The 55668-nt window shown below is 72.0% G+C and carries 56 protein-coding genes (2 of these 56 only partly in view); 16 read left to right on the plus strand and 40 right to left on the minus strand.

Annotation, left to right across the window (positions count from 1 at the left end; genetic code table 11):
- A protein-coding gene (locus tag PGH47_RS15290; RefSeq protein WP_271663896.1) for an MFS transporter crosses the window boundary here: on the minus strand, positions 1-1419 show its 5' portion. 93 nt of this gene lie to the left of the window's left edge; 1419 of the gene's 1512 nt are visible here — the first part of the coding sequence; its start codon is at positions 1417-1419; its stop codon lies beyond the left edge, outside the window.
- 66 nt (positions 1420-1485) lie between these two features.
- Here PGH47_RS15290 and PGH47_RS15295 point away from each other — a divergent pair, with 66 nt between their 5' ends.
- Complete coding sequence (locus PGH47_RS15295; protein ID WP_271663897.1) at positions 1486-2151, plus strand: TetR/AcrR family transcriptional regulator; 666 nt, start codon at positions 1486-1488, stop codon at positions 2149-2151.
- A 4-nt stretch (positions 2152-2155) separates the two neighbouring features.
- On the opposite strand, the gene PGH47_RS15300 is transcribed toward PGH47_RS15295, so the two are convergent.
- From PGH47_RS15300 to PGH47_RS15430, 27 genes are all read right to left on the minus strand, one after another.
- Positions 2156-2638, minus strand: coding sequence for a nuclear transport factor 2 family protein (locus PGH47_RS15300; RefSeq protein ID WP_271663898.1), 483 nt, complete (start codon positions 2636-2638; stop codon positions 2156-2158).
- Between the two features lie 31 nt (positions 2639-2669).
- Entirely contained in the window at positions 2670-2882 is a 213-nt protein-coding gene (locus tag PGH47_RS15305) for an acyl-CoA carboxylase subunit epsilon (protein WP_030954389.1), read from the minus strand.
- Positions 2883-2896: 14 nt separating this feature from the next.
- On the minus strand, positions 2897-4459 hold the full coding sequence (locus PGH47_RS15310) for an acyl-CoA carboxylase subunit beta (RefSeq protein WP_271663899.1): 1563 nt from the start codon (positions 4457-4459) through the stop codon (positions 2897-2899).
- Between the two features lie 5 nt (positions 4460-4464).
- Positions 4465-5304: a 4'-phosphopantetheinyl transferase family protein gene (locus tag PGH47_RS15315; protein ID WP_271663900.1), complete on the minus strand. Its 840-nt coding sequence runs from the start codon at positions 5302-5304 to the stop codon at positions 4465-4467.
- Positions 5301-6584 (minus strand): MFS transporter, encoded by a 1284-nt coding sequence (locus tag PGH47_RS15320; RefSeq protein ID WP_376056009.1) that lies wholly within the window; start codon positions 6582-6584, stop codon positions 5301-5303. The genes PGH47_RS15315 and PGH47_RS15320 overlap by 4 nt, the downstream gene beginning before the upstream one ends.
- 15 nt (positions 6585-6599) lie before the next feature.
- Entirely contained in the window at positions 6600-7457 is an 858-nt protein-coding gene (locus tag PGH47_RS15325; protein WP_271668065.1) for an alpha/beta fold hydrolase, read from the minus strand.
- 41 nt (positions 7458-7498) lie between these two features.
- Positions 7499-8896: an NDP-hexose 2,3-dehydratase family protein gene (locus PGH47_RS15330; RefSeq protein WP_271663902.1), complete on the minus strand. Its 1398-nt coding sequence runs from the start codon at positions 8894-8896 to the stop codon at positions 7499-7501.
- Positions 8893-9900, minus strand: a complete 1008-nt coding sequence (locus tag PGH47_RS15335) for an NAD-dependent epimerase/dehydratase (RefSeq protein WP_271663903.1) — start codon at positions 9898-9900, stop codon at positions 8893-8895. Before PGH47_RS15335 ends, PGH47_RS15330 begins: the two co-directional genes overlap by 4 nt.
- Complete coding sequence (locus tag PGH47_RS15340; protein WP_333938038.1) at positions 9891-10502, minus strand: dTDP-4-dehydrorhamnose 3,5-epimerase family protein; 612 nt, start codon at positions 10500-10502, stop codon at positions 9891-9893. Before PGH47_RS15340 ends, PGH47_RS15335 begins: the two co-directional genes overlap by 10 nt.
- Positions 10499-11257, minus strand: a complete 759-nt coding sequence (locus PGH47_RS15345; protein ID WP_271663904.1) for a class I SAM-dependent methyltransferase — start codon at positions 11255-11257, stop codon at positions 10499-10501. The genes PGH47_RS15340 and PGH47_RS15345 overlap by 4 nt, the downstream gene beginning before the upstream one ends.
- Positions 11250-12371, minus strand: coding sequence for a DegT/DnrJ/EryC1/StrS family aminotransferase (locus tag PGH47_RS15350; protein WP_271663905.1), 1122 nt, complete (start codon positions 12369-12371; stop codon positions 11250-11252). The genes PGH47_RS15345 and PGH47_RS15350 overlap by 8 nt, the downstream gene beginning before the upstream one ends.
- A complete protein-coding gene (locus PGH47_RS15355; RefSeq protein ID WP_271663906.1) occupies positions 12368-13384 on the minus strand; it encodes a carbohydrate kinase family protein in 1017 nt (338 codons plus the stop codon). The genes PGH47_RS15350 and PGH47_RS15355 overlap by 4 nt, the downstream gene beginning before the upstream one ends.
- Entirely contained in the window at positions 13384-14547 is a 1164-nt protein-coding gene (gene metK / locus PGH47_RS15360) for a methionine adenosyltransferase (RefSeq protein ID WP_271663907.1), read from the minus strand. Before metK ends, PGH47_RS15355 begins: the two co-directional genes overlap by 1 nt.
- A 41-nt stretch (positions 14548-14588) precedes the next feature.
- Positions 14589-16073 carry an FAD-dependent monooxygenase gene (locus PGH47_RS15365; RefSeq protein WP_271663908.1) on the minus strand — a complete coding sequence of 495 codons (1485 nt, stop codon included), beginning with the start codon at positions 16071-16073 and terminating at the stop codon, positions 14589-14591.
- A gap of 54 nt (positions 16074-16127) precedes the next feature.
- On the minus strand, positions 16128-17117 hold the full coding sequence (gene rfbB / locus PGH47_RS15370) for a dTDP-glucose 4,6-dehydratase (protein ID WP_271663909.1): 990 nt from the start codon (positions 17115-17117) through the stop codon (positions 16128-16130).
- Positions 17114-18340, minus strand: coding sequence for a nucleotide disphospho-sugar-binding domain-containing protein (locus PGH47_RS15375; RefSeq protein ID WP_271663910.1), 1227 nt, complete (start codon positions 18338-18340; stop codon positions 17114-17116). The genes rfbB and PGH47_RS15375 overlap by 4 nt, the downstream gene beginning before the upstream one ends.
- Positions 18313-18993 carry an antibiotic biosynthesis monooxygenase family protein gene (locus PGH47_RS15380; RefSeq protein ID WP_107905477.1) on the minus strand — a complete coding sequence of 227 codons (681 nt, stop codon included), beginning with the start codon at positions 18991-18993 and terminating at the stop codon, positions 18313-18315. Before PGH47_RS15380 ends, PGH47_RS15375 begins: the two co-directional genes overlap by 28 nt.
- Before the next feature lie 37 nt (positions 18994-19030).
- Entirely contained in the window at positions 19031-19900 is an 870-nt protein-coding gene (rfbA, locus tag PGH47_RS15385; RefSeq protein WP_271663911.1) for a glucose-1-phosphate thymidylyltransferase RfbA, read from the minus strand.
- Positions 19901-20005: 105 nt separating this feature from the next.
- A complete protein-coding gene (locus PGH47_RS15390; protein WP_333938039.1) occupies positions 20006-21493 on the minus strand; it encodes an FAD-dependent monooxygenase in 1488 nt (495 codons plus the stop codon).
- 2 nt (positions 21494-21495) lie between these two features.
- On the minus strand, positions 21496-22431 hold the full coding sequence (locus tag PGH47_RS15395) for an aromatase/cyclase (RefSeq protein WP_107905480.1): 936 nt from the start codon (positions 22429-22431) through the stop codon (positions 21496-21498).
- Positions 22432-22451: 20 nt separating this feature from the next.
- Entirely contained in the window at positions 22452-23237 is a 786-nt protein-coding gene (gene fabG / locus PGH47_RS15400; RefSeq protein WP_030951595.1) for a 3-oxoacyl-ACP reductase FabG, read from the minus strand.
- A gap of 104 nt (positions 23238-23341) precedes the next feature.
- Entirely contained in the window at positions 23342-23611 is a 270-nt protein-coding gene (locus PGH47_RS15405) for an acyl carrier protein (RefSeq protein WP_271663912.1), read from the minus strand.
- A 178-nt stretch (positions 23612-23789) separates the two neighbouring features.
- Positions 23790-25016, minus strand: coding sequence for a ketosynthase chain-length factor (locus tag PGH47_RS15410; protein ID WP_271663913.1), 1227 nt, complete (start codon positions 25014-25016; stop codon positions 23790-23792).
- Positions 25013-26284 carry a beta-ketoacyl-[acyl-carrier-protein] synthase family protein gene (locus tag PGH47_RS15415; RefSeq protein WP_271663914.1) on the minus strand — a complete coding sequence of 424 codons (1272 nt, stop codon included), beginning with the start codon at positions 26282-26284 and terminating at the stop codon, positions 25013-25015. The genes PGH47_RS15410 and PGH47_RS15415 overlap by 4 nt, the downstream gene beginning before the upstream one ends.
- Positions 26281-26610: a TcmI family type II polyketide cyclase gene (locus PGH47_RS15420; RefSeq protein WP_107905485.1), complete on the minus strand. Its 330-nt coding sequence runs from the start codon at positions 26608-26610 to the stop codon at positions 26281-26283. Before PGH47_RS15420 ends, PGH47_RS15415 begins: the two co-directional genes overlap by 4 nt.
- Positions 26611-26806: 196 nt before the next feature.
- Positions 26807-28579, minus strand: a complete 1773-nt coding sequence (locus PGH47_RS15425; RefSeq protein WP_271663915.1) for an acetyl/propionyl/methylcrotonyl-CoA carboxylase subunit alpha — start codon at positions 28577-28579, stop codon at positions 26807-26809.
- Positions 28580-28858: 279 nt separating this feature from the next.
- Positions 28859-29587: a response regulator transcription factor gene (locus tag PGH47_RS15430; protein WP_271663916.1), complete on the minus strand. Its 729-nt coding sequence runs from the start codon at positions 29585-29587 to the stop codon at positions 28859-28861.
- A 360-nt stretch (positions 29588-29947) separates the two neighbouring features.
- On the opposite strand from PGH47_RS15430, the gene PGH47_RS15435 reads away from it, so the two are divergent.
- Positions 29948-30634 carry a ScbR family autoregulator-binding transcription factor gene (locus PGH47_RS15435; RefSeq protein ID WP_271663917.1) on the plus strand — a complete coding sequence of 229 codons (687 nt, stop codon included), beginning with the start codon at positions 29948-29950 and terminating at the stop codon, positions 30632-30634.
- A gap of 14 nt (positions 30635-30648) precedes the next feature.
- Here PGH47_RS15435 and PGH47_RS15440 read toward each other — a convergent pair whose 3' ends face one another.
- The 3 genes from PGH47_RS15440 to PGH47_RS15450 form a co-directional block, all read right to left on the minus strand.
- Positions 30649-31437, minus strand: coding sequence for an SDR family NAD(P)-dependent oxidoreductase (locus tag PGH47_RS15440; protein ID WP_271663918.1), 789 nt, complete (start codon positions 31435-31437; stop codon positions 30649-30651).
- Between the two features lie 86 nt (positions 31438-31523).
- A complete protein-coding gene (locus PGH47_RS15445) occupies positions 31524-32465 on the minus strand; it encodes an NAD-dependent epimerase/dehydratase family protein (protein ID WP_271663919.1) in 942 nt (313 codons plus the stop codon).
- A 35-nt stretch (positions 32466-32500) separates the two neighbouring features.
- On the minus strand, positions 32501-33556 hold the full coding sequence (locus tag PGH47_RS15450; RefSeq protein ID WP_435887789.1) for a ScbA/BarX family gamma-butyrolactone biosynthesis protein: 1056 nt from the start codon (positions 33554-33556) through the stop codon (positions 32501-32503).
- Positions 33557-33659: 103 nt separating this feature from the next.
- Here PGH47_RS15450 and PGH47_RS15455 point away from each other — a divergent pair, with 103 nt between their 5' ends.
- Both PGH47_RS15455 and PGH47_RS15460 read left to right on the plus strand, forming a co-directional pair.
- Positions 33660-34331, plus strand: coding sequence for a ScbR family autoregulator-binding transcription factor (locus PGH47_RS15455; protein WP_107905489.1), 672 nt, complete (start codon positions 33660-33662; stop codon positions 34329-34331).
- A gap of 146 nt (positions 34332-34477) precedes the next feature.
- Positions 34478-35437: a D-2-hydroxyacid dehydrogenase family protein gene (locus PGH47_RS15460; protein ID WP_271663921.1), complete on the plus strand. Its 960-nt coding sequence runs from the start codon at positions 34478-34480 to the stop codon at positions 35435-35437.
- Positions 35438-35445: 8 nt separating this feature from the next.
- Here PGH47_RS15460 and PGH47_RS15465 read toward each other — a convergent pair whose 3' ends face one another.
- The 5 genes from PGH47_RS15465 to PGH47_RS15485 form a co-directional block, all read right to left on the minus strand.
- On the minus strand, positions 35446-36033 hold the full coding sequence (locus PGH47_RS15465; protein WP_271663922.1) for a DUF2087 domain-containing protein: 588 nt from the start codon (positions 36031-36033) through the stop codon (positions 35446-35448).
- 47 nt (positions 36034-36080) lie between these two features.
- On the minus strand, positions 36081-36941 hold the full coding sequence (locus PGH47_RS15470) for a tyrosinase family protein (RefSeq protein ID WP_271663923.1): 861 nt from the start codon (positions 36939-36941) through the stop codon (positions 36081-36083).
- A complete protein-coding gene (locus PGH47_RS15475) occupies positions 36925-37419 on the minus strand; it encodes a tyrosinase family oxidase copper chaperone (protein ID WP_271663924.1) in 495 nt (164 codons plus the stop codon). The genes PGH47_RS15470 and PGH47_RS15475 overlap by 17 nt, the downstream gene beginning before the upstream one ends.
- A gap of 107 nt (positions 37420-37526) precedes the next feature.
- Positions 37527-38117, minus strand: a complete 591-nt coding sequence (locus PGH47_RS15480; RefSeq protein ID WP_030949930.1) for a vitamin K epoxide reductase family protein — start codon at positions 38115-38117, stop codon at positions 37527-37529.
- A 104-nt stretch (positions 38118-38221) separates the two neighbouring features.
- Entirely contained in the window at positions 38222-38992 is a 771-nt protein-coding gene (locus tag PGH47_RS15485; protein WP_271663925.1) for a beta-glucanase, read from the minus strand.
- A 215-nt stretch (positions 38993-39207) separates the two neighbouring features.
- Between PGH47_RS15485 and PGH47_RS15490 the strand changes: the two genes are divergently transcribed.
- The 4 genes from PGH47_RS15490 to PGH47_RS15505 all read left to right on the plus strand — a co-directional run bounded on the left by PGH47_RS15490 (position 39208) and on the right by PGH47_RS15505 (position 41166).
- A complete protein-coding gene (locus tag PGH47_RS15490; protein WP_271663926.1) occupies positions 39208-39603 on the plus strand; it encodes a hypothetical protein in 396 nt (131 codons plus the stop codon).
- 439 nt (positions 39604-40042) lie between these two features.
- Positions 40043-40399, plus strand: coding sequence for a hypothetical protein (locus PGH47_RS15495; protein WP_271663927.1), 357 nt, complete (start codon positions 40043-40045; stop codon positions 40397-40399).
- A gap of 63 nt (positions 40400-40462) precedes the next feature.
- Entirely contained in the window at positions 40463-40783 is a 321-nt protein-coding gene (locus tag PGH47_RS15500) for a hypothetical protein (protein ID WP_107905496.1), read from the plus strand.
- Positions 40784-40845: 62 nt separating this feature from the next.
- Entirely contained in the window at positions 40846-41166 is a 321-nt protein-coding gene (locus tag PGH47_RS15505; protein WP_107905497.1) for a hypothetical protein, read from the plus strand.
- Between the two features lie 339 nt (positions 41167-41505).
- On the opposite strand, the gene PGH47_RS15510 is transcribed toward PGH47_RS15505, so the two are convergent.
- Together PGH47_RS15510 and PGH47_RS15515 are read right to left on the minus strand one after the other, a co-directional pair.
- On the minus strand, positions 41506-41811 hold the full coding sequence (locus PGH47_RS15510; RefSeq protein ID WP_125527654.1) for a hypothetical protein: 306 nt from the start codon (positions 41809-41811) through the stop codon (positions 41506-41508).
- Positions 41812-41958: 147 nt separating this feature from the next.
- Positions 41959-42663, minus strand: coding sequence for a hypothetical protein (locus PGH47_RS15515; protein WP_271663928.1), 705 nt, complete (start codon positions 42661-42663; stop codon positions 41959-41961).
- A gap of 350 nt (positions 42664-43013) precedes the next feature.
- Between PGH47_RS15515 and PGH47_RS15520 the strand changes: the two genes are divergently transcribed.
- From PGH47_RS15520 to PGH47_RS15555, 8 genes are read left to right on the plus strand one after another with little or no spacing between them, the layout of a single operon-like run.
- Complete coding sequence (locus PGH47_RS15520) at positions 43014-44153, plus strand: glycosyltransferase family 4 protein (RefSeq protein WP_271663929.1); 1140 nt, start codon at positions 43014-43016, stop codon at positions 44151-44153.
- A complete protein-coding gene (locus tag PGH47_RS15525; RefSeq protein WP_271663930.1) occupies positions 44150-45622 on the plus strand; it encodes an exopolysaccharide biosynthesis polyprenyl glycosylphosphotransferase in 1473 nt (490 codons plus the stop codon). Before PGH47_RS15520 ends, PGH47_RS15525 begins: the two co-directional genes overlap by 4 nt.
- Before the next feature lie 6 nt (positions 45623-45628).
- Positions 45629-47002 carry an O-antigen ligase family protein gene (locus PGH47_RS15530; protein WP_443048498.1) on the plus strand — a complete coding sequence of 458 codons (1374 nt, stop codon included), beginning with the start codon at positions 45629-45631 and terminating at the stop codon, positions 47000-47002.
- On the plus strand, positions 46924-48894 hold the full coding sequence (locus tag PGH47_RS15535) for a lipid II flippase MurJ (RefSeq protein WP_271663931.1): 1971 nt from the start codon (positions 46924-46926) through the stop codon (positions 48892-48894). Before PGH47_RS15530 ends, PGH47_RS15535 begins: the two co-directional genes overlap by 79 nt.
- A complete protein-coding gene (locus tag PGH47_RS15540) occupies positions 48884-49675 on the plus strand; it encodes a polysaccharide deacetylase family protein (RefSeq protein ID WP_271663932.1) in 792 nt (263 codons plus the stop codon). Before PGH47_RS15535 ends, PGH47_RS15540 begins: the two co-directional genes overlap by 11 nt.
- Positions 49672-50814: a glycosyltransferase gene (locus PGH47_RS15545; RefSeq protein ID WP_271663933.1), complete on the plus strand. Its 1143-nt coding sequence runs from the start codon at positions 49672-49674 to the stop codon at positions 50812-50814. Before PGH47_RS15540 ends, PGH47_RS15545 begins: the two co-directional genes overlap by 4 nt.
- On the plus strand, positions 50811-51476 hold the full coding sequence (locus tag PGH47_RS15550; protein ID WP_093746095.1) for a lipopolysaccharide biosynthesis protein: 666 nt from the start codon (positions 50811-50813) through the stop codon (positions 51474-51476). The genes PGH47_RS15545 and PGH47_RS15550 overlap by 4 nt, the downstream gene beginning before the upstream one ends.
- Positions 51473-52600, plus strand: coding sequence for a GNAT family N-acetyltransferase (locus PGH47_RS15555; RefSeq protein ID WP_271663934.1), 1128 nt, complete (start codon positions 51473-51475; stop codon positions 52598-52600). Before PGH47_RS15550 ends, PGH47_RS15555 begins: the two co-directional genes overlap by 4 nt.
- Here PGH47_RS15555 and PGH47_RS15560 read toward each other — a convergent pair.
- On the minus strand, positions 52563-53831 hold the full coding sequence (locus tag PGH47_RS15560; protein ID WP_271663935.1) for a glycoside hydrolase family 26 protein: 1269 nt from the start codon (positions 53829-53831) through the stop codon (positions 52563-52565). The two genes, PGH47_RS15555 and PGH47_RS15560, sit on opposite strands and share 38 nt — an antisense overlap.
- A gap of 59 nt (positions 53832-53890) precedes the next feature.
- A protein-coding gene (locus PGH47_RS15565) for an AMP-dependent synthetase/ligase (protein ID WP_271663936.1) crosses the window boundary here: on the minus strand, positions 53891-55668 show its 3' portion. Its footprint extends 148 nt past the window's final position; 1778 of the gene's 1926 nt are visible here — the last part of the coding sequence; the start codon falls outside the window, past its right edge; it ends in the stop codon at positions 53891-53893.

A 55668-nucleotide genomic window follows, 5' to 3' on the forward strand; every position in this document is an offset into this window, starting at 1 on the left:
GAGGTGCCAGGCGTCGGTGTACTGCTCGGCGAGGAAGGCGTGGGACTCGCCGCCGAGGTCGCCCGCGGCCACCCGTCCTGCCTGCTCGCGGCCGCCGACCTCGGACTGCATCAGGCTGATCAGGGCGGCGCCGAAGACCGCGAGGACGAGCGCGTTGGCGCCGCCGCGGGCGGTGTTGAGCAGTCCGGAGGCCATGCCGATGCGGTCGGGGGCGACGTGCTCCATGGCCTGGGCGTCGATCAGCGCGGCGGCCAGGCCGTTGCCGACGCCGATCAGCAGCAGCGGGCCGATGAGCTGTACGGCGCCCGAGCCCGGGGCGAGCACGGTCATCCAGGCGTTGCCGGCGGCGATCAGGGCGATGGCGAGGGTGATGAGGAGCCGGGCGGACACGCCCTGGTTGACCAGCTTTCCGGCGAGTGGGGGCACCGCCAGGACCGGCAGGGTCATCGCCAGCATCAGGGTGCCCGCGTCGCCGGCGGAGAAGTCGCCGGCGCCCTGGAGGTAGGTCGGCAGGTAGACCAGGACGCCGACGGTGCCGACGGCCGTGGTCAGGGCGGCCAGCAGCCAGCCGGTGAAGGGGCCGCCGCGCAGCAGCGCCAGGTCCAGGACCGGGTGTTCGGTACGCCGTTCCAGGGCGACGAAGACCACGAGCATCAGCGCTCCCGCGCCCAGGAAGCCGAGCACCCTGGGGCTGGTCCAGCCCGCCGACGCCACCTGGTTGGTGCCGTACATCAGGCCGATGATGCCGAGGACGAAGGCGATGGTGCCCGGCAGATCGAACCTGGGGCGGTGCTCGGCGGCGGACTCCTTCAGGAACAGCGTGCCGATCACGAGCAGGAGGCCGACGCCGGCGAAGGCGCCGAACATCGCGCGCCAGTCGAGGGCGCTGACCAGCCAGCCCGCGAAGGTCGGGCCGAAGGCGAGGCCGACGCCGACCGTGGTGCCGACCATGGCGAAGGCGCGGGTGCGGGCGGGCCCCTCGAAGCTGCTGCCGAGGATCGCGCCGCCGCCGGCCATCACGCCGGCCGCGCCCACGCCGGACAGGGTCCGGGCGGCGTCGAGGACCAGGATGTGCGGGGCGAAGGCGGCGGCCGCGGTGCTGGCGACGTAGAGCACCGCCCCGACGGCGAAGATCCGCCGGCGTCCGAAGAGGTCGCCGAGCGAGCCCGCGACGAGCATCAGGCAGGACGCGGCGAGGAAGTACCCGGTGACCACCCACTGCAGGGCGCCGCCGCTGCCGCCGAGGTCGGCGGCGATGCGCGGGAGCGCGACGCTCGTGCCGGACATCGCCATCGGGACGATCAGATAGCCGAGGAGCACGGACCCGAGGGTCAGCGCGGCCCTGACGCGGCCCTCGGAATCGGGGGATCCGGCGCCGGACGGCACCCCTGCCCGGTCGAGCTTCTGCGATGCGCTCATGAAGGTAAAGTACAACGTGCATTGCACTGTGTAAAGTGGTCGTTGTAATCGACCAGGAGGTGCCGCATGACCAGTGCAGACAGCGGGCGGAGCAGGCCGCGCAAGGGGTTCCCGGAGAAGCGGCGGGCCATCCTGGACGCCTCCCGGAAGGTGTTCGGCCGGGTCGGCTACCAGGGCGCCAGCATCGACATGATCGCCACCGAGGCGTCGGTGTCCACGCGCACGATCTACAACCACTTCGAGAACAAGGAACAGCTGTTCTCCACGGTGCTCATCGAGAGCTCGGAGCAGGTCGCCGCCGCCCACGAGGCGATGATCGAGCGATGTCTGGGCCGTACGTCGAGCGCGGCCGGCCTGGAGGCCGACCTGGTGTCGCTCGCCATGGACTGGGTGCGGCCGCGCCCGGAGTTCACCGACCACTTCGCGATCGTCGCCCGGATCAACGCCGAGGGCGAGAACTTCCCCGGCGACCTGCACGACGCCTGGCAGAAGGCCGGCCCGCTGCGGGTGCAGCGCACGCTCGCCGCCCGGATGGCCCGGCTCGCCGAGAGCGGCCTGCTGCGCGTGCAGGACTCCGAACTCGCCGCCCAGCACTTCGTCGTGCTCGTCACCAACACCTGGGGCCGCGGCCAGGCGGGCGTGGACGCGCTGACCGACGCCGAGACGCACGACATCGCGGCGGCCGGCGTCCACGCCTTCCTGTACGGCTATCTGCCCCGGGACGGCGGCTGAGCGCTCAGTGCCCGGAGTTCGGGCCCTGCCCCGCGTTCCACACCAGGTCGAAGGTGAACCGGCGGATGCGCCAGCCCGCCGGGGTGCGGGTCAGCTCGGCCTCGTAGTGCCCGCCGATGTCGAAGTGGGCGGCGGGCTCATCCGGCCGGCGCACATGCACGGCCATCAGATGGGCACGCACCCGCGCCGCGTCCTCGTCGCCCCCGGGGTGGAGTTCGATCGTGTAGTTCCCGGCGAGGTGGTGGGTGCGCTCGAAGGTGGTACGGGCCATCTGCTGGAAGCCCGCGAGCCCCTCGAAGCCCTTGAACTCGCCGAAGGGGAACGTGAGATGGACGTCGGCGGTGAACACCGAGTCGAACCAGGTGTCGTCGTGCCGGTTGGCGTCCAGGTGGTGGACGTAGCGGTCGCACACCTCGGTGATCGCGGCGCGGTCGGTGAGGGTACGGACCTGGGCGCCGAGCTGCGCCAGCTCGTCAGGCGTGGTCATGGCTGCTCCTCTTCTCGGGTGGTCTCTCGGTTCAGTGGCCGGTGCCGCGCCAGCCGCGCGGGCCGGTGAAGCCCCGGTCGCGTTCCAGGCGCCGCCAGCGGGCGACGGCGCGGTGGCGGCGGGAGAGGTCGTCGGGCTCGGCGCCCAGGGCGGCCGTACGGGAGAGCAGGACCGCGGTGAGCGCGGCCAGCTCCTCGGGGCCGGGGCTGCCCTTCTCCACGCGGAACAACTGGGTGGGCGTCATGGTCGCGTCCCCTGTCACTGCGGCGGGTTTCCGTGCTTGCGGCGGGGCAGGTCGGCGTCCTTGCCGGCCAGCATGGCGATGGCCCGGCAGAGCACCGAGCGGGTCTCGCGGGGGTCGATCACGTCGTCGACCAGGCCGCGTTCGGCGGCGTAGTAGGGGTGGACCAGCTCGGTGCGGTACTCCTCGATCTTCCGGCGGCGCATCGCCTCGGGGTCCTCGGCCGCGGCGATCTCCCGGCGGAAGACGACGCCCGCCGCGCCCTCGGCGCCCATCACCGCGATCTCGTTGGTGGGCCAGGCAAGCGCGATGTCCGCGCCGATGGACCGGGAGTCCATGACGATGTAGGCGCCGCCGTACGCCTTGCGCAGCACCACCGAGACGCGCGGGACGGTGGCGTTGCAGTACGCGTACAGCAGCTTGGCGCCGCGCCGGATGATGCCGTCGTGCTCCTGGTCGACGCCCGGCAGGAAACCGGGCACGTCGACCAGGGTGACCAGCGGGATGTTGAAGGAGTCGCAGAACTGTACGAACCGCGCGCCCTTCTCGCTCGCCCTGATGTCCAGCACACCGGCCATCGAGGCGGGCTGGTTGGCGACGATGCCGACGACATGGCCGTCCAGCCGGGCCAGCGCGCACACCAGGTTGGTCGCCCAGGCCGCGTGCACCTCCATGTACTCGCCGTCGTCGACGAGTTCCTCGATGACCGCGCGGATGTCGTAGGAGCGGTTGCCGTCCGCCGGGACCGTCTCGAGCAGGGTGTCCCCGGCGCGGTCCACCGGGTCGGCGCCGCGCACCGTCGGCGGCAGTTCGCGGTTGTTGGCGGGCAGCAGGGACAGCAGGTAGCGCACCTCGGCGAGGCAGGTCTCCTCGTCGTCGTAGACGAAGTGCGCGACACCGGAGACCCCGCCGTGCACATCGGCGCCGCCGAGCTCGTTCTGCGTGACCTGCTCGCCGGTGACCGTCTGGACCACGTCGGGGCCGGTGATGAACATCTGGGAGATGTCCCGTACGGCGAAGACGAAGTCGGTCAGCGCGGGCGAATAGGCGGCGCCGCCCGCGCAGGGGCCGAGCATGACCGAGATCTGCGGGATCACACCGGAGGCCCTGGTGTTGCGGCGGAAGATCCCGCCGTATCCGGCGAGCGCGGACACGCCCTCCTGGATCCGGGCGCCGGCCCCGTCGTTGAGGGACACCAGCGGCGCCCCGGCGGACAGGGCCATGTCCATCAGCTTGTGGATCTTCTGCGCGTGGGCCTCGCCGAGGGCGCCGCCGAAGATGCGGAAGTCATGGGCGTAGACGAAGACGGTACGGCCGTCGACGGTGCCCCACCCGGTCACCACCCCGTCCGTGTACGGCCGTTTGGCCTCCAGCCCGAAGCCCACGGCGCGATGCCGGCGCAGCGGTTCGACCTCGGTGAAGCTGCCCTTGTCCAGCAGGAGCCCGATGCGTTCGCGAGCGGTCAGCTTGCCCTTGGTGTGCTGGCGCTCGGTGGCCTTCGGATCGGGGCCCTCGCGGGCCTGTTCCTTGATGCGGCCGAGTTCCTCGACGCGGCCGGGCGTGGTGGTGGTCTCCCCCATGTCACTCACTCCTCGTGTGTCGGTGTCGCTGTCGGTACGGGCGGCGCGGGCAGGGCCATGGACAGGACCGGCTCGGCGGCGGCGATCGCCTCGGCGGCCGCCGGCCTCGGCAACTCGGCGATCCGGTCCGGGAGTTCGTGGAGTACGGCGCGGTGGGCGGTCGTCGCCTCGACCGCGAGCGCGGACACGTGATCGGGGCAGCCGTGCAGGCCGGCCACGAGCCAGCCGTCAGGTGCGCGGTGGCCTCCGGCGTTCGAGTGGACCCCGAGGTAGTGGCCGCCGATGCCGTGGCCGAGTCCGGTCCCGAGGCCCTTGAGGTACGCCTCCTTGCGGCTCCACAGCTCCGCGAAGACCCTCGGCCGCCGGTCCTCGGGCGCGCCCAGCACCTCGCGGCGCTCCGCCGGGTGCAGCCGGGGCAGGCACAGCTCCACCGTCGGTGCGTCCGGCACCCGTTGCACGTCCACGCCGACGGGACTCGCGGCCACGCCGAACAGGACGAGGCCGTAGCTGTGGGACAGGGAGAAGTGCAGCGGGCCCGGCAGGACGGGACGGCCGTGCGGGCCTCCGCAGTAGGGGCAGGGGGCCCTGCGCAGCCGGAGCAGGGCGGGGGCGATGCCGGTGTACGCCGACAGCAGCCGGCGCAGCGCGATGTGCGCGTGCAGATAGACCAGCCGCGCGTCCGCCCGCAGGAAACCGGCGGCCCGGCGGCGCTCCTCCGAGTCCAGCTCGCTCATGGACGGCGGTTCCTCGGTGGGCGGGCGCAGGGCCCACAGGTGGAGCTCTCGGGGGGCGTCCGACCGCAGGGCGCGCAGGGCCGGTGCCGTGGTGGCGGGCCGGGGTGTCATGTCGTACCGCCTCTGGTGGAGTGCCTGGGTTCGCGGGACGGCGGCTCCTGTGCCAGGGGGTCGTCCTCGCCGCTCCCCCGCCGCTCCACGACCAGGGCCACAACCGCCGCCCCCACCGACACCAGGCCGCCCGCCAGCAGGCCCGCGCGTGCCCCCAGTTGCTGGGCGAGCCAGCCGATGAGGAGGGCGCCCAAGGGGGTGGAGCCCTGGAGGATCAGGGTGTAGAGGGCCATCACCCGGCCCCGGTAGTCGGGGTCGCTGCCCAGCTGGATGCGGTGGTTGGCGGCCTGGGCGAAGTACAGGGAGGCGAAGCCGGTCAGGGCCAGCAGGAACAGCGCCGAGGTGAAGCCGGGGGCCCACGCGGCCGTCGTCTCCAGGACGCCGAAGGCGAGCGCGGAGAGCACGACCGTACGGGCCGGCGGGCGGGAGCGGCGTCCCGTGCCGACCAGCGCGGCGAGCAGCGAGCCGGCCGCGAACGCCGTGGTGAGCAGCCCGAAGGAGGCGGCGTCGGCGTGGAACACGGTCTTGGCGAGCAGGGGCAGCAGCAGCTGGAAGTTGAGGCCGAACAGTCCGACGACGGCGATCAGCGCGACGGGCAGCAGCAGGTCCGGGCGGGTCGTGACGTACCGCAGCCCGTCGGCCACCCCGCCCTTGACGGCCGACCGCCCCGAGCGGTGCAGCTCGGACGTCCGCATCAGGCGCAGCCCCACCACGGTCCCCGCGTAGCTCACCGCGTTCAGCAGCATCACCCAGCCGGTGCCGGACGCCCCGATCAGCAGCCCCGCCAGGGCGGGACCGGCGACCCGGGCGACGTTGAAGTACGCGGCGCTCAGCGAGGAGGCGTTGGGCAGCAGCTCCGCGCCGACGAGTTCGCTGACGAAGGCCATCCGGGCGGGTACCTCGACGGCGTTGACGGTGCCGAGGGCGAGCGCGAAAAGGTAGACGTGCCAAAGGCGGGCCGCGCCGGTCAGGTCGAGCAGCGCCAGGCTCAGGGCCAGCGCGGCGGAGGCGGTGTTGGCCCACATCAGCAGGCGTCGCTTGTCGTGCCGGTCGGCGAGCCGGCCGCCGTACAGGGTGAACAGCATCAGCGGCGTGAACTGGAGCGCCGTCACGGTCGCGAGCGCCGAGGCGGAGTCACCGGTCAGGGACAGCACCAGCCAGTCCTGCGCCACGACCATCATCCAGGTGCCCGCCACCGAGACGAGCTGGCCGGCCGCGAAGAGGCGGAAGTTGCGCACGGACAGGGAGCGGAGGCCGCTGGGGAGTGTCATGCCGAACATGGTGGGCACCGCGGGTCAGCGTCCGGTCGGGGCGCACTCGCGCTGGGCGAGACACTCCTCCAGGAAGCCGAGGGCGCGCAGATGGTAGGAGCGGGCGGCCCAGCCGAGGCTGATGTTGTGCCCGGCGCCGGGCAGCCGGTCGACCACCACGCGCGGCGCGCCGCCGAACTCCGCCCGCAGCGCCGCGAGGGTGTCGTCGTCGTGCCGCCACCAAGCCTCGTACTCGGCGAAGGTGAGCCGCACCGGGACCCGGATCCGCGCGGCCAGCGACGCGAACGCCTCCGGCCAGCGCGGCGCCTCCTCCCGCTCCCGCGCGGGCATGGGGGCGACCAGGGTGTCGCTGTCGCGGAAGGTGCCCGGCGGATACAGGCGCAGCTTGCCCCAGTTGCGGCTGAAGTGCCCGTGGCCGCGTTCGTCGGGCAGTTCGCGCGGGGTTACGGCGTAGCGGTGGCCGAGGCCGGAGACGTCCAGGCCGAGCAGGGCGCCACCGCGCTCCCCGGCGGCCGCGGTGAGGGCGAGTTTGCCGCCGTAGGAGTGGGCGAGCAGGAACACTCCGGCGCCGGTGTCGTGGCGAAGGGCGAGGTCGTCGAGGGCGGCGTGCAGGGCGTCCGCCTGCTCGGCGAGGCGCTGGCCGTCCGGCAGGGCGCCCGCGGAGGCGCCGTAGCCGGGCCGGTCGACGGCGACGACGGTGTAGCCGAGCCGGGCGCCGAGGCCGAGCAGGGACTGGCCCGGGTGGGAGCGGCCGTCGAAGTAGCCGGCGCTCATGCCACCGCCGTGCAGGGCGACGACGGTGGCGCGCGGGGTGCCGTGCGCGGGTTCGGCGAGCAGCGCGGACAGGGTGAGTCCGGCGGCGTCGAGGGTGATCGGGCGGATGCCTGAGGTGGTGGCGGGGGCGGTGTCGCACCCGAGCTGCGTCACAGCTCCACCGCGCCGGCGTCGATGCAGGACAGCAGGGTGCGGGCCTGGACGTTGACGTAGTGCCCGTGGGCGGTGAGCGCGCCCAGCTGGCCCGGGGTCGCCCACTGGTAGCCGGCGGGCGGATCCAGCGGGGTCTCGGTGTCGTCGGTCTCGATGAAGAGGTAGCGGCTCTCGGCGTTGAGGAACCTGCCGCCCTCCTCTGAGTGGATCGCCGCGTACCGGACGCGGTCGGCGGGGGCGTCGAGCGCCAGGTCCAGGAACGGCGGGCGGTCGGCGGGCGGCAGGTGCTCCCAGTTGCCGGGGTTGGCCTGCACGGTCGGCGCGAGTTCCACGGTGTCCAGGAACCCGGCCTCCACCTTGGCGTTGACCAGCAGGTGCGGTACGCCGCCGATGCGCCGGTACAGGAACGCGGTGACGCCGGTGCCGGTGGGCTCGAACAGCGGCTGGTCCCAGCCGGTGACCTCGCGGTTGCCGGCCTCGACGCGGACGCCGACGACCCGGAAGTAACGGCCGTCGGACCGTTCGACCACGTCGTCGCCGCGGTGCCAGCCCTCGACCTGGTCCAGCGGGATGCGCCGCATGTCCACATCGTGCCGGGAGCGTTCGACGGTGAACCAGGACTGCAGTTCGGCGTCGCTGAGCAGGGCGCCCTCGGAGGTGTGCACCGGCGGGAAGCAGGCGATGACGGTACGGGCGTCCATGTTGACGAGGTTGTCGCGGCGCAGCAGTTCGCCGAGCTGTCCGAGGGTGAGCCAGCAGAAGTCGTCGTCGAGGGGGACGTCGGTGTCCGGGCCGGCCTCGACGAGCATGTTGCGGTTGGCCTTGCGGTAGAACCAGGAGCCGTGCTCGGACTGGAGCACGTCCGCGTGGACCAGGGCCCGGTCCGCCCCGGCGAAGTACTCCAGGTACTTCACCCGCGAACCGCGGTGCACGGTGGAGTAGTTGCTGCGGGTGGCCTGCACGGTCGGCGAGAGCTGGAGGACGTTGCGGTTGCCGGGCTCCATCTTGGCCTGCATCAGGAAGTGCAGGACGCCGTCGAACTCCTTGGCGAGGATGCCGAGGATGCCGACCTCGGGCTGCCGGATGATGGGCTGCTGCCAGGAGCGCACCGAGCCCTCGCTCAGGGTGACGTGCAGCCCTTCGACGCTGAAGAACTTCCCGGTGTGGTGGACCAGGTTGCCGGTGCCCTCGGCGAAGGACCAGCCGTCCAGGGCGCCGAGCGGGCGCCGCTCCACCCGGAAGCGGTGGGCGCGGGCCCGGCCGGCGAGCCACTCGTCGACGTCGGCGGTGCGCAGGGCGTGCCCGGCGCCGGTGGCTGCGGCCGAGCGGGCCAGGCGGGCGGCCAGGTCCTCGGCGGCGCGGGAGCGCAGTGAGGGGGCGACGGGTGCGGTCACGACAGGGCCTCCTCGCCGCCGGAGACGACGAACGCGACGGTGCGGGCGAGCGCCTCGTCCAGCTCCGTCACGGCACTCCAGCCGGTGGCGGCGGAGAACGCCGAGGCGTCGATGGTGACGCTGCGGAAGTCGCCGGGCTCCGCGTGCGCGGGCGGCGGCACGGACACCACCGGCACGGCCGGCTTGCCGGTCTGCCCGGCGACGAGGGCGGCGACCGTGCGGAAGACCTCGCCGAGGGGTTCGCCGCGGCCGGTGCCGAGCAGCCAGTGCCGGCCGGCGAGCGCGTCCGGGTGGTCGACGGCGGCGGCGAAGGCGCGGGCCACGTCCTCGACGTAGAGCAGGTCGCGGCGGACCGTGCCGTCGTGCCACATGGTGATGGACTCCCCGGACAGGGCGCGGCGCGTCATGAAGGTGACGACGCCCTTGTCGCGGGCGGTGGAGTCGGGGCCGTAGCCGAAGACGGTGGGCAGCCGGATCGCGGCGCCGCGCAGCACGCCCTCGGCGTCGGCGGCGAGCAGCAGCCGTTCGGCGGCGAGCTTCTGCCGGTCGTACTCGCCCTTGGGCCGGTCGGTCTCGGTGCCGTCGAGGACCTCCTTGTCCAGCGGTCCGGCCTGCGAGGCGGCGCCCGCCCACAGCACGGTGACCGGGGACCCGTCGGCGGTGCGGGCGTCGCGCAGGGCCTCGACGAGGTCGCGGACCAGGCCGACGTTGACGCGTTCGGCGGCGGTGTCGCCGTCCTCGACGCGCCAGGTGGTGGCGCCGGCGCTGTACAGCACGGTGTGGATCACCACGTCGGCACCGGCGACGGCCTCGGCGACGGCGCCCGGCTCGGCGAGGTCGACGGCACGCACCTCGACGTCGGCGCGGGCGCCGGCGGGGACGGGCGCGGGGCGGCGGGAGACGGCGCGGATCCGCAGCGGGCGGCGGGCGAGTTCGCGCAGCACCGCCGAGCCGACGAAGCCGGTGGCGCCGAGCAGGACCACGAGCGGGGGGTTCACGGCCACAGCTGTGCCTCCACTTCCCGGCAGGCCTCGTACGTGGGCAGCAGGCCCCGCTCGCGGGCCTCGGCGAGAGTGGGCGCGCTCAGGTCGCGCTGCGACTGGGCGGCCGTGAGCTCGGCCGGGAGCGGCAGGCCGAGCTCGGGGTCGAAGGGGCTGACGGCGCGCTCGTTCTCGGGGACGTAGCCCTCGGACATGACGTAGACGACCATCGAGTCGTCGGCCAGCGACAGGAAGGCGTGGCCGACGCCGACGGGGATGTACAGGGCGCGGCAGTCGTCGCCGCCGATCTCGGTGGCCTCCCACTGCCCGAAGGTGGGCGAGCCGACCCGCAGGTCGATCAGGAAGTCCTGGACGCGACCGTAGGGGCAGTAGACGTACTTGGCGCGGCCGGGAGGGGTGGCGGTGTAGTGGATGCCGCGCAGCACGCCGCGGGCGGAGAGGTTGTGGCTGATGTCCTTGACGGGGAACAGCGGGCGGCCGGTCGCCTCGGTGAACGCGGCCTCCTGGTACGGGGAGGAGAACAGGCCCCGGTCGTCCTTGTACACCGGGGGCGTGAACTCGAAGGCACCCTCGATGCCGAGCTTGTGCACCTGCACGGCGCTCACTCGCCTTCCTGGTTGAGAGGCTTGACGCCGACGAAGAGGCCGTTGCCGGGGTACTCACCGGTGACGTACTCGACCGTGAACCCGGCCTCGGTGAAGGCGGCCTCGTACTGGGCCCTGCTGTAGAGGGCCATGACATGGGTGTCGTCGAAGTGCCGGACGTCCTGGCCCGGCTTCGCGACCAGGTAGTGCACGTCCATGCGGCTGGCGTCGCCCGTGTCGTGCAGAACGGTGTGGGAGACCCGGGCGACGGTCATGCCGCCGTGGGTGACGACGCTGCCGCCGACGTGGTCCGGGGTGAAGTTCTCCGGGAACCACCAGGGTTCGAGGACGGCGACGCCGCCCGGGGCGAGGTGGTGCGCGAACGTGCGCAGGGTGGAGCGCAGTTCGTCCTCGCCGGTGAGGTTGCCGACGGCCGCGAAGAGGCAGGCGACGGCGTCGAACCGGCGCCGCAGCCGGAAGGTGCGCATGTCGCCGCGCTCGACGGGGATGCCGGGGTGGTTGCGGCGGGCGACGTCGAGCATGCCGTCGGCCAGGTCGATGCCGCGCACCTCGCCGAACTCCTCGGCGAAGTGCGTGAGATGGCCGCCGGTGCCGCAGCCGACGTCCAGCAGGGACGCGGCGGCCGGGAAGCGGGAGCGGATGTGCTTGGCGACGACGGCGGACTCGGCGCGGTAGTCCTTGCCGCGCCCGTTGTAGATCGCGTCGTAGATGTCGCCCGCGTCGTAGATGCCCGTGGGCCCGGCTGCCTCAGACACGCGCGAGCACCTCCCGCAGCGCGCCGATGACCTTGTCCTGGAGCCCCTCGGACAGGGACGGGTACATCGGCAGCGAGAAGATCTCCCCGGCCAGCTTCTCCGTGACCGGCAGGGAGCCCTCGGGCCGGCCCAGGTGCTCGAAGCCGGACATGGTGTGCACCGGCCACGGATAGCTGATGTTGAGGTGGATGTCGTACGCCTTGAGCGCCTCGATGATCGCGTCCCGCTTCGGGTGCCGGACGACGTACACGTAGTAGACGTGCGTGTTGCCGGGGTTGGTGGCGGGCAGCAGCAGTCCGCCGGGGCCGGTGACGTCGGCGAGCTGCTCCTCGTAGCGGCGGGCGACGGCGTTGCGGCCGGCGACGTAGGCGTCGAGACGGGTCAGCTTGCGGCGCAGGATCTCCGCCTGCACCTCGTCCAGGCGGGAGTTGTGGCCCGGCGTGCGCACCACGTAGTAGACCTTGTCCATGCCGTAGTAGCGCAGCTGCTTCATGGCCCGGTCGGTCGTCTCGTCGGCGGTGACGACGGCGCCGCCGTCGCCGTAGGCGCCGAGGACCTTGGTGGGGTAGAAGGAGAAGGCCGCCGCGTCGCCCATGGTGCCGGTGAGCCGGCCGTGGTGGCGGGCGCCGTGCGACTGGGCGCAGTCCTCCAGGATCTTCAGCCCGTGCTTGTCGGCGATGCGCCTCAGCGGTTCCATGTCGACGCTCTGGCCGTACAGGTGGACCGGCAGCAGCACTTTGGTGCGGGGCGTGATGGCGGCCTCGACCTGCTCGGTGTCGATGAGGAAGTCGTCCTCGCGGACGTCCACGAACACCGGCGTGGCCCCGGCGCCGACGATGGCGACGACGGTCGGCGCGGCCGTGTTGGACACCGTGATGACCTCGTCGCCGGGGCCGACGCCCAGCGCCTCCAGGGCGAGCTTGAGGGCGTTGGTGCCGTTGTCGACGCCGGTGGCGTACGGCAGCCCGTGGTAGGCGGCGAACTCGGCCTCGAAGCCCTTGACGCTCTCGCCGAGCACCAGCTGACCGGACCCGAACACCTTCGCTACGGCGTCCAGGATGTCGTCCTTCTCGACTGCGTACTCCGGCAGATAGTCCCAGACTCGGGTGGTCACGCGATCGCCTCCTGCTTGAAGTTGCTCGGGGTTCGGTCGGGGCCGAGGCCGGGCCCGGTCTCCCGGGCGGCGGCCGGGCCGTGGGCGGCTTCGATACGGCGGAGCAGATCGGCCCCGGTCAGCACGTACTCCTGGGTGCCGACGGTCTCCAGCACGACGGTGGCCAGCGCGCAGCCGAGCCGGGCGGCCGGCTCGGGCGCCAGCCCGCGGGCGGTCCCGGCGAGGAATCCGGCGCGGAACGCGTCGCCGACGCCGGTCGGGTCGACGGCCCGGTCGGTCGGTACGGCGTCGACGTGCAGCCGCTCCCGGCCGGCGCGGGCGATGTCGACGCCGTCGGCGCCACGGGTGACGAGCCAGCCGCCGGTGCGCTCCAGCACCTCGTCCTCGGTCCAGCCGGTGCGCTCCAGGAGGAGGGCGGCCTCGTACTCGTTGGTGAACAGCAGCCGTGCCCCGTCCACGAGTCGGCGTACCTGCTCGGTGGTGAGCCGGGCCAGCTGCTGGGAGGGGTCGGCGGCGAACGGGATGCCCTGCTGCCGGCACTCGTCGGTGTGCCGGAGCATGGCTTCGGGATCGTTGGGGCCGACGACGACCAGGTCCGGGCGTCCGGTGCGTTCGGCGACGTCGGCGAGGCCGATGCGGGAGGCCTCCGCCATGGCGCCGGCGTAGAACGTGGCGATCTGGTTGTGGTCGAGGTCGGTGGTGCACACGAAGCGGGCGGTGTGCAGGGTCTCGCTGACCAGTACGGCGTCCGTGGCGACTCCGTTCGCGCGCAGCCAGGCCGCGTACTCCGCGAAGTCGGCGCCGGCCGCGCCCACCAGCACCGGATCCAGTCCGAGCCGGGCCAGGCCGAGGGCGATGTTGGCGGCCACTCCCCCGCGGCGCACCTCCAGGCTGTCCGCGAGGAAGGACAGGGAGACCCGGTCCAGCCGGTCGGCGACGAACTGCTCGGTGAACCGGCCCGGGAAGGACAGCAGATGGTCGGTGGCGATGGAGCCCGTGACGGCGATGCGCATCAGGCCCCGGCCGCCTTCCGCAGCGCCTCGACCCGGTCGGTCCGCTCCCAGGTGAACTCCGGCAGCTCGCGGCCGAAGTGGCCGTAGGCGGCCGTCTTGGCGTAGATCGGGCGCAGCAGGTCGAGGTCCCGGATGATCGCGGCCGGACGCAGGTCGAAGACCTCGGTGATGGCGGCCTGGATCCTCGCCACGCCGACCTTCTCGGTCCCGAAGGTCTCGACGAACAGGCCCACCGGTTCGGCCCTGCCGATCGCGTACGCCACCTGGACCTCGCAGCGGGCGGCCAGACCGGCCGCTACGACGTTCTTGGCGACCCAGCGCATCGCGTACGCCGCCGAACGGTCCACCTTGGACGGGTCCTTGCCGGAGAAGGCACCGCCGCCGTGCCGGGCCATGCCGCCGTAGGTGTCGATGATGATCTTCCGGCCGGTCAGGCCCGCGTCACCCATCGGACCGCCGATCTCGAAACGGCCGGTGGGGTTGACCAGGAGGCGGTAGTTCTCGGTGTCCAGCTTGATGCCCTCGTCGAGGAGGGCCTTGAGCTCCGGCTCGACCACGAACTCGCGGATGTCGGGCGCGAGAAGGGTGTCGAGGTCGATGTCGCTCGCGTGCTGCGAGGAGACGACGACCGTGTCGAGGCGTACGGCTCGGTCGCCGTCGTACTCGATGGTGACCTGCGTCTTGCCGTCCGGGCGCAGGTAGGGGACGGTGCCGTTCCTGCGGACCTCGGTCAGGCGCTTGGACAGGCGGTGCGCCAGGAAGATCGGCAGCGGCATCAGCGTCGGCGTCTCGTCCGTGGCGTAGCCGAACATCAGGCCCTGGTCGCCCGCGCCGCCGGTGTCGACGCCTTGGGCGATGTCCGGGGACTGGGCGCCGATCGAGACGGACACTCCGCAGGAAGCGCCGTCGAAGCCCTTCTGCGAGGAGTCGTAGCCGATCTCCAGGACCTTCTCGCGGACCAGCTGGGCGATGGGCGCGTACGCCTTGGTCGTCACCTCGCCCGCGATGTGCACGAGCCCGGTGGTGATGAGGGTCTCGACGGCGACGCGGGAGGTCGGGTCCTGGCGCAGCAGCGCGTCCAGGACGGTGTCGCTGATCTGGTCGGCGATCTTGTCGGGGTGGCCCTCGGTGACGGACTCCGAGGTGAACAGGCGTACAGCCATGGGGGTTTCCTCCGTTGGGTGGGGACGGGCCGCGGCGGGTGTCAGCGTCCGGGGGCCGCCGGGCCGAACCAGCGCTCCAGCGCGTCCGTCGCCCGCTCGCCGTCGGCGGAGGTCCAGGCGACGTACCCGTCGGGCCGCACGAGGACGGCGGCGGCGCCGGCGAACGGGTCGGTGCGCCTCTCGGCGGCGTCGAGGGTCGCGGTCACCGTGACCACGCGGTCCTTCCAGCCCTCGGCCATGGCGCGGACCTCGGCGTCGTCGGCGAGGTCCAGCAGCACGCCCTGCGCCGCGTGCAGCAGTTCGGCCGTGGTCGTGGTGGCGCCGGCGGCGGTGCGCAGCGCGCGGGGCGGCAGCCGGCGGCCCAGCAGGGGGTGGCTGCCGGCGCCGAGGTCGTAGCGGAGGTCGAGGTGGCTGACCGAGCCCGCCAGATGGCGTTTGACGTCGTCGTACGCCATGAGTTCGGTGAGGAGTTCGCGCAGCGGGTCGGCCTCCTCGCCGCCGAGGAAGACCATGCCCTGGGCGCGGGTGTTGCTCAGCAGGCGCTCGCCGACCGGGTGACGTTCGGCGTGGTAGGTGTCGAGCAGGCCCTCGGGTGCCCGGCCGGCCACCTCGGCGGCGAGCTTCCAGCCCAGGTTGACGGCGTCCTGCACCCCGGTGCTCAGGCCCTGTCCGCCGGCCGGGAGGTGGATGTGCGCGGCGTCGCCCGCGAGCAGCACCCGGCCGCGCCGGTACTCGGTGGCCTGGCGGGTGGCGTCGGTGAAGGAGCTGACCCACTCGGCGCTTCCGTGCGAGATGTCCTCGCCGGTGATGGTCCGCCAGGCTTCGGCGACCTCGGCGAAGGTGACGGTCCGGTCGGTGCGGTCGCGGGGCGGGGTGCCGTGCGGGCAGACGATGATGCGGTCCACGCCCTCGGCGAGCGGCGCGGCCATCACCATGCCCTCGGGCAGCTTCTCGCCGAGGAAACGGGGCTTCAGCGAGCAGCCGACGACGTCGGCGAGGTACATCTCGCGGGTGGCCGGGGTCCCGGGGAAGTCGAACCCGGCCGCCCTGCGGACGACGCTGTGCCCGCCGTCGCAGCCGACCAGCCAGCCGGCGGTGAGCCGCTGCTCGCCCCCGGTGCCCGCGAGGGTGACCTCGACCCGGTCGCCGTGGTCGGTCAGGTCGGTGAGCGCCGAGCCGCGCCGGATGTCCGCTCCCAGCTCGCCGGCCCACTGCTCCAGGACCGCCTCGGTCTGCGACTGGGGTACGCCGCGGGCGCCGAAGTGGGCGTCCTCCAGCACGGTGTAGTCGAACTGCACGCCGCCGAAATGGCCGAGCGGGCTGGTCTGCAGGCCGCCGAACCTCGGCAGCAGGCCGCGCTGGTCGAAGGCCTCCATGGCGCGGGCCGTGAAGCCCAGGCCGCGCGACTGCCCCGTGGGCTCGTCGAGCAGCTCCGCCACGACGACCCGTGCCCCGGCGAGCCGGAGCTCACCGGCCAGCATCAGCCCGGTCGGCCCGGCGCCGACGATGATCACGTCCGCGTCCACGAACGTCCCCTCCCTGTCCTTGGTGGTGTGCAGTGCCTGTGGGGTGACCGGCCGTCAGGCGGCGGCCGTGGGGCGCGCGGCGTCCCGGACGGGCCGCCACCACTGCGGGTTGTCGCGGTACCAGGCGACCGTCGCGGCCAGCCCGTCCTCGAAGCCGGTCCGGGGTGCCCAGCCGAGCTCCTCGCGGATCTTGGAGTCGTCGAGGGCGTACCGCAGGTCGTGTCCCTTGCGGTCGGTGACGTGCCGGATCATCGAGCGGTCGGCGCCGCACAGCGCGAGGATCCGCTCGGTCAGGGCGAGGTTGGTCAGTTCGTCGCCGCTGCCGACGTTGTAGATCTCGCCGGCGCCGCCCCGCATCAGGACCAGGTGGATGGCCCGGCAGTGGTCGTCGACGTGCAGCCACTCGCGCCGGTTGCGGCCGTCGCCGTAGACCGGGACCTCGATGCCCTGGAGCAGGTTGGTGACGAAGAGCGGGATCAGCTTCTCGGGGTGCTGGTAGGGCCCGTAGTTGTTGGAGCAGCGGGTCACCGACACGTCGAGGCCGTGGGTGCGCCAGTAGGAGCGGGCGACGAGGTCGGAGCTCGCCTTGGACGCCGCGTACGGGGAGTTGGGCAGCAGCGGCCACTCCTCGGTCCAGGAGCCCTGCTCGATGGAGCCGTACACCTCGTCGGTGGAGACGTGCACGACCCGCTCCACACCGGTCTCCAGTGCCGCGTCCAGCACGGTCTGGGTGCCGAGCGCGTTCGTGCGGACGAATTCGCCGGCTCCGGTGACCGACCGGTCGACATGGGACTCGGCGGCGAAGTGGACGACGGCGTCGTGGCCCGGCAGCAGGTCGAGAAGCAGTTCCCGGTCGCAGACGTCGCCGTGGACGAACGTCAGCCGCGGGTCGTCGGCGGGCAGGTTGGCCCGGTTGCCGGCGTAGGTCAGCTTGTCGAGGACCGTGACGGCGGTGCCCCGGCCCTCGTCGTAGGCGCCCGCGAGCAGCGAGCGCACGTAGTGGGAGCCGATGAACCCGGCTCCCCCGGTCACCAGCATCCTCATGACGCCGCCCCCAGCAGTCCGGGAAGCTCCCGTACGACATCGGCGGGCGTCGGCATGGCGCGCATCTCGGCGGCGACCTCCTCGCTCGCCCCGCGGTAGCCCGGCTCGCCGAGCAGGTCGCGCAGGGCGGCGGCGATGTCGCCGCCCGTGGCCTTGCGGCCCTCCAGCATCAGTCCGGCACCGCGGGCCACCGGGACCTGGGCGTTGGCCCAGCCGTCGTCGTGGGCCATGGGCACGCCGAGCTGGGGCACGCCGGCGTCGAAGGCGGCGTACATGGTGCCCATGCCGCCGTGGTGCACGATCGCGTCGCAGGTGGCGAGGAGCGCGCGCAGCGGCATCCAGTCCACCGTGCGCACATGGTCGGGCAACGGCGAGGGCAGCGCGGTCAGTTCGGCGCCGCTGGTGGTGAGGACGACCTCGACGTCGAGTTCCTCGGTGCCCTTGAGGATGTCGCGCAGATGGGCGCCGTCGCTGTAGAAGACGCGCAGGGAGCCGAGCGTGACGGCGATCCGGGGCTTGTCGCCGCGCCTGAGCGCCCAGTCGGGCAGTTCGGCGCCGCCGGTGTAGGGGGCGTACCGCATCGGCAGGGTGTGGCGGGCGCCGCCCTGGTGCGGGGAGTCCTGGTGGATGGTCTCCAGGGAGGGCGGGCTGAGGTCGATCTCCACCTCGGCCTCGTCCAGGGCGGGCGCGCCGAGGCGCTCGGCGACCGGGGCGAGGCGGTTCAGGGCGGGGCGGAAGGTCGGCCGGCGGGTGCCGATGCCGTGCAGGACGGCGGGTATACCGGCGGCGCGGGCGGCGAGCAGTCCGGCGACGGCGGGCGGGCAGTAGACGACGGCGTCGGCCTTCCAGGTCCGCGCGATGTCGACCAGGCCGTCGGCCATGCCGCCGGCGACCTCGGCGAAGACCCCGGCGACATGCTCGATCACCTCACCCGGGGTGAGGTTCCAGCTCACGTCGGTCTCGGTGAACCGGCGGACGAGATCGTCGTACGGCCGTACCGACCGGCCGTCGTCGGTGGCGACGGTGTGCAGCCCGGCCGAGGCCGCCGTGGTCCGCGCCGAGCCGTTCGCGGCGACGAGCACGTCGTGGCCGGCGGCGAGGGCGGCGTGGGCCAGCGGGACCAGGGGCAGCATGTGCGAGGCCCCCGGGATGGTGGTGAACAGGTAGCGCATGGCTGTGGCCTCTCCGGTCCTGGTCAGCTGGCGGCGGAGCGCGAGTGCCACACGCGGAAGGTGTTCGCCCAGCGGGAGGTGGCCAGGGAGCGGGCGCGCACCCGGCCCTTCTGGACGTCGAGCGGCCGCTGCTCGTCGGGCAGCGTGTGGAAGGCGTCGTAGGACTGCTTGTCGTCCCACTGCGCGTAGTTGACGACGGCCGTGCCGTCGAGGGCGCGGAAGTAGGCGTGGGAGCGGTAGCCGGGGACCGTCAGCAGCCACTCGTCGGGCTTGGCGATGGCGTCGACGAGGGCCTTCTGGTTCTCCGGCTCGCAGCGCAGCACGAAGATCACGGTGTAGTCGTCGCGCTCCGTGGAGATCTCCGCTGCGTCCCCGAGCGAGGGGTGCCGCTGGGCGAAGACCGACTCGGTCTGGATGAGCTGCACGGTGGTGGCGAGCCGGTGGAACTCCGGCACGGTCTTCGTCCGGAACTTCTCCCCCTGGTAGCGCGCCTTGAGGTCCTCGGCGCTGCGCCACTGAATGTAGTTGGCGGTGCCGGGGGTGTCCTGGCCGGCGTGCACGGTGGAGGATATCCAGCCCGGGTAATCGGCGTTGTCGACGATGTCCCGCATGGCCTCCAGCACCAGGTTCTGCTTTTCCCGGTCCTCAGTGTCGAATAGGTTGAACAGGGTCATGTAGCCGTCGTCGGGCGAGATGAAAGGCATGACTCTCCACAGTTCGAGAAGTAAGGGTGGTGAACTCTCAGCCGGCCGCGGCGATTTCCATGACGTAACGGCCGTACGAGGACTTCGCGAGCTTTGTGCCGAGCCGGTGGCAGGTCTCGCGGTCGATGAATCCCATGCGCCAGGCGATCTCCTCGATGCAGGCGATCCGCACGCCCTGGCGGTGCTCCAGGATCTGCACGTACTGGCCGGCCTCGGTGAGCGCGTCGTGCGTGCCGGTGTCCAGCCAGGCGAAGCCGCGCCCGAGGGAGATCAGACGTGCCTTGCCGCGCTCCAGATAGACCCGGTTGACGTCGGTGATCTCCAGCTCGCCGCGCGCGGAGGGGCGCAGGTTCTTGGCGATGTCGACCACGTCGTTGTCGTAGAGGTACAGGCCGGTGACGGCCAGGTTGGAGCGGGGCCGGGCGGGCTTCTCCTCCAGCGCGACCAGGTTGCCGGCGGCGTCCAGTTCACCGACGCCGTACCGTTCGGGGTCGCGCACCGGATAGCCGAAGAGCACGCAGCCGTCGACGTCGACGACCGCGTCCTGGAGGATGCCGCTGAAGCCGGGGCCGTGGAAGATGTTGTCGCCGAGGACCAGGGCCACGGGGTCGTCGCCGATGTGGTCGGCGCCGATGACGAACGCGTCGGCGAGGCCGCGGGGTTCGTCCTGCTCGGCGTAGGTGAGGTTCAGCCCGTAGTCCGAGCCGTCGCCCAGCAGCCGCTGGAAACCGCCCAGATCACGGGGTGCGGAAATGATCTGGATATCGGTGATGCCGGCCAGCATCAGCACCGACAGTGGGTAGTAAATCATTGGCTTGTCGTACACCGGGAGCAATTGCTTCGACATTCCCAGGGTTATCGGCTGAAGCCGTGTCCCGTGGCCGCCGGCCAGGATGATCCCTTTCACTGTCCCTGCCTCCAGGCATTGTCTGCCGGTTCGTGGTCGGGGGAGCCGGTGACCAGCTTTCTCGGACGTGCGGCCCGATTCAAGGGCCGCCAGGTCAGAGCGATGTCAATTTCTGTCAGAAACGCCGAACCAGTTCTTCAGCGCGATTTCCGGCCCGTCGGGCGTGCCTTCCGTGCCGGTCCACACGACGTATCCGTCGGGCCGCACGAGCACGGCACGGGCGGCGCCGAGCGCGGAGTCCGGCGCCGGGCGGGCGGTCACCGTGACGATCCGGTCGGCCCAGGGACGCACGGCGGTACGCAGCCGCGCGTCCCCGGCGAGGTCGAGCAGCAGACCGCGACCGCCGGCGCGCAGCAGATCCGCCGTGTCCAACGACCCTTCGGGCCCGCGGAGTTGCACATACGGCAGCCGGGCACCAAGGAGCGGATCCTCGGCGTCGGCGCCGTACCGGATGTCGAGTCCGGAGATCATCCCCGCCAAGTGCGCCCGCACCGCGGGCCGTTCGGCGATGAGTTCGCCGAGCAGTGTCCGGACCGGCTCCACCTCGGGCCCGCCGAGCAGCAGCAGCGCCTGCGCCCGGATGTTCGCGAGCACCCGCCGACCGACCGCGTGCCGCTCGGCGTGATAGGTGTCCAGCAGCCCCGCCGGGGCCCGCCCGCGCACCTCGGCGGCCAGTTTCCAGCCGAGGTTGACGGCGTCCTGGAGCCCGAGGTTGAGCGCCTGGCCGCCGATCGGCATCTGCTGGTGCGCCGCGTCACCGGCGAACAGGACGGCCCCCCGCCGGTAGCCGCCGAGCTGTCGGTCGGCATCACCGAAGGAGTTCACCCACAGCGGGTCGCCGGAGCTGATGTCCTCCCCGGTGACCCGCTTCCACACCTGGGCGACCTCGCCGAACTCCGGCTCGCCACCCCTCGGTTCGGCGCCGAACTCGTGCACCATGACGCGGGTGACCCCGTCACCGCGCCGGGCGGCGATCGCGAGCCCCTTCTCCAGCCGCTGGAAACGCCGGTCGGGTACGTCGATCCCGGCCACGTCGGCCCGCAGCAGCTCCCGTCCCGCGTCCCGCCCGGGGAACCCGGCCCCGGTCAGCCGCCGCAGAGTGCTGTCCTCGCCGTCGCACCCGACCACGAACCGCGCCCGGACCCGCAGGGCCCGCCCATCGGGTCCGGCGGCCACCGCCTCGACGCCGGCACCGCTGTCCTCGCCCACCCGCACGGCCCGCAGCTCGTACCCCCGCCGCAGGTCCGCGCCCAGCCCGAGCGCCCAGTCCTGAAGGAGCTCCTCGGTCCGGGTCTGCGGCACCTTCCACTGACCGGGCCAGGGGCTGGGCAGCGTCAGGTCGAGCGGTACGCCGCCGAAGTGGCCGCGCGGCTCGTGGGGCGGGGTGCCCAGGGCGTCCAGCAGTCCCCGGCTGTCGAGGAGTTCCATGGTGCGGGCGTGCAGCGTGGAGGCCCGCGACTCGGTGGTCGGGGCGTCCCGCCGCTCCAGTACGACCGTCGCCGCGCCGCCGAGGCGCAGCTCCCCGGCGAGCATCAGCCCGACGGGCCCCGCGCCGACGACCAGGACATCGGTCTCCACTGTGCGCGTGGCCACGGTCAACGCCTGTTCTCGGCGTGGTCCTTGGCGTGGCCGAGGGTGGCCCGGCTGTTGGTGCTGAGCGCGTTCTGCACATAGGCGCGCGCGTCCGCGACGGTGGCGTCGGCGCCGAGGATCCGCGCGATGTTGGCGGTGTTGAGGACGACGGTGTGCTGCGAGGAGGCGGCGACCCCGGACGCGTTCTCCTCGAAGGTCCAGTAGCCGGTGTGCAGGGTCATCAGCGCGGGCAGCGTGACCTGCTTGTAGGCGATCCTGTGGTGCGGGAAGGTCACCCGGTACGACTTCGTGGTGTGCGTGGAGCCGTCCTTGGCGCGGGTGTCCATCTCCAGCGTCTGAAGGCCCGGGGTGTCCTCGCTGAACCTGACCGACGCCACGTGCGGCAGCCGCTCCACCCACAGCCCGGCCTCGTTGACGAAGTCGTAGGCGTCCTTGGCGGAGCCGTCGATCTGCACGGTGTCCTCGAAGGAGAAGGTGATCTCCTCGGAGGCGTGGGCGAGTTCGACGTTGGTCTTCAGCGCGGCCAGCTCCGAGCGGGAGTTGCGGTCGACGGCCTCGTCGATCCACTTCAGGCCCTCGGGGTCGTCGTCGATCGCCCGGTAGTCGTGCAGCAGCCGGATCCGGGACGACGTGCCGGACAGCGGCTCGATGATCCAGGTGCCGCCCATCGCGGCGACCGGCGGGGTGGAGACCTCCTGGCGGAAGGTGATCCGCAGGGCGTCCGGGTCCAGGGTGCGGCGGGAGGTCCAGTTCTTCGCCTCGCCGTTGGCGGTGGCCCAGATGCGTATGCGCTCCTCGCGCTCACCGCGCTCCAGGTGGTCGACGTAGATGGTGGGCGGGAAGATCCGCGGCCAGTTCTCCACCTCGGCGATGAGCCGGTAGACGGCGGGGGCGGGGGCGTCGACGGTGATCTCGTGCTCGACCTGACGTGTCGTCATGGCGCGTTCTCCTCAGCGTGTCAGAAGTTGCCCAGCCCACCGCAGACGTTCAGCGCCTGCGAGGTGATGGAGGCGGCGGTGTCGGAGGCCAGGTAGCCGACGAGACCCGCGACCTCCTCGGGGGTGGAGTAGCGGCCGAGCGGGATCTTGGCCTGGAACTTCTCGAGGATGGCGTCCTCGCTGGTGTCGTAGGCGGCGGCGTACCCGGCGCGCACGCGCTGGGCCATCGGGGTCTCGACGTAGCCGGGGCAGACGGCGTTGACGGTGATCCCGGTCGGGGCGAGCTCGTTGCCGAGGGCCTTGGTGAAGCCGACGACGCCGTGCTTGGAGGCGGAGTAGGGGGCGCCGAGGACGACGCCCTGCTTGCCGGCGGTGGAGGCGACGTTGATGATGCGGCCGCGGTCCTTCTCCCGCATCCCGCCGGTGTTGAGCACCTCGCGCGTCATCCGGAAGACGCTGTTGAGGTTGGTGTCGATGACGTCTTCCCACAGCTCGTCGACGATGTCGGCGGTGACCCCGCCGCCGCTGCGGCCGGCGTTGTTGACCAGCACGTCGACGCTGCCGAAGCGCTCGACGGCCGCCTGCACGAAGGCCCTGACGCCGTCGGCGGACCGCACGTCCACGGCGGCCCCGTCGACGTCCAGCCCCTCCTCACGGAGCTCCTTGACGGTGGACGCCACGTTCTCGGGGGTACGGGCGCCGAGGAAGACCCGATGCCCCTGCTCGGCGAGGAGCCGTGCGACGGCGAGGCCGATACCGCTGGTGGCTCCGGTGACGAGGGCGACCCGCTTGTGCTGCTGCGCCATGTTTCTCTTCTCCCCTGGGGGTTGAGTGGTCTGGTTCGAGGGGTGGGGACGGTGACCGAGGGGCAGGGCTCGGGGGCCCTGCCCCGCGGCCACCGGGTCACATGTCAGGCGGCGGCGCCGACTCCGAGCAGCGCGTTGACGGCCGCGATCAGCGCACGGGGCGTGTGGGCGTCGGTCAGGACGTCGTCGTCGAGCGTGATCCCGAACTCCCGCTCGATACGCCCACCGGTCTCCAGCAACGCGAGCGACTCGTAACCGAGCTCCTCGAACCCGGTGTCGAGAATGCCGCCATCGAGATCGACACCTTCATCGGCACCGGCACCTTCACGCAGGATCCGCTTGAGGTCGTCGAGGGTGAACTGTGTGGTGGACATGTGGGGTTGGTCCTTTCGTGTTCTGGTGAGTTGAGAGTTGGTCTTCATCGCCGGCCCGCACCTGTCAGCCCGTCCGGCGTTTGAGGACGAGGCCGTTCAGGCCGAAGCGGGGGTCTGGGGGCGCAGCCCCCAGGGACGGGACGGGTAGGGGCGGCGGGGGCGAGAAACCCCACGGCGACTACCGCACGGCCCGCACGACAACCGCCGAGTTGAACCCCCCTTGGCCCCGGGCCAGCACGACCGCAGTACGCACCTCGGCAGCCCGCCCCTCCTCACCGACGAGATCCAGCCCGTACTCCGGCACCACCGCACTGTTGACGGTCGGCGGAATCACCCCGTCCGCCATGGCGAGAAACGCCGCCGCCAGATCCAACGGCGCAGCCCCGGAGTACAGCCGTCCGGTCATCGTCTTGGGCGCGGTGACCGGCACACCCCCCACCCCGAACACGGCATTGATCGCCTCGGCCTCGACCCGGTCCAGCTCGGGCACGGCAGCCGCATCGGCGAAGACGACATCGACGTCCCCGGCCCGCACCCCGGCATCCGCGAGAGCGACCTCCAGCGCACGCCGCAACCCGGACTCACCCCCACTGCCAGGACGCGGATCGATCGTCGCGCCGTACCCGGCGATCTCCCCGTACACCTTCGCGCCCCGCTCCCGCGCGGCCTGCGCGGACTCCAGGATGAGGATCGCGCCGCCCTCACCGGGCACATGCCCGCTCGCGTCGGCGTCGAAGGGCAGATACGCGCGCGTGGGTTCATCGCTCGTGCTCAGCCGGTCACCGGCCAGCTGCGCCACCCACCCCCACGGGCAGATGGACGCGTCGACGGCCCCGGACACGATCAGCGCGGTCCCCTTGCGGATCTGCCGCCGCGCCTGCGCGACCGCGTCCAGTCCGCCGGCCTGGTCGCTGACGACGACCCCGCTCGGCCCCTTCATCCCGTTGCGGATGGAGATCTGGCCGCTGTTGACGGCGTAGAACCAGGCGAACGACTGGTACGCGCTGACGTGCTGGCTGCCCAGGCTCCACAGCTTGCGCAGCTCGTTCTGCCCGAACTCGAACCCGCCGGAGTGACTCGCGGTCACCACGCCCATGTCGAACTCGGGCAGCTCCGCGGGCGTCACCCCCGCGTCGGCGAGCGCCCAGTCGGCCGCCACCAGCGCGAGCCTGGTCATCCGGTCGGTCTGCGGCAGCAGCCGGTTGGGCAGATGGTCCTCGGCGACGAAGCCCGGTATCTCACCCGCCAGCCGCGCCGGGTACTGCGACGGATCGAACCGGGTGATCCGCCCGATGCCGCTCTTGCCGCTCCTGGTCGCGTCCCAGAAGTCCCTGGTGCCGAGGCCATTGGGGGACACCACACCGAGGCCGGTCACCACCACGGCCGTACTCGTGGCCGTACTCATGCCGCACTCCTCTCGGGCCGGGCGAGCACCATGGCGCTCTGGAAGCCGCCGAACCCGCTGCCGACGGACAGCACCGCGTCGGTGATCTGGTCACGGGCCGTCAGCGGCACGTAGTCGAGGTCGCACTCGGGGTCGGAGGTGTGCAGATTGGCGGTGGGCGGCACGACGTTGTGCTCCATCGCCAGTGCGGAAGCGGCGATCTCGATGGAGCCGATCGCGCCCAGGGAGTGCCCGACCATCGACTTGATGGAGCTGACCGGGGTCCGGTACGCGTGCTCGCCGAGGCTGCGCTTGAAGGCCGCGGTCTCGTGCCGGTCGTTCTGCTTGGTGCCCGAGCCGTGCGCGTTGACGTAGTCGATGTCGTCGGGGTTCATCCGCGCCTCGTCCAGCGCGACCCGGATCGCCTCGGCCATCTCCGCGCCGTCCGGCCGCAGCCCCGTCATGTGGTACGCGTTGCTGCGCGTGGCGTACCCGGCGATCTCCGCGTAGATGTGGGCGCCGCGCCGCCGGGCGCTGCCCAGCTCCTCCAGGACGAACACCGCGGCGCCCTCGCCCAGGACGAAGCCGTTGCGGGTGCCGTCGAAGGGGCGGGAGGCGCGCTCCGGCTCGTCGTGACGGGGCGTGGTCGCCTTGATCGCGTCGAAGCAGGCCATCGTGATCGGAGAGATCGGCGCGTCGGAGGAGCCCGCGATCACCACGTCCGCGGAGCCCTCCCGGATCAGCTCCAGCGCGTGGCCGACCGAGTCGATGCCCGAGGTGCAGCCGGTGGACACCACCGTGGAGGGTCCCTGCGCGCCGACCGCCCAGGCCACCTCGGTGGCGAAGGAGCTGGGCACCAGGTAGTTGTAGAGGTGCGGTACGGCGTACGCGTGGTCGACGAGGTCGAGGCGGCCGCCGTCACTGACGATCCGGTACTCCTCGTCGAGCCCCATGGTGGCGCCGACGGCGCTGCCGATGGTGACGCCCACCCGGTAGGGGTCGTACTCCGCCACCTCGATCCCGCTGTCGGCGACCGCGCCGCGTGCCGCGACCACCGCGAACTGCGCGGCGCGGTCCATCCGGCGGACCTCCTGCGGGCTCAGTCCGTGCTCCTCGGGATCGAAGTCGATCTCCGCGGCGACCCGGGACCGGAACGGGGAGGGGTCGAAGAAGGTGATCCCGCGGGTCGCGGTCCGCCCCTCGCTCAGCAGGCTCCAGAAGCTCTTGGTGCCGATGCCGCCGGGGGCGAGGACCTCCATCCCCGTGATGACGACTCGTCGCGACGTCACGCGGACGCCTCCCAGTTGTAGAAGCGGGTCGCCATGGCGTCGGCCGGCGAACGCCAGGTGGCAGGGTCGTACGCCTCGATGAACGGCTTGAGGTCGTCGCTGATCCGGATGAACCGCGGGTCGGCCTTCGCCTGCTCGATCAGTTCGCCGCCGTTGTCCGAGTCGAAGTCCTGAAGGTGGAAGTAGAGACCCCGGTACGAGAACAATTGCCGGCGCCGGGTGCCCATTCGGTGCGGCATGTCGCCGGCGTCGAACTCCGCGAACAGTTTTGCCACGTCGATGCTGGAGTCGGGATCCATCCGAGCCACGATCAGAGTGCTGTGCATGCGTCTCTCTCCTCCACGACAGAGTTTTCCCGGTGATTCCACGCGCGGTGACCGGATGAATTCACATCGCATGGCTCTCGGCAGAGTTCCGAGAAGCGCGAGAAAGGGAATCTGATGAATCTGACACCAGGTTCTTGGTTTTTCCGGACGCTTTCAAGGCGGTTCAGGTCAGACGAATGTCAAACCCCGTCAGAAATCAGTCCTTGATTTCGCAGATCGCGGCGCCGGAAGTGAGGGATGCGCCGACCTCGGCGGACAGGCCCTTGATGGTGCCGGACCTGTGCGCGTTGAGCGGCTGTTCCATCTTCATGGCTTCGAGGACGACGACGAGGTCGCCTTCCTTGACTTCCTGGCCTTCCTCGACGGCGACCTTGACGATGGTGCCCTGCATGGGGGAGGCGAGGGTGTCGCCGGAGGCGACGGGGCCGGACTTCTTGGCGGCGCGGCGCTTGGGCTTGGCGCCGGCGGCGAGGCCGGTGCGGGCCAGGGTCATGCCGAGGGAGGCGGGCAGGGAGACTTCCAGGCGCTTGCCGCCGACCTCGACGACGACGGTCTCGCGGCCGGTGTCCTCGTCCGCGTCCGCGTCGGCGGGGGCGGCGAAGGGCTTGATGTCGTTGACGAACTCGGTCTCGATCCACCGGGTGTGGACCGTGAACGGGTCGGCGGAGCCGGTCAGTTCCGGTGCGAAGGCGGGGTCCTTGACGACCGCGCGGTGGAAGGGGATGGCGGTGGCCATGCCCTCGACCTGGAACTCCTCCAGTGCCCGCGAGGCGCGCTGGAGGGCCTGTTCGCGGGTGGCGCCGGTGACGATCAGCTTGGCGAGGAGGGAGTCCCAGGCGGGGCCGATGACGGAGCCGGACTCCACGCCCGCGTCCAGACGGACACCCGGGCCCGACGGCGGGGCGAAGGCGGTCACCGTGCCGGGGGCGGGCAGGAAGCCCCGGCCGGGGTCCTCGCCGTTGATGCGGAACTCGAAGGAGTGGCCGCGCAGCGGCGGGTCGTCGTAGCCCAGGGCCTCGCCGTCGGCGATACGGAACATCTCCCGCACCAGGTCGATCCCGGCGACTTCCTCGGTGACCGGGTGCTCGACCTGCAGACGGGTGTTGACCTCCAGGAAGGAGATCGTGCCGTCCGCGCCGACGAGGAACTCCACGGTGCCGGCGCCGACGTAGCCGGCTTCCTTCAGGATCGCCTTCGACGACGCGTACAGCTCCGCGACCTGCGCCTCGGACAGGAACGGCGCGGGCGCCTCCTCCACGAGCTTCTGGTGGCGGCGCTGCAGCGAGCAGTCACGGGTGGAGACGACGACGACGTTGCCGTGGGTGTCGGCCAGGCACTGGGTCTCCACGTGCCGGGGCTTGTCGAGGTAGCGCTCGACGAAGCACTCCCCGCGCCCGAACGCGGCGACCGCCTCACGCACCGCCGACTCATACAGCTCCGGCACCTCTTCCAGGGTGCGGGCGACCTTCAGACCGCGTCCGCCACCACCGAACGCCGCCTTGATCGCGATCGGCAGACCATGCTGCTCGGCGAACGCGACGACCTCGTCCGCCCCGGCGACCGGGTCGGGGGTGCCGGCGACCAGGGGCGCGCCGGCCCGCTGGGCGATGTGACGGGCGGCGACCTTGTCACCGAGGTCACGGATCGCCTGCGGGGGCGGACCGATCCAGATCAGACCCGCGTCCAGCACGGCCTGGGCGAAGTCGGCGTTCTCCGACAGGAAGCCGTAGCCGGGATGGATCGCGTCCGCACCCGACTCGCGTGCCGCGGTCAGGACCTTGCCGATGTCCAGATAGCTGGTGGCCGGGGTGTCACCGCCCAGGGCGAACGCCTCATCCGCGGCGCGGACATGCAGAGCGTCACGGTCCGGCTCCGCGTAGACGGCCACGCTCGCGATCCCGGCATCCCGACAGGCCCGGGCCACGCGGACAGCGATTTCGCCACGGTTGGCGATGAGCACCTTGCGCACGACGCGTTCTCCCCGTTCGTCACCGGACCGTGAGTCAAAGCCTCGCCCGTGCCGGACCGTCCGTTCAAGGGCGTTCCTTTCAGGAACAGGTCAGATTCCGCAGGCCCTGTGCGGCTGTGTCCGAACAACTTCAGAGGAACGTCGGTAAATCTCAGAGGAATGCAAAATTCTCCAGGTGGACGTATACGAAAGGGGCGCCCCCGCGTCCGGGGGCGCCCCTCTTTCGATCTCGTCCTGGAGCGGCCGCGAGTCTTCGCGGGTCTGCCGCTCACCCCGCGTTCAGCCGCCTTCCCCGCCGAAGCGGAATCCGACGCCCCGCACGGTGACGATCCAGCCACTGCCACCGAGCTTGTTGCGGAGGCTGCTGACGTGCGTGTCCACGGTCCGCCGGGACCAGGAGTCGCCCCAGATCTGATGGATGAGGCGCTTGCGGGGAATGACCGTGTCGGGAGTGGAGGCGAGCATGTACAGCAGGTCGAACTCCTTGCGGGTGACGTCGACCGGACGTCCGTGCAGCGTGACCTCGCGGGAGCCGGCGTCGATGCGCAGCGGGCCGTGGCTCACGACCCGCTCGGCGGGTTCCGGCGTACGCACCCGGCGCATGACGGCCTCCATGCGGGCCATCAACTCCCGGAAGCCGTAGGGCTTTACGAGGTAGTCGTCGGCGCCGGCCTGGAGGCCGAGCACCCGGTCGAGTTCGGATCCGCGGGCGGTGACGGCGATCACCGGGACATCACAGGTGGACCGGATGCCGCGGCAGACCTCCAGCCCGTCCAGATCGGGGAGTTCGAGGTCGATCAGTACGAGGTCGGCGTCCGCGTACGACTGGAGCGCGGCGCCTCCCGAGGCCACGCTGTCCACTTCGTGTCCGTGCCGCTTCAGCGCGCGCACCAGGGCTTCCGCCTCGGCCGCGTTGTTCTCCACGACGAGAACTCGCCAGGCCGTCACCTCCCCACGCCGGGGAGCCGGTATGTGAGGCTCCACCAGATTCGTTGAACGCTGGCTCATTAGTCCCCCTAGCTAGTCCAGCTTTGTCCGAATCGTTCACTTTAGGAACGTCCACTGGAAACCTACAAACCGATCCTCCGGTATGTCAATGATCCTTAGGTCCGTTGACGACTCGCACAAATGTCGTTCAACGGGACGTCAAATCAAGTCCGACGCCGCATACTTCAGCGAAACTGCAGGAAAATGACGCAGTTTTTCCGCGACTTCGCAGGCCGAAGGCGCTTTCGCGGTCACCGGTCGGAGGCTGACAAACAGTCAAAACGGTTTGTTATGATCCATCGCCCTTCCTCACCGGGACTGGAAGCAGGAGGAGCCGAAAGTGAACATCAGGGAAATCACGGTGCGGCTGAGAGGCCGAAGATGATCAAGCAGGAACGAGCCGCACGCACCCGTGACGCGCTGCTGCTCGCGGCGGCCGGGGAGTTCCGGCGGCACGGATACGACAAGGCGAAGCTGTCCGTCATCAGCGCCGAGGCCGGAGTCAGTTCCGGCGCGCTGCACTTCCACTTCGAGAGCAAGGCCGCCCTGGCCGAGGCCCTGCGCAACGAGGCCTCGCACTCGCTGCGCCGAGCCGCCCGCCTCGTCCACAGCCGGCGTACCAGCGCGCTCCAGGCCCTGGTCGACGTCTCGCACACGCTGGCCGACCTGCTCCGGCGCAGCAGCGTCGTACGCGCGGGTTTCGTGCTCAGCTGTGAGACCGAGCAGGGCACGGGACTCGATCTGCGTCAGGAGTGGCAGTGCTGTGTGCAGCAGCTCCTGGCCGAGGCCGACGACGAGCGCACGCTCGCGCAGGGCGTGGCCCAACAGCACATGGCGGGCGCCCTGGTGGCTTCGACGGTCGGGTACGAGGTGCTGAGCAGGTCCAACCCGGAGTGGCTGTCCTGCGTCACCCTCACCGCGTTCTGGGAGCTGCTGCTGCCCACGCTCGCCACGGCCCAGACCCTGGCGCGACTGGAGTCGGCAGGCACGGAGGCGGCGCACCGGGCCTCGGCCACGGCCCTGCGCACGGGCTGTTCCCCGGCCCCCGTCGGCCCGTCCGCGCCCTGAGGTCCGGGTCGCCGTCACAGATCCGTGCCTCCGCTGACGTCCAGGTACTGGCCGGTGATCCACCGGGAGTCGTCGGAGGCGAGGAACGCGACCACGTCCGCCACGTCCGAGGGGCGGCCGATCCGGTCGAAGGCGGAGCGTGCGGCCAGGGCGGCCCGCGCCTCGGGGGTCGCCCGGCGCCGCGCGTTCATGTCCGTCTCGATGAACCCGGGCGAGACGGTGTTGACGGTGATGCCGCGCCCGGCGAGTTCCTTCGCCAGAGCCAGGGTCATGGTGTCCAGCGCCCCCTTGGACATGGCGTACGCGACGGACTCCGGGAAGGCACGCCGTGAGGCGAGCGAGGAGATGTTGACGACCCTCCCCCCGTCCCGCATCCGTGCCAGCGCCCCCTGCACGAGGAAGAAGGGCGCCTTGGCGTTCACGGCGATCATGCGGTCGAAGACCTCCGGGTCCGCCTTCCCGATCGGCCCCGAACCGCTCACGCCCGCGTTGTTCACGAGGATGTCGAGCGTGCCCTCGGCGCCGCCCGCAGCCCCCGTCTGCTCCCGTACCCCCGCGTCGAAGGCAGCGAAGACGGCGTCCACGTCACCGGGCACCCCGAGCTCCGCGCCGACCGGGAAGGCCCGGCCGCCTCTGTCGCGTATGCCCGCGATCACATCCAGTGCGGCGGCCTCGCTGCGGCCGTAGTGCACGCCGACCAGCGCCCCGTCGTCGGCGAGCCGCTCGGCGATGCCTCTGCCGATCCCCCGGCCGGCGCCGGTGACCAGTGCGATCTTGTCCGTCAGTGCGCGTTTGGTGTTCACGAAGACCTTGCGTGTCGAGGGAGGAAGGGGAGGTCGGGAATACGGAACGAGGGTTCAAGAAGGGAGAAGGGCATGCGCCCCCCGGGTCAGCCGGCCAGGAACTCCCGGTACCACGAGGCGTGTTCGGCCAGGCTCTCCGCGAACCCCGCTCCGGGATCGATGCCGGCACCGGCCCAGAAACCGTCGTCCGCGAACCAGTGGTCCACGGCGAGCATGCCGAGGTGGTGCAGCACGCGTGGCTGCCCGGCGAGCCGGTCCCGCGCCTCGTCGATGTCCACGGCGGCGCCCGGCAGCCGCAGCCCGAGCCGGCCGGCCACGGAGTCCAGGAGTTCCGAACAGTCCACCGGCTGTGGGTGGTTGACGTGATGTACGCCGGCGAGGTCCCGGTCCGACAGCCCGGCGGCGACCACCGCGCGCCCCAACGCCCGTACGTCGACCACGGAATGCCGCGCCGCGCACTCCTTGAGCCCCGCCGACAGCACGCCCAGCAGCGCCGCGAGCCCGGGCACGACCCAGCGGTCACCGGCCCCGAGGACGAGGTGCGGGCGCAGCACGACCCCGCCCGCGTCCAGCACATGACGCTCGGCGGCGGCACGGGAACGGCTGGTCGGCGAGGCCGGCGCGAGCGGCAACTCCCCCGCCGGCGCACCGGAGAAGGGTCCCCGCCCGTAGACGGCGGCCGTGCTCACGTACACGATCCGGCCCGCCCCGGCGCGCGCCGCCTCCTCGACGAGGGCCCGGGTGCCGTGGTCGTTGACGGTCTCGTTGCGCCGCTCGTCGTCACCGATGTGCGAGGCGCAGTGCAGGACGACGTCGACGCCGTCGCAGACCCCGCGCAGCGACTCCGGGTCGGCGAGGTCCCCCCGTACGACGTCCGCCTCCGGGGCGGCACCCGCCGGGAGGCGCGCGGGATCGCGCAGCAGCAGCCGGACCCGGGACGGCGTGCCGCCCTCCGGCTTCCGCAGGGCGGCGAGGACATGCCCGCCGATGAAGCCGCTTCCCCCGGTGACGAGGACGCGTGCTGACAAGGTGGGTTCCTCCCTCTCGGCCGACGGTTCGCGCGTCACGGCCGGCGCTCGGCGCCGGGCCCGCTGCGGGAGCCGCAGGGGTCGAGGGGCGGTACGGCGGACTCCGACGCCGCGACCGTCACCGTACAGCGGAAGACCTCGGCGTCGTCCTGGAGGCCGCGCACCCGGACCGTGCTCGGGTCGGGGTCGCCCGCGGTCAGGGCGTCGGCCTCGATCCAGCAGGGGCTGTCGAGTTCGGCGTACCGCGAGAAGACCATGTCCATGTCGGTGACGACCATCAGGCCGGGGAAGAGAGAGAAGGCCGTGGCCGCCTGCCGGGCCGCCTCCAGCAGCACGAAGCCCGGCACATGGTCGTCCGGCCGCCGGAACAGCGTGGGATGCGCGGTGTTGACCCGGAGCTGCCAGGCCCCGGGGCGCGGGGACGGGGCGAGGACGACGGCGGCGGCGTCCTCGCGACCGACCGCCTGGGGCGGCAGGCCGGGCAGCAGCGGCACCGGACGGCCGGTCAGGGACAGCCGCTCACCGCGCAGTCGGCGATAGGCCCGGTCCGAGACACAGTCGAGCCTGCCGTCGGCGGTGGCGACGACCCGGCCCTTCCGGCGCAGCACCATCGCGCACCGCATGCCCGCGAGCCGCCGGCCCCGGCGCCGTACGTCGCCGCAGGTGATGTCGGCGACGACGTCCTCGGACGAGTCGTCCAGCAGCATCCTGGCCGGCGAGGTCGAGTATCTGATGCGCTGCATCACGAACCGGTCCTCGACGGGCACCGCGAACGCGGCGTGAGCCAGCAGCATCGAGCCCTGCCGCAGGGTCTCCGGTATCAGCAGCGGGTCCTGGAAGCGCCCGGCCACCTCGGTGAAGAACCGGTGCCGGCGCGGCCAGCGGGCCCTGACCTGGAAGTGCGTGTCGTCGAGGCGGCGCCAGGCCACCGGGAAGGCGTCCCGCGGGTCCGGCCGGTGCACCTGCTCGCCGGTTACCTCCGTGTGCCATGCGACCGTTGCAGGGACGGGCCCCCCGGCCTCTGTGGTTTGCTCGTCCCGTGCGGTTCCGTCAAGAGATCGCACCCGGTCCATGGCTCCCCCCGAGCTCATTCGCCAGAGCGAGTCACCCCCGCCCGACGAGTAACATACGTGTGATCCGGTTTTCTTTTCAATACACGACGTAATGTGCTGCATGCACACGGTGGAGGGACCCATGGCCCAGCAGGACCGTGCGATCAGGACCCGGCGTTCGATCCTCGAAGCGGCCGCGAGGGTGTTCGGCGAGCGCGGCTACGCCTCGGCCACGGTGGAGGAGATCCTCAACCGCGCGGGCGTCACCCGGGGCGCCCTGTACTTCCACTTCTCCTCCAAGGAGGAGGTCGCGCTGGGCGTGCTGGAGGCCCAACTGCCGCTCGACCGGCTTCCCGAGAGATCCAGCAAACTCCAGAAGCTCGTCGACCACGGCATGGTCATGGCCCACCGGCTGCAGCACGATCCGCTGGTGCAGGCGGGCGTCTCCCTCGCCCTTGACCAGGGCGCACGCGAACTGGACCGCGACGCCGCGTTCCGCGCTTGGACCGAACAGCTGGAGCAGATCCTCACCGAGGCGCGGTCCCAGGGCGAACTCCTGCCGCACATCGACGTGACCGACACCGCCGAGTTCCTCACCGGCGCCTTCGCCGGCGTCCAGGCGATGAGCCAGGCCAGCTGCAACCGCGCCGACCTCGGCCGCCGGGTCTCCGTCCTGCTCCGGCACGTCCTGCCGAGCATCTCCACGCCGGCCCTGCTGGCCGCCCTCGACCTCTCGCCGGACCGGGGCGAGCGCGTCTTCGAGGAGTACGAGGCGAACTCCCCGGCACCCGCCGCACCCGTGACGCAGGGTTAGCGATCGCACATCGGTAACCAAACCGATCGGTCTGGTTAATCGGAACTCCTCTCTCACGACTCACCGGCCTGTATCGGCCGCACCCGCCCCGCTTCCGTACAGTCGTTCCAGTTCGGTCGTCCGACCCGGCCACGAAAGGAACCACCGTGCGGCTGCGCTGTGCTGTGCTCGACGACTTCCAGGACGCGGCGACGAAGGCCGCCGACTGGTCGCCGCTCGCGGACGACGTGGAGGTCGTCCCCTTCACCACCCACCTCCCCGACGAGGACGCGCTGGCCGCCGCCCTCGCCGACTTCGACATCGTGGTGACGCTGCGGGAACGTGTCCCGTTCCCCGCCTCGCTGATCGCCCGGCTCCCCCGGCTGCGGCTGCTGATCGCGTCCGGCATGCGCAACACCGTCATCGACTACGCCGCCGCCGAGGCGCACGGCGTCACCGTCTGCGGCACGGCCAGTTCCTCCACGCCGCCCGTCGAACTCACCTGGGCCCTGCTGCTGGGCCTCGCCCGCGGCCTCGTCCGGGAGAACGACGCGCTGCGCTCGGGCGGCCCCTGGCAGAGCACGGTCGGCGCCGACCTGCACGGCCGCCGCCTCGGCCTGCTCGGCCTGGGCAAGATCGGCAGCCGTGTCGCACACGTCGGTCTCGCGTTCGGCATGCACGTCAGCGCGTGGAGCCAGAACCTCACCAAGGAGTACGCCGACGAGGTGGGCGTCCATCTGGCCGCCTCCAAGGAGGAGTTGCTCGCCGAGAGCGACTTCGTCTCGATCCACCTCGCCCTCGGCGACCGGACCCGCGGCCTGCTCGGGGCACCCGAACTCGCCCTGCTCAGGCCGACGGCGTTTCTGATCAACACCTCACGCGCGGCGATCGTCGACCAGGACGCGCTGCTGGCCGCCCTGCACGAGGGCCGGATCGCGGGGGCCGGGGTGGACGTCTTCGACGTCGAGCCGCTGCCCGCCGACCACCCGATGCGCACGGCCCCCCGCCTGCTGGCCACCCCTCACCTGGGCTATGTCTCGCAGGCCAACTATGCGACGTACTACGGCCAGGCGGTCGAGGACATCCAGGCGTACCTGGCGGGCTCACCGGTACGCAGGCTGCCCTGACGACCGGCTCAGGCGCTCTCGGCCCGCCCGGACTCGGCCGTCCGGCGGTAGATGCCCTCGCTCCGGCGCAGATGGTGCAGGTCCACCAGGTAGCGCCGGAGCGTCACATGGTCGATCTCGTCGCTGTCCTCGCACCAGCCGCGCAACCGCTCGTCGACGGCGCGCTCGGGATACTCGACGCCGGGCTCGAAGCTCCGCTCGGCGATGTACCGCAGGACCAGCTTCTTGCGGGTCCACTGTGCCGGGAGCCGGACCAGCCGGCCGTCCCGGACGAAGGTCCGCAGCACGATGTCGGTGCGCGCGTCGCCGGTGTCCGGGTCGCCCGCGGCGCGGGAGTCGGCCTCGCGCTGCGCCGCGGTGCGGGCGTACTGCCTGAACAGGTCGTAGGCGACGCCCAGTTCCCCGTCGCCCTGCGCGCTCACCACGCCCTGCTCGCGCAGCCGCAGCAGTGCCAGCGCCGTCTCCTTCGGGGACAGCCCCGCCGCCCGGGCGACCTCCTCGGTGCTTCCCGCTCCGAGCGCGACAGCGGCGAAGGCGCGCACCCGGCTCTCCTCGGCGAACAGCCGGACCAGTTGTTCCGTGGGATCGGTTGCCATGCGCGGAGGCTATTCGACCGGGGCGCCGGTCGAGGAGCGATTTTTTACTACGCGTACCGGTAGATCCGGGACACGTCCTCCAGGTCGTCCGGCGTCACGTCCCACGGTGGCAGCCGCTCGTGGCGGGCGACGATCCGCCGGTACTGGACGCTGCCGCGGCCTGGCGGCCTGTCCGGCAGGTAGCGGTGGTTGCGATGGCGCTGCTGCCAGCGGGTCCACTGCATGTCCAGGAAGGCGTGGTGCAGCCAGAACACGGGGTCGTTGACGGAGGCCCCGCCGAGCATGGCACCCCCGACCCAGCGATGCACCCGGTTGTGGTTGCGCCACGACTCCGGGCCCCGGCCCCACCCCTCCAGCTTGTTGCGGAAGCCCCTGCTCACCGTCGAGTTCCAGGGCTCGACGTCGTAGACGGGGTCGTCCAGCGCCTGCTTCAGATCGTCCTTGGTGGGCAGGCCGATCGGGCTGCGGGAGCGGCCCAGGTCCCGGGTGAGGAAGTCGCCGGCGGTGACGCTCGCCCTGATGGTCCAGTTGCCCGTCCCCCGGGCGAACGGCCCTGTCATCACCCGCCGGTCACCGGGCCGCCCGTTGCCGCCCAGCAGATCGTCGGTCCAGGGCGTCGAGTTGGTCCCGCGGTCCTTCGTCCAGTCCCAGTACGGCACCGTCACCGAGTCGTCGAAGCGGCGCAGCGCCTCCTCCAGGTCCAGCAGGAACATGCGGTGCCAGGGCAGGAAGGAGGGCGTCATGTGCGCGGCGCGCAGGCCCCGGTCGCCGTCCCCGACGAAGTGCGCGATGTGCAGCCGTACGAACTCGTCGTACTCGCCCCGCCGCTTGACCATCAGCATCGCCTCGATGAACCGCCGACGCTCGGTGCGGGTCAGCCTGCTCACGTTCTTACGCACGTACACCATGCTGCGCCTCCCCGTGCGGGTGACCGTCGCCGAACGGCCCGGGAGCCAGATGACGCAGCTGCTCGCGGGGCCCGAGCTCGTCGACGGCCGCACGGGTCGCCTCCAGCGGGGTCCCGTACCAGCTGTAGTGGTCGACCATGCTCAGCCAGGTGCCGTCGGCCCGGCGCATCAGATGCAGCGGCTGGCCGTCCACCGTGACGTGCCAGGCGACGTCGAGGGCGCTGAGGCCGCCGTGGGAGACCGGACTGCCCTGGATACGGCGACCCCGATAGGTCTCGTCGAAGGAACCGCCACCGGGCGGCCGGTCGGCGGACCGGGAGGGCCGGGAGGCGCTGATGACGGGGGCCAGAGCCAGTGCGGACGAGGCCAGCAGCAGCCGCGCCGCCTCCCGCCGCGTCCATGTCCGTGACCCGCTGCCCCCGGGGGCGTCCGAGCCGGGGACCCCGCCCACCGAAACCCCACCTGCGCTGACGGCCATCGCTCACTCCTCGTACGGTTCGGTGTTCGTACGAGTAGCAGTTCCGGGCTCCGAGCCGTCAGCACCGAGGCGTCCGTACGGCCGTGTCGCCCCGGGTGCAGCAATAGTCAGCTTGTCCAGAAATCCCACCAACGGGTCAGGATCAGCATGCCGACGATGCCGATGTGCAGCACCGGCAGCACCCACGTGAACTCCTCGAAGAACGCCCGCACCGGACGCGGCGCGGGCAGGAAGCCGGCCCGTACGACGAGGGACGTCACGTACCAGAACAGCGGGATCGTCCCCAGCCAGGCCAGACAGCACCACAGGCACAGGGCGTTGATCCGGTACAGGGACTCGAACTGGAGCCAGGAGACGAACCCGACCCCGAACAGGCAGCCGGCCGCGAAGGTCAGCCAGTACCAGCGCGGGAAGGTGACCCCGGCCAGCAGGCTCACCCCGACGCAGATCACGATGCCGTAGGCCACCAGACCGAGCATGGGATTGGGGAACCCGAAGGCCTCGGCCTGGTCGCTCTCCATCACGCTGCCGCAGGACACCACCGGGTTCAGACTGCACCCCGGGGTGAAGTCGGGGTCCTCCAGCAGCTTGAACTTGTCGAGGGTGATGACCCAGGAGGCCACCAGTCCGGCCGCCCCGCAGATCACCACCAGCAGGGCGAACGCCCGGCCGCTGCCGGCACGTGAGTTAGGGACCACCGCGCGACCTTATCGACGGCCCGCGGCGGCTTCCGGCACGCTCGCACCCGACCGGCCGACAACCCTCGGGCCCGCCGCCCGAACGGGGGATCCCGGGGGCGCGGTCAGCGGTAGACCCGCAGATGGTCGACGTCGAAGGTGATCGGGTCCGGGCCGCAGGGCGCCGGGTGATGCTCGCCGGCGCTCAGCGACAGGTTCAGGATCGGATACGCCGACCAGTGGTGGCCGACGCCCGTGTCGTCGGCGAAGACGCACTCGCCGTTGACGAACCACTCGACGCACCGTGCGCCGTAGCGGGTGCCGATGGTCACCCAGCGGCCGGGGGCGACCGCGTCCGCGTCGGTGAAGTACGTCGCCGCGCAGTTGACGTGGTTGGACAGCTCCAGCAGATGCGGGTTGTCCGGGTGGTACTCAAAGCTGTCGACCTCGTTCTCGCCGTCCTTCCAGGTCCACAGCGCGGGCCAGGCCCCCATTCCCGAGGGGAGCCGGACGCGGGTCTCGACGAGGTCGCCGGTGCGCACCCGGAATGCCTCGTCGGAGTACTCGGTGGTGAGCAGCCCGGTGCGCCAGGCCGGCCGGCCGTTCTCGAGGGTGCGGCCGTCGGGGGTGGCGGTGAAGGTGGCCACGCCGTCCGAGACGGTCACACAGCCGGGGTCGAGCCAGTCGAGCTTGTTGTCGTCCGGGTTGTGGTCGCAGTAGCGGAACGCGCTGGTGCGATCGCCGACCCAGCGGGCGCCCCAGGCGATGGGCGCGTCGAACTCCTCCGCCCAGACGAGCGATCCCGGCGGGGTCCGGGGCGGGGTCCGGGGCGGGGTCCGGGGCGAGGTAAATTTATCTCCGCCTGTGAACATGTCGAGGAGAGCGCTGAATTTCATATTTCCGATCATGCAGGTCGTCCTGCCGATCCGGAAGCACCATAGGATGAATTACTCCACGGACCAGATGCCAATCCCTCCGAATGCCGCTGCGCATTGCATTCTTCACCTCGCCGACTTTCATGCGTATGGAGTAACGCGTCGCTTTTGCAGTGGCGATGGACTGCTATGTTCTCCAACCGTCGGATCAGAGGTACTTTCAAGCGAGGTGAATCATGAAGAAGGCAGTTTTCACCACTGCGGCGTTGGCGATCGGTGCGGGTCTTGTGGGCGGTTCCGCTGTCGCGGCGTCGGCCGCTGTCGGAGGCGGTTCGGGGCTTCCCAGCAGCCCGCTCGGGCTCATGTCCCCGACCAAGGTGACCCCGGCGGTCGTGCCGGCCGCCGACACGGTGACGCGGCTGGCCCGTGACGGCGGGGTCGCCAAGGGCACCGCTTTCGACAAGAACAGCACGAGCCCGATGTCCGGCGTCTACCTGGACGGCATGGACCCGGGCGCGGCCAAGAAGCCCACTATTCCGGTGAAGAACCCGGCCGGCAGCGGCTCCGTGCAGGTCCGCCCGCTGAAGGCGCCGACCGCCGCCGGTCTCGGCACCCTGCTCCCCGGCAAGTGACGGCCCGGCATCCTTACGAGTCGGCAGTACCGGCGAAAGCCGGACCCGGAATTCCACATCTCTGATCCGGTTCTCGGCGGTCGGAAACCGTCGGCAGACCCGGGCGCTGGATCCGGACCCGCAGTTCCAGATCCGCGCACGGCGGGCACACGAGCCCACCGGCACCCGTGAACCATCGTCCGGCCCACCGGCCCTCCCCTCGCCGGTGGGCCGGACGCATGTCAGCGCCCGTTCCTGAATGTATTCGGCGGCACCCGGGGCATATTCCCGGAGCCCGCTCAGGGAATGAACAGAAAGCCTGGTCCGCCGCTTGGCACACCGCGTTGCGCCATCCGATGGAATCTACCCATGTTTGAATGTTCCCGCCGTGACTTATGCATGCATATACGGGTTTCCTTTTCGTAAGCGTGCGCAACCGTGAATTCAGGAAGGAACCGAGTTGTCCAAGAAGTTCGCGGTCATCACGGCCCTCGCCCTCAGCACCGTCGTCAGCGCCGCCGGCGTCGCCTCCGCGGGCGGCTACGGCAACGGTGGCAACGGCACCAGCACCAGCGGCACCACCACGACCGTCAAGGGCGGTAGCGGCTTCTCGTCCGGCCCGGTCGTCGTGAACGAGCCGCAGCAGGGTGTCCTCGTCGTCAACGGCACCGTCATCGACGGCCGCTGCATCGCCCCGTGGTCCAACGGAGCGGTTCTCGGTGGCGTCGCGGCGCCGAACTCGCACTACGCCGCCTGCAACACGGAGAAGGTCGACCAGCAGCAGAAGTCCCCGTACGTCGCGGGCCTCCTGTTCTGAGCACCGCGCCGAGCGATTAGCAGCAGGTGAATCCCCCAACGCAGCCCCGAAAGGCGCAAACCCATGCGTAACAAGGTTACGGCTATCTCCGCCCTCGCAGCAGGCATCGCCCTCGCGGCCGGCGGTACCGCCGCGGCCGACACCACGGTCACCCGGGTCGAGGGTGGCAGCGGCTTCTCGACGTCCCCGGTCGTCGTGAACGCGCCCCAGCAGGGCCTTGTGATCGTCAATGGCACCGTGGCCGACCTCCGCTGTGTCGCCCCCTGGTCCGACGGAGCCGTGCTGGCCGGCGTGGCCGCGCCGAACTCGCACTACGCCGCGTGCAACACCGGCAAGGTCGACCAGTCGCAGAAGGCCGTCTACAAGGGCGGACTGCTGTTCTGACTCCTGCTTCGAGCAATTCGAGGCAGGTAAACCCCCCATCGCAGCCCGGAAAGGCTCAACTCATGCGCAATAAGGTTATGGCTGTCTCCGCCATTGCCGCAGGCATCGTCCTCGCGACCGGTGGCGCCGCCGCGGCCGACACCGACACCACCACCGTCAAGGGCGGTAGCGGCTTCTCGGGGTCCCCCGTCGTCGTCAACGACCCGCAGCAGGGCCTTGCCATCGTCAACGGTGCTGTCATCGACGGCCGCTGCATCGCCCCGTGGTCGAACGGCGCCGTCCTGGCCGCCACCATCGCGCCCAACTCGCACTACGCCGCGTGCAACACCGGCAAGGTCGACCAGCAGCAGAAGTCCCCGTACATCGGCGGCCTGCTGTTCTGATCAGTCCTTCACTCGATGGCGGCCCCCGGAGTTCCGGTGGGCCGCCATCGGCGTTCTCCGTGTTCGTGCACGGTGCGCCGGGCAAAGCCAATGGGCCCTGTCCGTCTCGGAGAGCGGACAGGGCCCACAGACATATCGAGAGCGCCGGCAAGGAGGAAAGAGCGCCCATTCACACGGACCAACGCGGCCACCTCACCCGCGGTCACCCGGAGTCGTCCGTTCGGCCCAATGGGGCCGCCGAAAATCACACTCCGTCATATCCCTCGGGCCGGACATGCCGAAGGGCCGGCTCCGAGAGATACGGAGCCGGCCCCGAGCGCGAGCCGTTGGGCCGCGAACTCACCTGTTGAGCGGAAGTCCACCGAGCAGCTGGCCGTCGACGGGGTTCGGCAGCGCGCCGCCGAAGACGGGGGTCTTCACCATGCCCGAGTCCTTCACGCCGGTCTTCACCTTGTCCGCCGTACGCTTCACGTTGTTGCCGACGTAGCCGGTCGGCAGCTTGGCGGCGGTGGGGAGGCTACGGGCGACCGTCTTACCGTTGTCGACGAGGCCCTGCCCCGACATGTCCACCGCGGAGGCGGGGACAGCGGCGCCGGCAATGGCAATCGAGCCGGCGACAACGGCAGCAGCCTTCAGGTTCTTCATCGTGGTCCTTTCCAGGTAAAACCGGTCCTCGTTCTCCCGGGCTAACGAGAGGGGGACCTCCCGGGAAACTCCGCGCTCTCAAGTTCCAGGAACTCATACGAAAAGACCCGTTGCGCCGGCAATGGCCGGCACAACGGGTCGGAGGGTTCAGGCGGCGGGCAGTTCGCGGTCGAGCTGCGTGGCGACCTTGACGTTCACGAGGGACTTGAGCACGTTGTCGGCGCTGGTGTCCACCTCTTCCTGGGAGCCGAGGGAGGTGAGCGCGCTCAGCAGGGAACTGAGCGTCTCGCCGAGGGCGCCGAGAGCGTCCGAGGTGAGGTTCGTCGTCTGGGAGGCCGTCTCAGTGGTCTCCGTCGTCGACGTACCGGTTGATGTCCCGGTCGCCGTCTCGGTCGTGGCCTCGGTCGCCGTCTCCGCCGCGGCCTCCTCGGTTGCCGCCGCCGCCTCGGCGAGCGCCTCCTTCTTGGCCGCCGCGACCTCCTTCAGGGCCGCGTCGATCTCCTTCTGGGCCTCGGCGAGGGCGTCCTTCCTGGCCTGGTCGGCCTCCTTGCGGGCCTGCTCGGCCTCCTTCAGGGCGGCGTCGATCTCCTTCTGGGCCTCGGCGACCGCGTCCGCGAGTTCCTTCGCCTCCGCCTCGGTGAGCGGGTCGTCGTCGGCGTAGACCGCGGTGTTCAGAAGGTGCGTCACCGGGGTCAGCGCGGTGCCGAGACCGGCCAGGGCCGGGTTCTGACTTCGGACGGCCGAGCGCCCGGAGTCCGGTGGGGCGGCGAGGGCGGGTGCGGCCGCCGTGCCCAGCAGGAGGGCCGCGCACAGGGCGGATATGGCGAAGTGCCGGGTGTTCGTCGAAGGCATGGAGTCCACCTCGAAGTGAGTTTTCGGATCGTGCGATCACCGTTAAACCGGCACGGCGCGCCCGCAACCGCTCACCACTCCGAACAGACCATTCTGAAAACCACACCGGGCGACGACTCCGAATGGGTGGTCCCGCGCGGGAATCAACCCGCAAAACGCTGCCGCTCCAACACTGTTGACCGGATAGAAGATAAATATGGATAAGTGGCTGGTACTGCTTATCTGCTGAACCCACGAAGCCGGTTGAAGCGCAGACCCTCTCGAACAGGCGCGGGATCTTATATCGGGAACGCGAGCCACACATCGTGTTACTGGTTCGGACTCATTTCTTCGGAAGGGCAGCTTCGGTCATGCGCATCGCGCCGCACATCCTGCATGTCGCCCAGCCCGTCGAGGGGGGTGTCGCGCGGGTCGTGACGGACCTGGCCGCGGCACAACTCGCCACGGGGCTGCGGGTGACCGTGGTCTGTCCGAGAGGCGGCACGCTGGCGTACGACGCACGTGCGCTGGGCTGCCGGGTCGTGCGCTGGGACGCCACCCGCTCCCCGGGGCTCCGGCTCCCGGGTGAGGTACGGCGGCTGTCGCGGCTGGTGCGGGACGTGCGGCCGGACCTGGTGCACGCGCACAGCGCGAAGGCCGGGCTCGCGGCGAGGCTCGCGGTGCGCGGCGCCCTGCCCACCGTCTTCCAGCCGCACGCCTGGTCGTTCGAGGCCGCCGACGGAGCCGTCGCCCGGGCGGCGCTGGCCTGGGAGCGGTTCGGGGCGCGCTGGGCGAAACGGGTGCTGTGCGTGAGCGAGGCCGAGCGGCGTACCGGCTACCGGGCCGGGATCTCCGCCCGCTGGCAGGTGGTCCCCAACGGCGTCGACACCGACCGCTTCCGGCCGGAAGGGGAGAGCGCGCGCTCCGGGGCGAGTCCGCTCGTGGTGTGCGTGGGACGGCTGTGCCGCCAGAAGGGTCAGGACGTGCTCCTGCGGGCCTGGCCCGAGGTCGAGCGGCAGGTCCCCGGGGCACGGCTGGTGCTCGTGGGTGACGGCCCGGACGCCGGACGGCTGCGCGCGGCGGCGCCCGCGTCCGTGCGGTTCGCCGGCGGGACGCCGGACGTCGCCGGCTGGTACCGGGCCGCCGATGTCGTGGTCCTGCCGTCCCGCTGGGAGGGGATGGCGCTCGCCCCGCTGGAGGCCATGGCGTGCGGGCGGCCGGTCGTCGTCACGGACGTGGACGGGGCCGCCGAGAGTCTGCCGGCCGCCCATCGGCCGGACTGCCTGGTGCCGCCGGAGGACCCCGGTGCGCTGGCGCGGGCGCTCACGACGCTGCTGCGGGACGAGCCGCTGCGCTCGGCGCTCGGCGCTCAGGGCCGCTCGCACGTGCTGCGCGCGCACGATCTGCGCCAGACCACGGACGCGGTGACCGACGTGTACCGCGAGCTGCTCGGCCTCACCGCCGCGCAGATGTCCGGATCCGACGAGGGCAGAAAGTGCATGACCACATGACCGCGGAAAGTACTGTCGCCTCGCCTGCGGGGCCGCAGGTCCCCGGGGGCGCCGTCTCCGTCCTCGCCCCCCGCGGCCAGGCCGCCGGACGCCGGGGCGGTGCCGGGCGGGGCGCCCGCCGTCCACGCCCGGCCGCCCGGAGCCTGCGGACGACGCTGTGGCTCGTCGACGGGGGCGCGGCCCTGCTGGGGGCCCTGGTGCTGCCGGCGCCGCACAGATATCCGCTGGTCGTCGCCCTGCTCGCGCTCGGTGTGCTGTGCCTGAACCGGCGGGCGTCCCTCTACGACACCTCCGCCGTCACCGGCGTGCTCGACGAACTGCCCGCCGTCTGCGCCCGGATCGCCGTGGGCTGGGCCGCCGTGGTGGCGCTCTCCCCCCTGCGGTCCGTCCCGTTGGCCGTGCTGGCCGGAGGGGCCGCGGTGCACTGCGCGGCGGCCGTCGCGGGGCGCGCGGCGGTGCACGGGCTGCGGCGCCGCGCGTTGCGGCGGCGGCCCGGTCCGGCGCTGGTGGTCGGCCCGCTCGCGGCGACGCGGCGGGTGTCGGCCGCGCTGCTGCGCCAACCGGACTGCGGCGTAAGGCCGGTCGGCCTGGTCGCCGACGACCCGGACGTACTCGGCGAGGCCGACGACGAGCTCGGGCTGCCGGTGCTGACGACCGCGCTGGAGGCGCGGCGGGCGCTCGTCCGGAACGGCGTGCGCACGGTCCTCGTGGTGGGAGCCGCGACCCGGGTGGAGAAGGCGGCCGTACTGCGGGCGCTGGCCGGGCACGGGTGCGCGCTGTGGGAGCTGGACGCCGATCCGCCGTCGTACGGCGTGAGCGGGCACCGGGCACGGGCGGGTCATCTGGCGGGATTCTCCGGCCGGTTGCTGCGGCCGCAGGGTGCGCGGCGGCACGGCAGCGCGGGCAAGCGGGCGCTCGACGTGCTGCTGTCCGGTGCGCTGCTGGTGCTGGTCGCGCCGGTCCTGCTGACCTGTGCGCTCGTGCTGCGGGTCATGGACGGGCCGGGTGTGGTGTTCCGGCAGGAGCGGATCGGCAAGGACGGGCGGCCGTTCACGATGCTGAAGCTGCGCACCCACCGGCCCGCGAGCGCGCACGAGGCGGCGACCCGCTGGAGCGTGGCCGACCAGCAGGACATGAGCCGCTTCTGCCACTTCCTGCGCCGTACCTCGCTGGACGAGCTGCTCCAGCTGTGGAACGTCTTCCGCGGCGACATGAGCCTGGTCGGGCCGCGGCCCGAACGGCCCTTCTTCGTCGCCGAGTTCAGCCAGGCCCATCCCGGCTATCCGGCGCGGCACCGGATGCGGACGGGGATCACCGGCCTGGCGCAGGTACACGGTCTGCGCGGGGACACCTCGATCGAGGACCGGTGCCGCTACGACAACGCCTACATCGACAACTGGTCGCTGTGGCAGGACATCTGCATCCTGCTGCGCACGGCGGCCCAGTTCGTACGGCCGACGGGGAGCTGAGCCACGGTGAGCACTTCTACGACGGTCAAGGTCCGGCCCGCACCCGCGCTGCCGCCCTCGGCGCGGCGCCGGGTCCGCTCCCTGCGGCCCGTCCTGTCCGTGCTGCCGGTCGTGGCGGTCGTCGTCCTGCTGGGGCTGCCGGTCGTGCCGAGCGGCTCCGCGACTCCCGCCGACGCGGCCTCCGCGCTCGTCGTGCTGTGGGCCGTGGTCGACACCGTGCTGCGGGCGCGGCGACCGCTGACGCGGACCGCGGCGATCGTGTTCGGGCTGCCGGTGGTGGGCATCGCGGTCGCCGCGGCGGGTGCCACGACCGCCGCCGACGCGGTCACCGGACTGGCCCGGTACCTCCAGGTGTTCGTGCTCATCCCGCTCGCCGTGATGGTGCTGGTGCGCGACCGGCGGGGAGCCCGGCTGCTGATGTGGTCGCTGGTCGGGCTCGCCCTGTGGCAGGGGGCGATCGGCGTCAAGCAGTACCTCACCGGGACCGGAGCGTCGTATCAGGGGGCGTTCATCCGGGCGGTGGGCACGTTCGGGCCGTCCGACGTGATGGGCATGGCCACCGTCGTCGCGCTCGGCATGGTCGCCGCGACCGGGCTCGCGCTCGCGGCGCGCGACCGGCGGCAGCAGCTCGTGGCGACCGGGTGCGTGCTGGTGCTGCTGGTGCCGCTCGCGCTGTCCTTCAGCCGGGGCGCCTGGATCGCCACGGCGCTGGCCTGCGGGGCTCAGCTGCTGATGGCCGGGGTGCGGCGGGCGGCGAAGGTGTGCGCGGCGGCCGTGGCGGCCTCGGTGCTGCTGGTCGGCGGGCTCGGGGTGGGCGCGACGGCGTTGGAGGAGCGGCTGACCAGCATCACCCGGGTCACCGACGCCCCGGACCAGTCGGTGATCGACCGCTACACCATGTGGGCGGCGGCGGCCGGCATGTGGGGCGAGCACCCGGTGGTCGGTGTGGGGCTGAAAGCGTTCCCGGCCTACCGGGACGGCCATGCCTCGCTCGCGCTGTCGTCGGGCAGTGACACGGAGGGGGCGGGCCAGGCCTACCGGCGCCAGCCGCTGCTGTCCCCGCACAACATGTATCTGCTGCTCCTCAGCGAGCAGGGCATGCTGGGCCTGATCACGGTCGCCGGCAGCTGGCTGGCGCTGCTGGTGGTCGCCCTGCGCCGGCTGCGGCGCGGCGGGAGCCCCGCCCGGGACTGCGCGCTGCCGGTCTGCGGCCTGCTGCTGTGGCAGCTCGTCAACTTCCTCTACGCCGACATCGGCGGCCCTTCCACGGTCCTCACGGCCATCTGCTTCGGCCTGGCGGCGTGGTGGGGACTGACCCCCGCCTCACCCGAGGCACCGGCCACGCAACCGGCCCCGACCGCCGGATCGGCGGCACGATGACCCCCGGTCCGGCGACAACCGACGGCGCCCGCGCCGGTGCCGCCACCCCGGCCGGCGGCTTCAGGGCGGACGAAGCGGCCCGCACCTCCCCGGCCGACGCGTACACCCCTGGTGCCCGGGTGCGCACCCCGCGCCCGGTCCAGGACCTCCCCGACCTCACGGCCGGCGCGAACGGCCTGCCTCCGCTCCAGGACGACTCCGATCGCACGGTCGGCGCCCCTCGCCCACGCGCCGTCAAGCCCCCTCCCCCGCCCGCCTCCACCCCCCGGTCCCCGGCCCCCCGCCGCCCCAGCGCCCCCACCCGGCGTTTCCTCGCCCGGGCGACCCTCTTGTCCGCCGCGTTGTCGATGGCCGGGGCGTTGCTCGGGCTCGGGCGGGATCAGGCGTTGGCGCATCTGTTCGGGGCCGGGGCCGAGAGCGATGCGTTCCTGGTGGCCTGGACGGTGCCGGAGATGGCGTCGACGCTGCTGATCGAGGACGGGATGGCGTTCGTGCTGGTGCCGGCGTTCAGCGTGGCGCTGGCCCGTCGGGCGGCCCAGGGGTCCGGTTCCCCCGACCCCGTGCGGGCGCTGGTCTCCTCGTCGCTGCCGCGGCTGTGTCTGGCCCTCGCCGGTACGGCCGCGCTGCTCGCGGCCGGGGCGCCGATGCTGGTGTCCGTCCTCGCGCCCGGCCTCTCCGACCCGTCGCTGGCGGTGTCCTGCACCCGGCTCACCGCGACCTGCGTGCTGAGCTTCGGCATCGCCGGCTACTTCAGCGCGGCCCTTCGAGCCCATCGCAGCTATCTCGCGCCGGGCGCCATCTACATCGCCTACAACCTCGCCATCATCACCGCGATGTTCGCCCTCGGCGCCCGCTGGGGCGTACAGGCCGCCGCGCTCGGTGTCGCGATCGGCGGGTGCCTGATGGCCGCCGTACAGGCACCGCCGTTGTGGCGGCGCATCGCGCGGCGGCCCGAGCAGTCGGCCCAGGTTCAAGTTCCGGCGTCCCCGCACGAGGGGGACGGCGGCCGGACCGTGGCGTTCGGGCTGGTCTGCGCCGTGCTGCTGTTCGCGCTGTGCCGGCAGTCGCAGGTGCTCATCGAGCGGTACTTCGCCTCCGGGCTGCCCGCCGGATCGATCTCGCATCTCAACTACGCGCAGAAGGTCGCCCAGTTGCCGATGTCGCTGTCGATGATGGTGTGCGTCGTCACCTTCCCGGTGGTGGCGCGGGCCATCGCCGAGGGCGACACACGGCGGGCGACGGAACGGGTCGAGCGGGATCTGGCGCTGATGGCCTGCCTGGTGCTCGTCGGTGCCGCCATGGTCGTCGCCGGGGCGCCGCAGATCGTCCAACTGCTGTTCCAGCGGGGTGCGTTCACCGCGCAGGACACCGCCGCCACCGCCGCCGTCATGCGGGTGTACGCGCTCGGGCTGCTCGGCCAGACGCTGGTGGGGGCGCTCGTGCGGTCGTACTTCTCCACGGGCCGCACCACCTGGTTCCCGCTGGGCGCGATGGGCGCGGGGGCGCTCGCGACCGCCGGGATCAGCCTGTGGGCCGTGGGCCCGTGGGGCGCGCGCGGCATCGCCGCGGCCAACGCGGCAGGCATCACCCTCACCGCGCTGCTCCTGCTGCTGGGCCTGGGGCCGCGTGCCGTGCCGGTGTGCGTGCGCCGGGTCGTCGCCGAACTGTCCCGGCCGGTGCGGGCGGCCGTCTGCGCCACCGGCGCCGGGCTGCTGTGCGTGCGGCAGTTCGACTCCCCCGCGGCCGCCGTCGCCGCCTGCTGTCTGTGCGTGACCGCCGTCTTCCTGCTGCTGGCCTGGGCCCTCGACGCGGCCGGTGCCCGCTCCCTCCTGCTTCCTGTCACGCAATCCGTCCGTAGCTCCGTCACACGAAGGCTCCGCCATGGTCGCTGACATCACCGCCGCGCCACCCGCGGCCGAACCCCTCCCCGCCCCCGTCACCGGGGGACGCCCGAAGCGGCGGCCCGCCGCCTGGGTGGCCATGTACCACTCCGTCTCGAACTGCCCGGAGGACCCGTACGACATCACCGTCACCCCCGGGCGCCTGGAGCGGCAGTTCGCCTGGATGGCCGCCCGCGGCCTGCGCGGCGTGAGCGTGCGCGAGCTGCTCGACGCGCGCGCCCTCGGCCTGGAGCGCGGCCTGGTGGGGCTCACCTTCGACGACGGGTACACCGACTTCGTCACCACCGCCCTGCCCGTGCTGCACCGCTGGGGCTTCACGGCGACCGTGTTCGTGCTGCCGGGGCTGCTCGACGGCGAGAACTCCTGGGAACAGAGCGGCCCGCGCAAGGCCCTGCTCGACACGGACGGCATCCGCTTCGCCGCGGACGCCGGCATGGAGATCGCCTCGCACGGGCTGACCCACATCGACCTGACCAAGGCCCACGACGACGAACTGCACGCCGAGGTCGCCGAGAGCCGGTACCGGCTCGCCCACATCACCGGCGAGGACGTCGAGGGCTTCTGCTACCCGTACGGGCATCTCGACGAGCGGGCCGTCGACGCCGTGCGCCGCGCCGGGTACCGCTACGGCTGCGCGATCACCCCCGGCCCGGCCGGCTCCGGCGACTTCGCGCTGCCGCGCATCCACATCGGCGAGGCCGACTCCTCCATCCGGCTGGAGCTGAAGCGCCGCCTCGCCTGGGTCTACGGCCGCGCACTGGAGTCCGTGTGAAGGCCCTGCACGTCATCACCGGCCTCGGTGTCGGCGGCGCCGAGCAGCAGCTGCGGCTGTTGCTGCGGCACCTGCCCGCGCAGTGCGACGTGGTGACGCTGACGAACCCTGGCCCGGTCGCCGAGGGCCTGACCGCCGACGGGGTGCGTGTCACCCACCTCGGCATGTCCGGCAACCGCGACCTGGCGGCCCTCCCCCGGCTGACCCGGCTGATCCGCGACGGCGGCTACGACCTGGTGCACACGCACCTGTACCGGGCCTGCCTGTACGGGCGGGTCGCGGCGCGCCTCGCGAAGGTCCGGGCCGTCGTCGCCACCGAGCACTCGATCGGCGCGACCCGGCTGGAGGGCCGGCCGCGCACCGCGGGTGTGCGCGGGCTGTACCTGGCCGGCGAGCGCCTCGGCCACGCCACGGTGGCCGTCTCCCCGACGGTGGCCGAGCGGCTGCGGCACTGGGGCGTGCCCGGGCAGCGCATCCGCGTCATCCCGAACGGCATCGACGCGCCCCGCTTCCGCTACGACGCCGCGCGCCGCGAGGTGGCCCGCACGTTCCTCGGACTGCCCGAGGACGCGTTCGTCGTCGGCGGCGTGGGACGCATGACCCCGGGCAAGCGCTTCGACCTGCTGGTGCGGGCGCTGGCGCTGCTGCCCGGCGACGTATGGCTGTTGCTGGTCGGCGGCGGGCCCGAGGAGGACGTGCTGCGGCGCACCGCTCGGGACCTGGGCGTCTCCAACCGGGTCCTGATGACGGGCGAGCGGCCGAGCCTGCCCGACCCCCAGGACGCGGCACCCGACCTGGTCGACCTGCTGTCCGCGATGGACGTGCTCGCCTCGCCGTCGCCGGAGGAGTCCTTCGGGCTTGCCGTGGTGGAGGCGCTGGCGGCCGGGCTCCCCGTGCTGTACGCGAGCTGCCCCGCCGTCGAGGACCTGCCGCCGGGCGCGGCACCCGGGGCCCGGCGGGTCACGGGCGGCGCCGGGGCGTACGCGCGCGAACTGCTTCGGCTGCGGGCGGCGGGACCCGGCGAGCGCAGCGCCCCGGACGCCGTGGGCCGCTACGACATCGCGGCCACCGCTGAACAGCTGATGGATCTGTACACGGCCGCTCTGTCCGGCTCGAACCTGGAAGTGAGTTCCTCATGACGGACAACCCCGCTGGGCGTGACCAGCTCTTCGACCGTACCCCGACGAGGCGGCTGCCGTCGTGGTGGTGGCTGCCGGCCGGCGCGCTGATCGGTGTCGTCGCCGGTGGTGCGTACGGCCAGCTGCGGCCACCGCAGTACACGGCGACGAGTTCCGTCGTCGCGGTGCCCAACGGCAGGACCGACGCCGACTGCACCGACGCGCTCGGCTTCGCGCAGGCCTACGGCCGGGTGGCCAAGCAGCTCGCGGTGCTCGGCGACGCGCAGGTGTGGGCGGGTGTGCCCGCGTCCACGCTGCGTGAGAGCGTCGACGTCGCGACCTCCCCGGACGCGCCGATGGTCGCGGTCTCGGCGACCTCGACGAACCCCGGTCAGGCGGTGGACATCGCCAACGCCGTGTCCCGGGCGCTGCTGACGCACGCGGACAACACCAAGGACGACACCGGCATCAAGCTGGAGCGCCTGTCCCGTGCCGCGCGGCCCACCGAGCCGTCGTCCGCGTCCCCGGCGCTGACCGCGCTCGTCGGCGCGAGCGCCGGCGGACTGCTGGGCGGGCTCTCGCTGCTGGTCCGACCGCGGCGGACGGAGGACGACGACGACACGGGCCGGGCGTCGGTGCCCGGTCCGGCGAACGCCGCAGACACCCACGGAACGCTCGGGTGACGGCGCCCGTCCGAGCGCTCTCGGTGGAGGTGTGCACCGAGGAGCGCGCGTTCGCGGAACTCGCCGGGGAATGGGAGCGCCTGTACCGGGCGTCCCCGTCGGCGACGCCGTTCCAGAGCCACGCCTGGCTGCACTCGTGGTGGCTGTCGTACGGCACGCCGGGCCGGCTGCGGCTCGTCCTGGTGCGCAGCGGCGGGGAGTTGGTGGCGGCGGCCCCGATGATGCGGGTGCATCATCCGCTGCCGGCGCTGGTGCCGATGGGCGGTGCGATCACCGACCTGTGCGATGTGCTCATCGACGACGCGGTGGCCGAGCCGGCCGCCGCGGCGCTCGCGGGCGCGCTGGGCGAGCTGGCCCGCTCGGCGCTGATCGACTTCCGCGAGGTGCGGCCGGGCGGCGCCATGGAACGGGTCTACCGGTGCTGGCGCGGCCCGCGGCAGCGGGTGTCCGACTCGATGTGCCTGGAGCTGCCCGCGTTGCCCATGGCGGACCTGGTCGGCCGGTTGCCGACGGGGCGTGCCCGGCGCATCCGCAGCAAGATCAACCAGCTCGGCCGGATCGGCGTCGAGTGGCGTTTCGTGGAGCCCGAGGAAACCGGGCCCGCGGTCGGCCGGCTCCTGGAACTGCACCGGCTGCAGTGGGAGGACCGGAAGGTGTCGAGCGAGCATCTGCGGCCCCGGTTCCTGGAGCACCTGGTGCGGGCGGCGGCTCCGCTGACGCGGACCGGTGAGGCCGCGACGTCGGAGTTCCGGCTCGACGGCTCGGTGGTGGCGGTCAACATCACGCTGCTGTCGGGGGCGTTGGCGGGGATGTACATGTACGGCTTCGATCCGCAGTTGCGGCGGCGCCGGGTGGACGTGGCGACGATGCTGCTGCGCGCGTCCGCCGACCACGCCGCCACCGACGGACGCCGGTCGCTGAGCCTGCTGCGCGGCGACGAGCCCTACAAGTACCGCTGGTGTCCCGAGCCGGTCGTCAACCACCGCTTCCTGCTGGCCCGGCGCCGCACCCTGCCGCTGCTGGCGGCGGCCGCGGCCGAGGACGCCGCCCGGCGCCGGGCCAAGAAGATCCTGCGCCGGGACGCGGTCACCGACGATTCCGCGCCTGCTGAAGGCACACGGTGAGGCTGTCGCCGACGCGCTGCTTCAGCCCCTTCTCCAGGTCCACCGGCGTGCACTGCGGCAGCTCGGAGGGCAGGGCGGCAGGGCCGGCCGGCCTCGCCGGGTCGGACGCCGGCTTCGGGTCGGTGTCCGGCTCGGCGGGGACCGACGGCCCCGGCTCGGGCCGCGGCAGGTAGGGGGTGGACAGCAGCACGCGGTACAGGGCGGCGGCGCGGGGGTTGTCGGAGCACAGCCACACACCGTGCGGGCAGTAGTCGGTGATGGTGTTGTACAGCGGCTTGTGCTCGTCCATCCAGGCGAGCATGCGCAGCATGTACCTGATGTTGTCGCCGTTGCGGAACAGGCCCCACTCGGGATACGAGATCGGCTTGCCGTGCCTGCGCGCGAAGTCCACGTGGTGCCGCAGGCCGTAGGGCTCGGAGACCTGCTCGTCGAAGCCGAGCCCGTGCGGCTGGTCGTAGGCGTCCATGCCGATGATGTCGACGACGTCGTCGCCGGGGTAGCACTCGGGCCAGGGGATCGCGTCCATGCCCCGGCTCGGGGCGAAGTCGAAGCGGAACCTCTGTCCCTCGACGGAGCGCATGACCTTCACGATGCGTTGCCAGTACCGCTTCCAGTTGTCCGGGTCGGGGCCGCAGCGGTGGGTGTAGGTGATGCCGTTCATCTCCCAGCCGAGCACGATGACCGTGTCCGGCACGCCGAGTTCGACCAGCCGCTCGGCCAGCACCTCGAAGTGCTCGTCGAAGGCGCCGGACGCGGCGCGCCGCAGCAGCCCGCGCACGGCCGCGTCCGGGAGGTTCTCCTCGTTGCGTTCCATCATCGGCACGTTCAGCACGAGCATCCGGTCGGCCTTGGCGCGCCGCCACTTCGCCCAGCTGTCGAGGAAGCCGTGCGCGCCCTCGATGTTGTCCCACAGGTCGCCCGGCAGGTAGGTGTGCCCGACGCGCGGCTCCTGGCCGCCCAGCCAGTGGGTGAGCTCCTGCATGCGCCTCACCCCGGCGGGACCGTAGTGCAGATACGCGCCGAAGGCGGGGCTGTGCGCGGACGCGCCCTGGGGCGAGTGGGCGCCGTCGGGGGGTGCCGGGGACGCCGTGGGCGCGGGTCGGCGCGGGTCGGGCCGGGACGCGGTGTCGGCCGCGAGGGCCGTGCCGGGCGCGAGGGTCGCCGAGGCGACCACGAAGGCGGTGAGGAACGCCGGCCCTCGGGGGGCGGACCTGCGACGGTCAGGAGCCATACGTGATAGGTAGTCATATCCGCGCCGGTCGCACCATCCGAGTGCGGCCGAACGGGCCGTCAGCTGCCGTACAGCGTCTCGATCTCGTCGGCGTACGCCTTGGTCACCGCGTGCCGTTTCACCTTCAGGGACGGGGTGAGCATGCCGTTTTCCTCGTTGAACTCGCCCTCGACCAGGACGAACGCGCGGATCGACTCGGCCCGGGAGACGGCCTCGTTGGCGTAGTCGACGGCCCTTTGGACGTCGGCGCGCATCCGCGGGTCCCGGATCACCTCGGCCGGCGGGGTGTCCGCAGGCATCTTGCGCACGGCGAGCCAGTGCGTGAGGGCCTCCGGGTCGAGGGTGATCAGGGCGCCGACGAAGGGCCGGTTGTCGCCGACGACGAGGCACTGCCCGACCGGTGAGCGGCTGCGCAGACGGTCCTCCAGGACGGCCGGGGAGACGTTCTTGCCGCCGGAGGTGATGAGGATGTCCTTCTTGCGGCCGGTGATGGTGAGGTAGCCGTCCTCGTCGAGGGCGCCGAGGTCGCCGGTGGCGAACCAGTCGTCCCGGAGCACGGCGTCGGTGGCGTCCGGGTTGTTCCAGTACGAGCCGAAGACGATGCCGCCCTTGATGAGGACCTCCCCGTCGTCGGCGATCCGGACCGCGGTGCCGGGGACGGGCCGGCCGACGGTGCCGGGGCGGGGCTTCAGCGGCGGGACGATGGTGGCGGCGGCCGTCGTCTCGGTCAGGCCGTAGCCCTCGTACACGATGATGCCGGCGGCGTAGAAGAACAGGTTGAGGTTGCGGTCCAGCGGGGAGCCGCCGCTGATGGCGTAGCTCATGCGGCCGCCGAGCTCCTTGCGGACGCGGCGGTAGACCAGCAGGTCGTACAGGGCCCAGGCGGCGTAGAGGCCGGGCCCGGGGCCCTTGCCCGTGCCGAGGAACTTGTCGAGGTAGGCCTCGCCGAAGCGGACGGCGACGCGGTCGGCACGGTCGAAGGAGGCGGCGCGGCCCATCTTCTCGGCGGTGGCGCGGCCGGTGTCGTGGATCTTCTCGAAGAGGTACGGGACGCCGACGAGGAAGGTGGGGCGGAACTCCTTCAGCGCCGGGCGGAGTTCGTCGGGCTTGATACTCGGGCAGTGGCCGATCTCGATGCGACCCATCAGGCAGGCGATCTGGAGGCTGCGGCCGAGGATGTGGGCGAGGGGCAGGAACAGCAGGGTCGAGGCGGTCCGGCGGGTGACCTCCTTGAAGATCGGGTGCAGCAGCTCGACCGTGTTGGCGGCCTCGGCGTGGAGGTTGGCGTGGGTGAGGACGCAGCCCTTGGGCCTGCCGGTGGTGCCGGAGGTGTAGCAGACGGTCGCGATGGTGTCCGGGGTGAGGGTCCTGCGGCGCTCGGTGACCTCGTCGTCGGGCAGGTTCCGTCCGAGGTCGGTGAGCACGCCGAGGGCGTCCTCCCCGTCCAGCTGCCACACCCGCGGCCGCTGTTCGTGCCCCGCGGTGCCCGCAGCGACCGTCTCGGTGTTCTCCTTCGTCTCCGTGACGACATGGCGTACGCCCGAGTCGCGGACGATCCACTCGACCTGGTCGGCGGAGGAGGTGGCGTAGATGGGGACGGTCTGCCCGCCGGCGGCCCAGATGGCGAAGTCCAGGACCGTCCACTCGTAGCGGGTGCGCGACATCACGGCGACCCGGCCACCGGGTTCGAGCCCGGCGGCGATCAACCCCTTGGCCACGGCGGTGACTTCGCGGGCGAAGGCGGCGGCGGTGACGGGACGCCAGATCGGGTCACCGCCCTCCCTGCGTCGCAGGACGACGGCGTCGGGCTCCTCGGCGGCATTGACGTACGGGAGAT

The sequence above is a fragment of the Streptomyces sp. HUAS 31 genome (assembly GCF_028198125.1).
GTDB lineage: Bacteria > Actinomycetota > Actinomycetes > Streptomycetales > Streptomycetaceae > Streptomyces > Streptomyces chartreusis.

Bases quoted from the DNA above. Each gene is read 5' to 3' on its own strand.
- PGH47_RS15300 (WP_271663898.1), bottom strand. From the start codon at position 2,638: ATGACCACGCCTGACGAGCTGGCGCAGCTCGGCGCCCAGGTCCGTACC.
- fabG (WP_030951595.1), bottom strand. From the start codon at position 23,237: ATGGCGCAGCAGCACAAGCGGGTCGCCCTCGTCACCGGAGCCACCAGC.
- PGH47_RS15295 (WP_271663897.1), top strand. From the start codon at position 1,486: ATGACCAGTGCAGACAGCGGGCGGAGCAGGCCGCGCAAGGGGTTCCCG.
- PGH47_RS15435 (WP_271663917.1), top strand. From the start codon at position 29,948: ATGATCAAGCAGGAACGAGCCGCACGCACCCGTGACGCGCTGCTGCTC.
- PGH47_RS15410 (WP_271663913.1), bottom strand. From the start codon at position 25,016: ATGAGTACGGCCACGAGTACGGCCGTGGTGGTGACCGGCCTCGGTGTG.
- PGH47_RS15500 (WP_107905496.1), top strand. From the start codon at position 40,463: ATGCGTAACAAGGTTACGGCTATCTCCGCCCTCGCAGCAGGCATCGCC.
- PGH47_RS15310 (WP_271663899.1), bottom strand. From the start codon at position 4,459: ATGGGGGAGACCACCACCACGCCCGGCCGCGTCGAGGAACTCGGCCGC.
- rfbB (WP_271663909.1), bottom strand. From the start codon at position 17,117: ATGAGGATGCTGGTGACCGGGGGAGCCGGGTTCATCGGCTCCCACTAC.
- PGH47_RS15430 (WP_271663916.1), bottom strand. From the start codon at position 29,587: ATGAGCCAGCGTTCAACGAATCTGGTGGAGCCTCACATACCGGCTCCC.
- PGH47_RS15520 (WP_271663929.1), top strand. From the start codon at position 43,014: ATGCGCATCGCGCCGCACATCCTGCATGTCGCCCAGCCCGTCGAGGGG.
- PGH47_RS15485 (WP_271663925.1), bottom strand. From the start codon at position 38,992: ATGAAATTCAGCGCTCTCCTCGACATGTTCACAGGCGGAGATAAATTT.
- PGH47_RS15405 (WP_271663912.1), bottom strand. From the start codon at position 23,611: ATGTCCACCACACAGTTCACCCTCGACGACCTCAAGCGGATCCTGCGT.
- PGH47_RS15550 (WP_093746095.1), top strand. From the start codon at position 50,811: ATGACGGACAACCCCGCTGGGCGTGACCAGCTCTTCGACCGTACCCCG.
- PGH47_RS15490 (WP_271663926.1), top strand. From the start codon at position 39,208: ATGAAGAAGGCAGTTTTCACCACTGCGGCGTTGGCGATCGGTGCGGGT.
- PGH47_RS15320 (WP_376056009.1), bottom strand. From the start codon at position 6,584: ATGTTCGGCATGACACTCCCCAGCGGCCTCCGCTCCCTGTCCGTGCGC.
- PGH47_RS15505 (WP_107905497.1), top strand. From the start codon at position 40,846: ATGCGCAATAAGGTTATGGCTGTCTCCGCCATTGCCGCAGGCATCGTC.
- PGH47_RS15470 (WP_271663923.1), bottom strand. From the start codon at position 36,941: ATGGTGTACGTGCGTAAGAACGTGAGCAGGCTGACCCGCACCGAGCGT.
- PGH47_RS15380 (WP_107905477.1), bottom strand. From the start codon at position 18,993: ATGCCTTTCATCTCGCCCGACGACGGCTACATGACCCTGTTCAACCTA.
- PGH47_RS15420 (WP_107905485.1), bottom strand. From the start codon at position 26,610: ATGCACAGCACTCTGATCGTGGCTCGGATGGATCCCGACTCCAGCATC.
- PGH47_RS15525 (WP_271663930.1), top strand. From the start codon at position 44,150: ATGACCGCGGAAAGTACTGTCGCCTCGCCTGCGGGGCCGCAGGTCCCC.
- PGH47_RS15395 (WP_107905480.1), bottom strand. From the start codon at position 22,431: ATGACGACACGTCAGGTCGAGCACGAGATCACCGTCGACGCCCCCGCC.
- PGH47_RS15540 (WP_271663932.1), top strand. From the start codon at position 48,884: ATGGTCGCTGACATCACCGCCGCGCCACCCGCGGCCGAACCCCTCCCC.
- PGH47_RS15515 (WP_271663928.1), bottom strand. From the start codon at position 42,663: ATGCCTTCGACGAACACCCGGCACTTCGCCATATCCGCCCTGTGCGCG.
- PGH47_RS15305 (WP_030954389.1), bottom strand. From the start codon at position 2,882: ATGACGCCCACCCAGTTGTTCCGCGTGGAGAAGGGCAGCCCCGGCCCC.
- metK (WP_271663907.1), bottom strand. From the start codon at position 14,547: ATGGCTGTACGCCTGTTCACCTCGGAGTCCGTCACCGAGGGCCACCCC.
- PGH47_RS15560 (WP_271663935.1), bottom strand. From the start codon at position 53,831: ATGGCTCCTGACCGTCGCAGGTCCGCCCCCCGAGGGCCGGCGTTCCTC.
- PGH47_RS15315 (WP_271663900.1), bottom strand. From the start codon at position 5,304: ATGACACCCCGGCCCGCCACCACGGCACCGGCCCTGCGCGCCCTGCGG.
- PGH47_RS15475 (WP_271663924.1), bottom strand. From the start codon at position 37,419: ATGGCCGTCAGCGCAGGTGGGGTTTCGGTGGGCGGGGTCCCCGGCTCG.
- PGH47_RS15355 (WP_271663906.1), bottom strand. From the start codon at position 13,384: ATGCGCATCGCCGTCACGGGCTCCATCGCCACCGACCATCTGCTGTCC.
- PGH47_RS15510 (WP_125527654.1), bottom strand. From the start codon at position 41,811: ATGAAGAACCTGAAGGCTGCTGCCGTTGTCGCCGGCTCGATTGCCATT.
- PGH47_RS15450 (WP_435887789.1), bottom strand. From the start codon at position 33,556: ATGAGCTCGGGGGGAGCCATGGACCGGGTGCGATCTCTTGACGGAACC.
- PGH47_RS15455 (WP_107905489.1), top strand. From the start codon at position 33,660: ATGGCCCAGCAGGACCGTGCGATCAGGACCCGGCGTTCGATCCTCGAA.
- PGH47_RS15465 (WP_271663922.1), bottom strand. From the start codon at position 36,033: ATGGCAACCGATCCCACGGAACAACTGGTCCGGCTGTTCGCCGAGGAG.